The sequence below is a fragment of the Streptomyces sp. NPDC018029 genome (assembly GCF_044327655.1).
Taxonomy (GTDB): domain Bacteria; phylum Actinomycetota; class Actinomycetes; order Streptomycetales; family Streptomycetaceae; genus Streptomyces.
In genome coordinates, this window is sequence record NZ_JBIRFV010000003.1 from 850,688 (window position 1) to 907,279 (window position 56,592).

49 protein-coding genes and 1 pseudogene (1 of these 50 running past the window's edge) are annotated in these 56,592 nt (G+C 71.0%); 25 read left to right on the forward strand and 25 right to left on the reverse strand.

The annotated features are described in order from the left end of the window. Window positions 1–2,074: the 3' portion of an ATP-binding protein gene (locus ACH4D5_RS12460; RefSeq protein WP_398301264.1), read on the forward strand. 377 nt of this gene lie to the left of the window's left edge; only the last 2,074 of its 2,451 coding nucleotides appear in the window; the start codon falls outside the window, past its left edge; the stop codon is at window positions 2,072–2,074. A 58-nt stretch (window positions 2,075–2,132) separates the two neighbouring features. On the opposite strand, the gene nucS is transcribed toward ACH4D5_RS12460, so the two are convergent. Continuing rightward, the gene (gene nucS / locus ACH4D5_RS12465; RefSeq protein WP_362990291.1) at window positions 2,133–2,804 is read right to left on the reverse strand and encodes an endonuclease NucS; all 672 of its coding nucleotides are present in this window, start codon (window positions 2,802–2,804) and stop codon (window positions 2,133–2,135) included. 243 nt (window positions 2,805–3,047) lie between these two features. Here nucS and ACH4D5_RS12470 point away from each other — a divergent pair, with 243 nt between their 5' ends. Next, entirely contained in the window at window positions 3,048–3,440 is a 393-nt protein-coding gene (locus ACH4D5_RS12470) for an SCO5389 family protein (RefSeq protein WP_355802756.1), read from the forward strand. 104 nt (window positions 3,441–3,544) lie between these two features. Here ACH4D5_RS12470 and ACH4D5_RS12475 read toward each other — a convergent pair whose 3' ends face one another. Further along, window positions 3,545–4,582, reverse strand: coding sequence for an LLM class flavin-dependent oxidoreductase (locus ACH4D5_RS12475; protein ID WP_398301267.1), 1,038 nt, complete (start codon window positions 4,580–4,582; stop codon window positions 3,545–3,547). Window positions 4,583–4,792: 210 nt separating this feature from the next. Between ACH4D5_RS12475 and ACH4D5_RS12480 the strand changes: the two genes are divergently transcribed. Then, entirely contained in the window at window positions 4,793–5,125 is a 333-nt protein-coding gene (locus ACH4D5_RS12480; protein ID WP_398301269.1) for an ATP/GTP-binding protein, read from the forward strand. Window positions 5,126–5,156: 31 nt separating this feature from the next. On the opposite strand, the gene ACH4D5_RS12485 is transcribed toward ACH4D5_RS12480, so the two are convergent. The 8 genes from ACH4D5_RS12485 to mce form a co-directional block, all read right to left on the reverse strand. Continuing rightward, window positions 5,157–5,999 (reverse strand): ABC transporter permease, encoded by an 843-nt coding sequence (locus ACH4D5_RS12485; protein ID WP_398301462.1) that lies wholly within the window; start codon window positions 5,997–5,999, stop codon window positions 5,157–5,159. A 92-nt stretch (window positions 6,000–6,091) separates the two neighbouring features. Then, window positions 6,092–7,294, reverse strand: a complete 1,203-nt coding sequence (locus tag ACH4D5_RS12490) for an ABC transporter ATP-binding protein (RefSeq protein WP_398301271.1) — start codon at window positions 7,292–7,294, stop codon at window positions 6,092–6,094. 105 nt (window positions 7,295–7,399) lie between these two features. Next, window positions 7,400–8,224, reverse strand: a complete 825-nt coding sequence (locus ACH4D5_RS12495; RefSeq protein ID WP_398301273.1) for a hypothetical protein — start codon at window positions 8,222–8,224, stop codon at window positions 7,400–7,402. Window positions 8,225–8,270: 46 nt separating this feature from the next. After that, window positions 8,271–9,041 carry an ABC transporter permease gene (locus tag ACH4D5_RS12500; RefSeq protein WP_398301275.1) on the reverse strand — a complete coding sequence of 257 codons (771 nt, stop codon included), beginning with the start codon at window positions 9,039–9,041 and terminating at the stop codon, window positions 8,271–8,273. Between the two features lie 3 nt (window positions 9,042–9,044). Continuing rightward, entirely contained in the window at window positions 9,045–9,995 is a 951-nt protein-coding gene (locus ACH4D5_RS12505) for an ABC transporter ATP-binding protein (protein ID WP_398301277.1), read from the reverse strand. A gap of 123 nt (window positions 9,996–10,118) precedes the next feature. Further along, the gene (locus ACH4D5_RS12510) at window positions 10,119–11,054 is read right to left on the reverse strand and encodes a cellulose-binding protein (protein WP_150216158.1); all 936 of its coding nucleotides are present in this window, start codon (window positions 11,052–11,054) and stop codon (window positions 10,119–10,121) included. A 182-nt stretch (window positions 11,055–11,236) separates the two neighbouring features. Further along, window positions 11,237–15,241, reverse strand: a complete 4,005-nt coding sequence (gene scy, locus ACH4D5_RS12515) for a polarized growth protein Scy (RefSeq protein ID WP_398301279.1) — start codon at window positions 15,239–15,241, stop codon at window positions 11,237–11,239. Between the two features lie 247 nt (window positions 15,242–15,488). Further along, the gene (gene mce / locus ACH4D5_RS12520) at window positions 15,489–15,929 is read right to left on the reverse strand and encodes a methylmalonyl-CoA epimerase (RefSeq protein WP_362990308.1); all 441 of its coding nucleotides are present in this window, start codon (window positions 15,927–15,929) and stop codon (window positions 15,489–15,491) included. A 138-nt stretch (window positions 15,930–16,067) separates the two neighbouring features. On the opposite strand from mce, the gene ACH4D5_RS12525 reads away from it, so the two are divergent. Together ACH4D5_RS12525 and meaB are read left to right on the forward strand one after the other, a co-directional pair. After that, window positions 16,068–17,270, forward strand: coding sequence for an acetyl-CoA C-acetyltransferase (locus ACH4D5_RS12525; RefSeq protein ID WP_398301281.1), 1,203 nt, complete (start codon window positions 16,068–16,070; stop codon window positions 17,268–17,270). A gap of 92 nt (window positions 17,271–17,362) precedes the next feature. Then, entirely contained in the window at window positions 17,363–18,319 is a 957-nt protein-coding gene (meaB, locus tag ACH4D5_RS12530; protein WP_398301283.1) for a methylmalonyl Co-A mutase-associated GTPase MeaB, read from the forward strand. Between the two features lie 68 nt (window positions 18,320–18,387). Here meaB and ACH4D5_RS12535 read toward each other — a convergent pair whose 3' ends face one another. Then, entirely contained in the window at window positions 18,388–19,062 is a 675-nt protein-coding gene (locus ACH4D5_RS12535; RefSeq protein ID WP_398301285.1) for a PepSY domain-containing protein, read from the reverse strand. Window positions 19,063–19,218: 156 nt separating this feature from the next. Between ACH4D5_RS12535 and ACH4D5_RS12540 the strand changes: the two genes are divergently transcribed. Next, complete coding sequence (locus tag ACH4D5_RS12540) at window positions 19,219–19,884, forward strand: response regulator transcription factor (RefSeq protein WP_398301287.1); 666 nt, start codon at window positions 19,219–19,221, stop codon at window positions 19,882–19,884. Then, window positions 19,881–21,380 (forward strand): ATP-binding protein, encoded by a 1,500-nt coding sequence (locus ACH4D5_RS12545; protein WP_398301289.1) that lies wholly within the window; start codon window positions 19,881–19,883, stop codon window positions 21,378–21,380. Before ACH4D5_RS12540 ends, ACH4D5_RS12545 begins: the two co-directional genes overlap by 4 nt. Window positions 21,381–21,411: 31 nt before the next feature. Here ACH4D5_RS12545 and ACH4D5_RS12550 read toward each other — a convergent pair whose 3' ends face one another. The 4 genes from ACH4D5_RS12550 to ACH4D5_RS12565 form a co-directional block, all read right to left on the reverse strand. Beyond that, window positions 21,412–21,888, reverse strand: a complete 477-nt coding sequence (locus tag ACH4D5_RS12550; protein WP_398301291.1) for a MarR family winged helix-turn-helix transcriptional regulator — start codon at window positions 21,886–21,888, stop codon at window positions 21,412–21,414. A 118-nt stretch (window positions 21,889–22,006) separates the two neighbouring features. Then, window positions 22,007–22,810: an AIM24 family protein gene (locus tag ACH4D5_RS12555; protein ID WP_398301464.1), complete on the reverse strand. Its 804-nt coding sequence runs from the start codon at window positions 22,808–22,810 to the stop codon at window positions 22,007–22,009. Continuing rightward, complete coding sequence (locus ACH4D5_RS12560) at window positions 22,810–23,460, reverse strand: AIM24 family protein (RefSeq protein ID WP_398301293.1); 651 nt, start codon at window positions 23,458–23,460, stop codon at window positions 22,810–22,812. Before ACH4D5_RS12560 ends, ACH4D5_RS12555 begins: the two co-directional genes overlap by 1 nt. 1 nt (window position 23,461) lies before the next feature. Further along, complete coding sequence (locus tag ACH4D5_RS12565; protein ID WP_398301295.1) at window positions 23,462–24,100, reverse strand: AIM24 family protein; 639 nt, start codon at window positions 24,098–24,100, stop codon at window positions 23,462–23,464. Window positions 24,101–24,267: 167 nt separating this feature from the next. On the opposite strand from ACH4D5_RS12565, the gene ACH4D5_RS12570 reads away from it, so the two are divergent. The 7 genes from ACH4D5_RS12570 to ACH4D5_RS12600 all read left to right on the forward strand — a co-directional run bounded on the left by ACH4D5_RS12570 (window position 24,268) and on the right by ACH4D5_RS12600 (window position 31,635). Beyond that, window positions 24,268–24,618 carry a DUF3817 domain-containing protein gene (locus tag ACH4D5_RS12570; RefSeq protein WP_362990326.1) on the forward strand — a complete coding sequence of 117 codons (351 nt, stop codon included), beginning with the start codon at window positions 24,268–24,270 and terminating at the stop codon, window positions 24,616–24,618. Then, complete coding sequence (locus tag ACH4D5_RS12575) at window positions 24,615–24,908, forward strand: MTH1187 family thiamine-binding protein (protein ID WP_362990328.1); 294 nt, start codon at window positions 24,615–24,617, stop codon at window positions 24,906–24,908. The genes ACH4D5_RS12570 and ACH4D5_RS12575 overlap by 4 nt, the downstream gene beginning before the upstream one ends. 134 nt (window positions 24,909–25,042) lie before the next feature. Continuing rightward, on the forward strand, window positions 25,043–25,759 hold the full coding sequence (locus ACH4D5_RS12580; protein ID WP_398301297.1) for a hypothetical protein: 717 nt from the start codon (window positions 25,043–25,045) through the stop codon (window positions 25,757–25,759). 29 nt (window positions 25,760–25,788) lie between these two features. Then, window positions 25,789–26,445 carry a DUF4166 domain-containing protein gene (locus tag ACH4D5_RS12585; protein ID WP_398301466.1) on the forward strand — a complete coding sequence of 219 codons (657 nt, stop codon included), beginning with the start codon at window positions 25,789–25,791 and terminating at the stop codon, window positions 26,443–26,445. Further along, window positions 26,442–27,095 (forward strand): TetR/AcrR family transcriptional regulator, encoded by a 654-nt coding sequence (locus ACH4D5_RS12590; protein ID WP_398301299.1) that lies wholly within the window; start codon window positions 26,442–26,444, stop codon window positions 27,093–27,095. Before ACH4D5_RS12585 ends, ACH4D5_RS12590 begins: the two co-directional genes overlap by 4 nt. 709 nt (window positions 27,096–27,804) lie before the next feature. Further along, entirely contained in the window at window positions 27,805–29,664 is a 1,860-nt protein-coding gene (locus ACH4D5_RS12595) for a glycosyltransferase family 2 protein (protein ID WP_398301301.1), read from the forward strand. A gap of 3 nt (window positions 29,665–29,667) precedes the next feature. Next, window positions 29,668–31,635 (forward strand): galactose oxidase-like domain-containing protein, encoded by a 1,968-nt coding sequence (locus ACH4D5_RS12600; RefSeq protein ID WP_398301303.1) that lies wholly within the window; start codon window positions 29,668–29,670, stop codon window positions 31,633–31,635. A 49-nt stretch (window positions 31,636–31,684) separates the two neighbouring features. Here ACH4D5_RS12600 and ACH4D5_RS12605 read toward each other — a convergent pair whose 3' ends face one another. Then, window positions 31,685–32,716: a glycoside hydrolase family 6 protein gene (locus tag ACH4D5_RS12605; protein WP_398301305.1), complete on the reverse strand. Its 1,032-nt coding sequence runs from the start codon at window positions 32,714–32,716 to the stop codon at window positions 31,685–31,687. Window positions 32,717–32,926: 210 nt separating this feature from the next. Between ACH4D5_RS12605 and ACH4D5_RS12610 the strand changes: the two genes are divergently transcribed. The 4 genes from ACH4D5_RS12610 (at window position 32,927) to ACH4D5_RS12625 (ending at window position 37,225) form a co-directional block, all read left to right on the forward strand. After that, window positions 32,927–33,436: a MarR family transcriptional regulator gene (locus tag ACH4D5_RS12610; protein WP_362990340.1), complete on the forward strand. Its 510-nt coding sequence runs from the start codon at window positions 32,927–32,929 to the stop codon at window positions 33,434–33,436. Between the two features lie 89 nt (window positions 33,437–33,525). After that, the gene (locus ACH4D5_RS12615) at window positions 33,526–33,858 is read left to right on the forward strand and encodes a DUF3817 domain-containing protein (protein ID WP_398301307.1); all 333 of its coding nucleotides are present in this window, start codon (window positions 33,526–33,528) and stop codon (window positions 33,856–33,858) included. A gap of 74 nt (window positions 33,859–33,932) precedes the next feature. Next, window positions 33,933–35,633, forward strand: a complete 1,701-nt coding sequence (locus ACH4D5_RS12620; protein WP_398301309.1) for a methylmalonyl-CoA mutase — start codon at window positions 33,933–33,935, stop codon at window positions 35,631–35,633. Window positions 35,634–36,133: 500 nt separating this feature from the next. After that, complete coding sequence (locus tag ACH4D5_RS12625; RefSeq protein WP_398301311.1) at window positions 36,134–37,225, forward strand: alpha/beta fold hydrolase; 1,092 nt, start codon at window positions 36,134–36,136, stop codon at window positions 37,223–37,225. A 12-nt stretch (window positions 37,226–37,237) separates the two neighbouring features. On the opposite strand, the gene ACH4D5_RS12630 is transcribed toward ACH4D5_RS12625, so the two are convergent. Further along, on the reverse strand, window positions 37,238–38,638 hold the full coding sequence (locus ACH4D5_RS12630; protein ID WP_398301313.1) for a sensor histidine kinase: 1,401 nt from the start codon (window positions 38,636–38,638) through the stop codon (window positions 37,238–37,240). After that, on the reverse strand, window positions 38,635–39,378 hold the full coding sequence (locus ACH4D5_RS12635; RefSeq protein ID WP_398301315.1) for a response regulator transcription factor: 744 nt from the start codon (window positions 39,376–39,378) through the stop codon (window positions 38,635–38,637). The genes ACH4D5_RS12630 and ACH4D5_RS12635 overlap by 4 nt, the downstream gene beginning before the upstream one ends. Before the next feature lie 64 nt (window positions 39,379–39,442). On the opposite strand from ACH4D5_RS12635, the gene ACH4D5_RS12640 reads away from it, so the two are divergent. After that, window positions 39,443–40,591, forward strand: a complete 1,149-nt coding sequence (locus tag ACH4D5_RS12640; RefSeq protein ID WP_398301317.1) for a UDP-N-acetylglucosamine--N-acetylmuramyl-(pentapeptide) pyrophosphoryl-undecaprenol N-acetylglucosamine transferase — start codon at window positions 39,443–39,445, stop codon at window positions 40,589–40,591. Beyond that, on the forward strand, window positions 40,588–41,583 hold the full coding sequence (locus ACH4D5_RS12645; RefSeq protein ID WP_398301319.1) for an SDR family NAD(P)-dependent oxidoreductase: 996 nt from the start codon (window positions 40,588–40,590) through the stop codon (window positions 41,581–41,583). The genes ACH4D5_RS12640 and ACH4D5_RS12645 overlap by 4 nt, the downstream gene beginning before the upstream one ends. Window positions 41,584–41,658: 75 nt before the next feature. Here the strand turns inward: ACH4D5_RS12645 and ACH4D5_RS12650 are convergent, their stop codons facing one another. Beyond that, window positions 41,659–42,297 (reverse strand): TetR/AcrR family transcriptional regulator, encoded by a 639-nt coding sequence (locus tag ACH4D5_RS12650; protein ID WP_398301321.1) that lies wholly within the window; start codon window positions 42,295–42,297, stop codon window positions 41,659–41,661. Window positions 42,298–42,584: 287 nt separating this feature from the next. Here ACH4D5_RS12650 and ACH4D5_RS12655 point away from each other — a divergent pair, with 287 nt between their 5' ends. From ACH4D5_RS12655 to ACH4D5_RS12670, 4 genes are all read left to right on the forward strand, one after another. Further along, complete coding sequence (locus ACH4D5_RS12655) at window positions 42,585–43,565, forward strand: tetratricopeptide repeat protein (RefSeq protein WP_398301323.1); 981 nt, start codon at window positions 42,585–42,587, stop codon at window positions 43,563–43,565. Between the two features lie 635 nt (window positions 43,566–44,200). Next, window positions 44,201–44,833, forward strand: a complete 633-nt coding sequence (locus ACH4D5_RS12660; protein ID WP_398301325.1) for a DUF6230 family protein — start codon at window positions 44,201–44,203, stop codon at window positions 44,831–44,833. Window positions 44,834–44,995: 162 nt separating this feature from the next. After that, on the forward strand, window positions 44,996–45,547 hold the full coding sequence (locus ACH4D5_RS12665) for a DUF6114 domain-containing protein (RefSeq protein WP_398301327.1): 552 nt from the start codon (window positions 44,996–44,998) through the stop codon (window positions 45,545–45,547). Then, the gene (locus tag ACH4D5_RS12670; protein WP_398301329.1) at window positions 45,537–46,952 is read left to right on the forward strand and encodes a hypothetical protein; all 1,416 of its coding nucleotides are present in this window, start codon (window positions 45,537–45,539) and stop codon (window positions 46,950–46,952) included. The genes ACH4D5_RS12665 and ACH4D5_RS12670 overlap by 11 nt, the downstream gene beginning before the upstream one ends. 90 nt (window positions 46,953–47,042) lie before the next feature. Here ACH4D5_RS12670 and pyk read toward each other — a convergent pair whose 3' ends face one another. From pyk to pta, 3 genes are all read right to left on the reverse strand, one after another. Further along, complete coding sequence (gene pyk / locus ACH4D5_RS12675; protein ID WP_398301331.1) at window positions 47,043–48,473, reverse strand: pyruvate kinase; 1,431 nt, start codon at window positions 48,471–48,473, stop codon at window positions 47,043–47,045. A 73-nt stretch (window positions 48,474–48,546) separates the two neighbouring features. Next, on the reverse strand, window positions 48,547–49,764 hold the full coding sequence (locus ACH4D5_RS12680) for an acetate kinase (protein ID WP_398301333.1): 1,218 nt from the start codon (window positions 49,762–49,764) through the stop codon (window positions 48,547–48,549). A 24-nt stretch (window positions 49,765–49,788) separates the two neighbouring features. Beyond that, on the reverse strand, window positions 49,789–51,870 hold the full coding sequence (pta, locus tag ACH4D5_RS12685; RefSeq protein ID WP_398301335.1) for a phosphate acetyltransferase: 2,082 nt from the start codon (window positions 51,868–51,870) through the stop codon (window positions 49,789–49,791). 276 nt (window positions 51,871–52,146) lie between these two features. Here pta and ACH4D5_RS12690 point away from each other — a divergent pair, with 276 nt between their 5' ends. Beyond that, entirely contained in the window at window positions 52,147–53,172 is a 1,026-nt protein-coding gene (locus tag ACH4D5_RS12690) for a 6-phosphofructokinase (protein ID WP_127912365.1), read from the forward strand. 86 nt (window positions 53,173–53,258) lie between these two features. Here ACH4D5_RS12690 and ACH4D5_RS12695 read toward each other — a convergent pair whose 3' ends face one another. The 3 genes and pseudogenes from ACH4D5_RS12695 to ACH4D5_RS12705 form a co-directional block, all read right to left on the reverse strand. Beyond that, window positions 53,259–53,990 carry a helix-turn-helix domain-containing protein gene (locus ACH4D5_RS12695; protein ID WP_398301337.1) on the reverse strand — a complete coding sequence of 244 codons (732 nt, stop codon included), beginning with the start codon at window positions 53,988–53,990 and terminating at the stop codon, window positions 53,259–53,261. A 97-nt stretch (window positions 53,991–54,087) separates the two neighbouring features. After that, a complete protein-coding gene (locus tag ACH4D5_RS12700) occupies window positions 54,088–54,519 on the reverse strand; it encodes an SMI1/KNR4 family protein (protein WP_398301468.1) in 432 nt (143 codons plus the stop codon). A gap of 318 nt (window positions 54,520–54,837) precedes the next feature. Further along, window positions 54,838–55,853 (reverse strand): annotated as a pseudogene (locus ACH4D5_RS12705) (RHS repeat domain-containing protein); the annotation flags it as partial. Between the last annotated feature and the right edge of the window lie 739 nt (window positions 55,854–56,592).

Genomic DNA, 56,592 nt, shown 5'->3' on the forward strand with positions numbered 1-56,592 from the left:
GCTCCTCGCGCGCGGCCGTTCCGTACGGCTGACCGGACCCGCCGGATCGGGCCGCACCGCCCTCCTCGACGCCGTCGCCGACGACTGCGCGGACCTCGCCCCCGACGGCGTCGTCCGCCTCTCCGGCTACCGCAGGACACCCGGAGAGCTGCTCCACGACCTCTTCGCCGCCGTCCACGACGCACCCCTGTACCGCCCCGACCGCGCCCAGCTGCTCGACCTGGTCCGCGACATCGGCGCCGTCGTCGTCCTCGACGACCTGGAGTTCGGCGGCGCCGGCCTCGACGAGCTGCTCGACGCGACCCCTGAGTGCGCCTTCCTCATCGCCACCACGCCCGACGTGGCGGCCCCCTCCGCCGACTGCCACCTCGAAGAGGTCTTCCTTGGCGGGCTCGGCCGGGGCGGCGGCCTGGAGCTCCTGGAGCGCGCCGTCGGCCGCGTCCTCGACGACGAGGAGGCCAACTGGGCGGGCGACCTGTGGTTCGAGTCCGAGGGGCTGCCGCTGCGCTTCGTCCAGGCGGGCGCCCTGCTCCGCCAGCGCGACCAGCTGCGCGCCGACCCGCACGTCTTCGAGGAGCACGGCTACTTCGCGGAGACCCCCGTCGACGCGGGCACCGACGACGTCCCCGAAATCCCGCTGCCCTCGCTCGCCGACGGCGCCGCACCCGCCGCCCTGCTCGCCGCACGGCTCAGCCCGTCCGCCCGCGCCACCCTGAAGTTCGCCGTCGCCCTCGGCGGCGAGCTGCCGCACCAGGCGCACCTGCCCGCCCTCGTCGGCGACACCCACGCCGACGCGGCCCTCGCCGAACTGGTCAGCTGCGCCCTCGTCACCCCGGTCGGCGCCCACTACCGCCTCGCCGCGGGCGTGCGCGCCCAGCTGGAGGCCGCCGGATACGCCGACGAGGCGGCCGAGCACGCCCTGGCCGCCGCCCAGCACTACGCCTGGTGGGCAGGACACCCCTCCGTCACCCCGGAGCGCGTCGCCGCCGAGGCCGACGCCGTCCACGCCGCGCTCGGCGCCCTGGTCGCCACCCAGGCCGGCGCGGCCGTGCTGCTCGCCCGCACCGCGGCGCCCGCCTTCGCCGGCGGACTCGACTGGGGCGCCTGGGAGCGCGCCCTGCGGTCCGGCCAGGAAGCCGCGCGGAACGCGGGCGAGGTCGCCGAAGAGGCGTACTTCCACCACGAGTTGGGGATCCTCGCGCTCTGCGGCGGACAGCTGGACCGGGCCCGCGCCGAGCTGGAGGCCTCCATCGGGCTCCGCGGCGCGCTCGCCGACAAGCGCGGCATGATCTCCGGGCGCAGGGCCCTCGCCCTGGTCGCCGACCGCTCGGGCGGCGCGCAGCCCGGCGGGCGCACGGCCGCGGGCGAAGAGGTGCCCGACGCCCGCTACGAGGAGTCGGCGTCGCCCCCCGGCGGCATACCCGCAGCCTTCGCGCTGCCCCAGCCGCCCCCGGAGCCGGACACGCTCGTCACCAGCAAGGTGACGCCCGCCGTCGGAGCGGGCCCCGCACCGAGCCGCCGCTCCATCATCAGCGGCACCCGGCGCAACCTCGTCGCCGCCGGCGCCGGAGCCCTCCTCGCCGCGGTCCTCGGCACCGTCGTCACCCTCGGCGCCACGTCCGACAACAACGACCCGCCCGGCGACAAGGTCACCACGGAGCAGTCCGCGAAGGAGGACCGCGACGACGACGGCCTCACCGCCGACAAACCGCGGCAGGACGCCACGAGCGGCGGTGACACCCCGGGCGACGGGGGTGCCGCCGGCACCTCGGACGACCCGAAGCCGAGCGGCAGCGGGAAGCCGTCGGCCACGCCGAGCGGCAGCGGCAAGCCGTCCGGCACGCCCTCGGACAAGCCGTCCGACAAGCCGACGGACAAGCCGACCAAGCCCTCGGACAAGCCGACGAAGCCGTCCGACAAGCCGACGGACCCGCCGACCACTCCGCCCACGACCCCGCCGAGCACGCCCCCCAGCACCCCGCCGTCGACACCGCCGGCGACCGACGACCCGCCCACCTCGCCCGACCAGTCGGACTCGGCGAGCGGCTCGGGCGGGACGACGCCCGGCACCTGAGCCGACACGCCGAAGGGCCGGGCCCCTCAGGACCCGGCCCTTCGGCATGTGCGTGCGGTCAGAACAGCCGCAGCTTGTCGTCCTCGATGCCCCGCAGCGCGTTGTAGTCCAGGACGGTGCAGCCGATGCCGCGGTCCGTGGCGAGGACGCGGGCCTGCGGCTTGATCTCCTGGGCGGCGAAGATGCCCCGGACGGGCGCCAGGTGCGGGTCGCGGTTCAACAGCTCCAGATAGCGGGTGAGTTGCTCCACGCCGTCGATCTCGCCGCGCCGCTTGATCTCGACGGCGACGGTCTGCCCGTCGGCGTCGCGGCAGAGGATGTCCACCGGGCCGATCGCCGTCATGTACTCGCGACGAATGAGTGAGTAACCCTCGCCGAGTGTCTCGATCCGGTCGGCGAGCAGCTCCTGGAGGTGCGCTTCCACACCGTCCTTGATGAGGCCGGGGTCCACGCCCAGCTCGTGCGAGGAGTCGTGGAGGACTTCCTCCATCGTGATGATGAGCTTCTCGCCCGCCTTGTTCACGACGGTCCACACACCCGCGTCGTCCCCGGTCCCCTCCTTCAATGTGCAGGGCGGAGACATCCAGTTGAGCGGTTTGTAAGCCCTGTCGTCCGCGTGGATCGAGACGCTGCCGTCCGCCTTCACGAGGATCAGGCGGGGGGCCGACGGGAGATGGGCGGTGAGCCGGCCCGCGTAGTCCACGGAGCATCGGGCAATGACGAGACGCATGGGGCGCAACGCTACTCGACCGGGGCGGGTGCGCGCGATTCGCCCACCCCTCACCCGCCGCGGGAGCGACTTGTCCGGCGATGGACCTGTTCGATCCTGGCCGGTTATGCGCCCAATCTTCTGGTGTAGGCACCGCCCGGTGCCTACCGTAGAAGCAAGAGGTCGTCATCCGTGCACGCTGCGTAGGCGGACTCCATCCCTGTCCGTAGGCCCCCGCTCCCCGGGGGTGCGAGAGGAGAACCCATGTCGCTCGACGTCTCACCGGCACTGTTGGAACAGGCCGAGCGAGGCGAGGTCGATGAAGCAGAATTCGTCGACTGCGTCCGGACCTCCCTGCCTTACGCATGGGAGATGATCAGCTCCCTGGTGGCCCAGCTCAAGGTCGACGGCGGCGAGTTCGCCGACAACCAGACCCCGCCGCCGGACGAGCAGGCACGCGGTCAGCTGCTGCGCGCGCTCGCGAGTGACGCGATTCGCGGTGCCCTGCAGCGGCACTTCGGAGTGCGTCTGGCATTCCAGAACTGCCACCGCGTCGCGGTGTTCCCGCTGGATCCTTCGGTGGACGACCGGCTCGCCCGTTTCACGTCGATCCGAGGGCAGCTGCTCAACCAGTCGCCCGAACTGCGGGACTGCTGACGTCTGTTGCTGCCGCTCCGTACGCGGGAGGTGTTTCAGTCCGGAGCGGCAGCTCCTCAGAGCCTGTCTTTGAACCCCCGAGGCTCTCAGCCGGACGGCGGATCTCAGCCGAGCTGGGGCAGTACTTCGGCGCCCAGCCTTCGCACGTTCTCCTCCGTGGCCGCGAGGTCGCCCGAGCCCTCCACGAGCAGCGCGAAGCGCGTGATGCCGGTGCGCTCGGACGTGGCGGCGAGCCGGTCGGCGCACACCTGCGGGGTGCCCACGGGATGGAGCCCGCACAGCAGCTCGGTGTAGGCCGCCGGGTCCCGCATGGCCCGGTGCCTGCCGTCCACGGTCACATGGGCGTCCAGGCCCTGCTTCAGCCAGCCGGGCATCGCCTTCTGTAAGGTCTCGGCCGCCTCCACGCGCCGGTCCGCGATCTGCGCGACCCCGGCGGAGACGTGCGAGGCGGCGGCGACCTTCTCGGGGGCGTGCCCGGCGGCACGGGCGTGCCGATTCCACAAGGCCACCATTTCGGCCTTCTCGTCGTCGCCCACGTGCATGCCGAGGAGCATGGGCAGGCAGCGCTGTGCCGCGAGCCGCACGCTGGACGGCGAGGTGCAGGCGACGATCACCTCGGGCCCCGCGGTGTCGCCCTGGCCGGGCAGCGCCTCCTGCGGGCGTGGCACGACGGCCACCTCGCGGAAGGAGAACCGGCCGCCACTGCCCTCAACCCGGGGTTCGGTCAGCCACCGGAGCAGCAGGTCGAGCGATTCCGGGAACCCCTTCTCGTACGCCTCCAGGCCGGCCCCGAAGACCTCCAGGTCCACCCAGGGGCCGCCGCGTCCGACGCCGAGCGAGAACCGGCCGCCGGACGTCATGTGCAGCAGCGCCGCCTGCTCGCCGAGCGCCACGGGGTGCACGGTCGGGAGTACGCTCACGGCTGTGCCGACGCGGATCCGCCGGGTCCGCCCGAGCAGCAGGGCCGCGAGGGTCACCGCCGACGGGCACGTGCCGTACGGCACGAAGTGGTGCTCGGCGAGCCAGACCGAATCGAGCCCCGCCTCCTCGGCCACCTCGGCGGACCGCACCGCGCGGTGCAGTGCCTCCCCCTGCCCCTGTCCGGGGAACTGGGCGGCCAGAACAAAACTACCTACACGCATCGAACTCCTGCCTCCTTGGCGCCGACGCAGGCACTCCCCCTACGGGCAACAACGCGTGACACGTGCCAAAGGCACGGCCTGGCAAGAAGATTGTTGGATTTTCCGTGCAGCGAAGGGGGCCGACGGCCCTCGGTGCGGCACGGGTACCCCCGGGCGTGGCGCGTAGGCTGGTCACACCCCTGACCGCCGTACAGCCCGTGAGGTGTTTCCGTGTCCCCGCGTCGCAACCGCCCCAAGGGCGCCGGAGAGCCGAAGGCGTCCGCGGGCGCGCAGCCGCCGGTCCGCTACGGCGGCTTCCAGTCCACCGAGAGCTGGCAGGGCGAGGAGTGGAGCGTGCGCCACGTCGCGGGCGCGAGCGCGGCGGGCAAGCGGTACCGCTGCCCGGGCTGCGACCAGGAGATCCCCTCGGCCCTCGCGCACGTGGTGGCCTGGCCCGAGCACTCCGGCGTGGACGAGCGCAGACACTGGCACAAGGCGTGCTGGAACGCGAAGGACCGCCGCACCACGCGGGTGCAGCGGTCCCGTAACGCGCCGAGGTACTGAGGCTGAGGCGTCGTACCACCGTGTCGTGCGGTTATACGTCGCGCTTCTCCAGGAGCGCGAACGCGCCGGCGACGGCGGCCGCCGTGACGACGACGAGCAGCGTCAGCTGCGAGCCGCCGCCGGGGCCGTCCGCGGTGTCCGCGCCGAAGATCTTGGCGAGCGCCGTGATGGCGTTGTAGTCGTTCATCTTCTCGCCGAGCGGCTGCGTGCTCTCCCAGATCATCAGGAACGCGGGCATGATCGCCGGGACCAGGACCACGCCGAGCATGGCGGTGATGGCGCCCGCGGAGTGCCGCAGCATCGAGCCGACGGCGAGCGCGAGCACGCCGAGCAGCGAGACGTACAGACCGCCCTTGAAGACCGTGCCCGCCCACGGCAGGTCACCCGCCTCCGGGCCGCTGTGGGCGGCCGAGGCCGCCAGGCCCACGAGCAGGATGGAGCCCGCGGAGACCACGAAGGCGACCACGAAGTAGATGATGACCTTCGCGGCGAGGACGCGGTGGCGCTGCGGGGACGCGGTGAACGTCGTACGGATCATGCCCGTGCCGTACTCGGACGAAGTGACGAGCACGCCGAGCGTGATCAGGCAGATCTGACCGAGCATCAGGCCGAAGAAGGCCGGGACGGTGAACGGCATGTCCGCGTAGTCGACCGGGTCCGTGTTCGCCACGGCGAGCAGGCCGATGCCGACGACCAGGAGCAGGAAGATCCCCAGGGTCCACATCGTGGAGCGGACCGACTTGATCTTCGTCCACTCGGAGGCCAGGGCGTTGCCGAGGTGGGTCTTCTTGATCGGGATCGGCGAGGTGTAGGCGTTGGCCATCGCCTGCTGCCAGGCGGAGGGCGGCGCGGGGGCGGCGGGCGGCGGAGCCATCGGGGCGCCCTGCGGCGCCGGCGCGCCGACCGGTGCGTACATCTGCTGGGGCTGCTGCGCCTGCGGCTGCTGCTGCGGAGTCGGAGGCGTGGTCATCGTGCGGCGTCCTCGTTGTCGGTGGCGGTGGCGCGCTTGGCCATGTCGGGGGCGGGGGCCGCGGCCGGCGCCTGCTGCGGGGGAGCCGCGGCGTACGGGTTCTGCGTCGCGGGCGCGCCCTGCGGCTGCGGCATCGCGAAGGGCTGACCGCCGCCCTGCTGGGGCGGCGGCGGGGCGTACCAGCCGGGCTGGCCCTGGCCGGGCACCGGCACGCCCTGCGGCAGCGCGCCGGGGGGCATGGCGCCGGGCGGCATCTCCTGCTGGAGGCCGGCGCGCTGGTCGACCGTGGAGCGGTAGTCGACGGCGCCCTGCGTCATCCGCATGTACGCCTCTTCCAGCGAGGCCTGGTGCGGGGAGAGCTCCCACAGGCGGACGTCCGCGCCGTGCGCGAGGTCGCTGATGCGGGGGAGGGGCAGACCGGTGACGCGCAGCGCGCCGTCCTGCTCGGGCAGCACCTGGCCGCCCGCCTCGGTCAGCAGGGCCGTCAGCTTCTCGCGGTGCTGGGGCTCGCTGTCCGGCGTGCGCACCCGCGCGAAGTCCGCGGAGTTGTGCGAGATGAAGTCCTTGACGCTCATGTCGGCGAGCAGCTGGCCGCGGCCGATCACGATGAGGTGCTCGGCGGTCAGCGCCATCTCGCTCATCAGGTGGGACGACACGAAGACCGTGCGCCCCTCGGCCGCGAGCGACTTCATCAGGTTGCGGACCCAGAGGATGCCTTCGGGGTCGAGGCCGTTGACCGGCTCGTCGAAGAGCAGGACCTGCGGGTCGCCGAGGAGCGCCGCCGCGATGCCGAGCCGCTGGCCCATGCCGAGCGAGAAGCCCTTGGAGCGCTTCTTCGCCACTTCCTGGAGCCCCACGACGCCGAGCACCTCGTCGACCCTGCGGGCCGGGATGCCGGAGAGCTGCGCGAGGCAGAGCAGGTGGTTGCGGGCGTGCCGGCCGCCGTGCACGGCCTTGGCGTCGAGCAGCGCACCGACCTGGCGCGGGGCGTTCGGCAGCTTGCGGTACGGGTAGCCGCCGATCGTCACCTGCCCGGTGGTGGGCGCGTCGAGCCCGAGGATCATGCGCATCGTCGTCGACTTGCCGGAGCCGTTGGGCCCGAGGAAGCCGGTGACGGTTCCGGGCCGCACCTGGAAGGAAAGGTTGTACACGGCTGTCTTGGCGCCGTAGCGCTTCGTCAGGCCGACTGCCTCGATCATTCTCCGCACCCATCGAATGGTTCAGGACGTCGGGGCACACGCCCCCGTAAGGGTTAGGAGGATAACGGGGAGCTGACGGTTCCAGCCAAGAGCGGGTAAAAGCGTTTACGGCACCGGGAGCTCCGTCCACGGCAGCACCCAGCCCTCTTCCGCGAAGAGCCGCGTGCCCCGCGCGCGGAGCTCGGGGTCGGCGGCGGCCCGCCGTACCCAGGACGCCGCGTCGGGCCCGAGCAGTTCCCGCAGGCGCGCCGATGCGTCGAGGAGCGCGTCGAGCAGCGCGGCCTGGTCGCCGCCGCCGGGCCGCGGCAGCCCGGTCACCGGGTCGGCGAGGACGCCGCGCACGCTGACGTAGACGTACGCGTCGTCGAGCCGCTCGCCGGACGGCAGGGTCATTTCGTACGCGTCCCCGGGCAGCAGGACGCGCCGGTAGTTGGGGAGCTCGGTGGCGTCGACGGCGGGCAGCTGTGCCGTGTCCAGCCAGGAGACGACGAGGGTGGTCCGCGCGGTGCGGGATCCGTAGGGGGCGGCCGCCACATACCCGGCCCGGCCGATGTGGGCGGAGCAGCCGATGCCGAGGCCGCGCAGCCGCACGGGCACCATCGGCACGGTGCCGGAGACGCCGCGCCGGGCGAGCTTGTGGGAGAGCTGGCCGGGGGAGGCGTTCGAGCCGACGGCGATGACGGGGCGGCGGCCCGCGACGGGTGTCCGGCCGAGGGCGGTGAGGATGTCGTCCAGTGAGCGGTGCGGCCGGTGGCCGGCGCCGTCGACGGTCCACGCGCCGAGTCCGCCGGGGCGCGGGCGCAGCTCGAGCAGCTCGGCGCCGGTGAGCAGGGCGGGGACGGTGACCGGCAGGCCCGGGTAGGTGAGGGGTTGCAGCGCGGGCACGCCGTCGAGGCCGAGCGCGGCGAGCCCGCGGTCCTGCGTCGTCACATGTCCCTCCGGGGCACGGCGGTCGTACGTCCTGTGGACGCCGAGATCACGCGTCCCGTTTCTTCAGCAGTACGTACCCACCGAGCAGCGCGAGCACCACCCACGCCACCATGATCGCGAGGCCGCCCCACGGCCCGTACGGGGTGTCGTCGTCGAACGGCGACTTGACCTGCATGATCTTGCTGCCGGCCTGGTCGGGCAGGAAGCGGCCGATCTTCTTCGTCGCCGATACGTTGCCGAGGATGCTGGAGATGAGGAAGAAGAACGGCATCAGGATGCCGAGGGAGAGCATCGGGCTGCGCAGCATCGCCGCGACGCCCATGGAGAACAGCGCGATGAGCGTCATGTAGAGCGCGCCGCCGATCACGGCGCGCAGTACTCCTGGGTCGCCGATCTGCGCCTTGTACGGGCCGAGCATCGCCTGCCCGACGAAGAAGGTGAGGAAGCTGGTGGCCAGGCCCACCACGAAGGCGAGCAGCGTGGCGACGGTGATCTTGCCGAAGAGGAACGCGGCGCGCTGCGGGACCGCCGCGAGCGAGGTGCGGATCATGCCGGTGCTGTACTCGTTCGAGACGACGAGCACCCCGAAGACGATCATCGCGAGCTGGCCGAGGGACATCCCGGCGAAGCTGATGAAGGTCGGGTCGAAGGTCAGCCTGTCCCTGGCGTCCAGGCTGTCGTAGTCGTTCTTGGACAGGACGCTGATCAACGCGCCGAGCGCGACCGTGACGACGAGGGCGAGCCCGAGCGTCCAGACGGTCGACGAGACCGAGCGGATCTTGGTCCACTCCGATCGCAGTACCTGCGTCGCGGCCATCGCTCAGGCTCCCTTCCGCGGCTGCCAGCCCTGGCCGGGCCCCTTGTGGTCGGTGTGCGCGTGGTACTCGACCGACTCCGCGGTGAGCTGCATGAAGGCCTCTTCCAGAGAGGCCTGTTGGGGACTCAGCTCATGGAGGACGACATGGTTTCGTGCGGCGAGCTCACCGAGCTCCTCCGCGGAGGCACCGTCCACTTCGAGGGCGCCGTCCCCCGCGTCGACGGCGGTGACACCCGCCCTGTGCAGCACGTCGAGGAGGCGTTCGCGCTGCGGAGAGCGGACTCTGACGTACGAGCGGGAGTTCTGCCGGATGAAGTCGGACATCGACAGGTCGGCGAGGAGGCGGCCCTGGCCGATGACGACGAGGTGGTCGGCGGTGAGCGCCATCTCGCTCATCAGGTGCGAGGAGACGAAGACCGTACGCCCTTGTGCGGCAAGGGACTTCATCAGGTTGCGGATCCAGTGGATGCCCTCGGGGTCGAGGCCGTTGACCGGCTCGTCGAACATCAGGATCTCGGGGTCGCCGAGGAGCGCCCCGGCGATGCCGAGCCGCTGGCCCATGCCGAGCGAGAAGCCCTTGGCCTTCTTCTTGGCGACGGCGGTCAGCCCGACGGTGTCGAGGACCTCGGTGACGCGGGCGCGCGGGATGCCGTTGCTCTGCGCGAGGCAGAGGAGGTGGTTGAAGGCGCTGCGGCCGCCGTGCATCGCCTTGGCGTCGAGGAGCGCGCCGATGCACGTGAGCGGGTCCTTCAGCTGGGTGTAGTGCCGGCCGTCGATGCGGACGGCGCCGGCCGAGGGGTGGTCGAGCCCGAGCAGCATGCGCATGGTGGTGGACTTGCCCGCGCCGTTCGGGCCGAGGAAGCCGGTGACCATGCCGGGGCGGACGGTGAAGGTCAGGTTGTTGACGGCCACCTTTTCGCCGTACCGCTTGGTCAGCCCCTCTAGCTCGATCATGCGGCAACGCTAAAACGGGACAAAGCCCCCTGCCACTGGAGAACAGGGGGCTCTGCGCCCCTGAAAGGGGGCGCGGGGAACCGCGCGCTCAGCCACAGCCGGGCCCGCAGGTCCGCTACGGCCTCAGCGGGTCTGCTGAGCCGGCACGCCTCGCGAGACGGGCTCGTCGTCCGCGGGCGTACCCGCGGCGGCGACCGCCGCACCGGTGAGCGTCGCCAGCATCTCCCGCACATTGGTGAGCTGCGCGTTGATGCTGTCGCGGCGGTTCGTGAGGGCGGCGAGCTCGCGCTCGGACTCCGAACGGATCCGGTCCGCCTTCGCGTTCGCGTCGGCCACGATGTCCTCGGCCTGGCGCTGCGCGGTCTCGACGGTCTGCCGGGCGCGGCGCTCCGCGTCGGTCCGCAGCTTCTCCGCCTCCAGGCGCAGCTGCTCCGCACGGTGCTCGATCTCCGCGAGGCGCTTCTCCGCCTTGGCCTGCCGCGAGGCCAGGTCACGCTCGGACTGCTCACGGCGCTTGGCGAGGTTCGTCTCGAAGTCCGCGGCGGCCTGGGCGGCCTTGGCGCGGGTCTCCTCGAAGAGGGCGTCGGCCTCCTCGCGCTTGGACTGCGCGTCCTTCTGGGCCTCGGCCCGCAGCGCGCTCGCCTCGCCCTTGGCCTTCTCGACGATCCGGACGCCCTCGTCCTCGGCCTTGGCCTTGCGCTCGGCGGCGAACGACTCGGCGTCGTTGCGCACCTGCTGGGCGGCGGACTCGGCGAGCTCACGGTGCTGCTCGGCCGCGCGACGGGCCTCCTCGCGCAGGTCCTTCGCCTCCTCCTCGGCGAGGCGGAGGATCTTCTCGACGCGGGCACCGAGACCGGCGTACGACGGCTCGGCGTCGGCGACCTGGGCCTGGGCGTTCTGCGTCTCGAGGTGCAGCTCCTCGATGCGCTTTTCCAGAGCAGTGATACGGGCAAGAGCACTGTCACGGTCGGAGACGAGCTTGGAGATACGTTCGTCCACCTGAGCGCGGTCGTACCCACGCCGCACAAGCTCGAAGCCGTAGGGGGAAGTGTCGCTCATGGGGTTCCTGTCGAATGAGACCGGTGAGGTGATAGAGGGAATCCTAGGGGTCCAAGCGGCGTGTCATCGAGCAGATGCCTGTTTGATCTGGAGAATGACACCCCTTTTGAGTGGCTGACCGTCAGAGCGCTTGCCAGGGACAGGGCCAAAGGTCCTTTCGGAGCACGGCAGATTCCCTTTGACTACCCCTCCGACTGCTTCCCACTCGAACGTGTCGATCCGGCCGCGGCCCCCGCCTTGACGCCGCCCGCGCCGGAGCCGCCGCCCGACCCGGTCTTCGCACCGCTCGACGGGGCCTCGAAAGACTCCAACGCCTCCAGCACGTCCTGGACACGGGAGATCTCCGCATTGATGTCCGCGCGGCGCCGCACCAAAACCTCCAGCTCCTGCTTGCCCTCCTCGACCATACGGGTCGCCTCCGCCTCGGCCTCCGCCTTGATCCGCTCGGCCTCGCGCGTCAGCTCGGCCTTCTTGGTCTCGGCCTCCTTCAGGAGCGCCTCGGCCTTCTTCACGGCGGCGATACGGACCTTGCCCGCCTCCGAGTTGGCGTCCGAGACCAGCTCCTTCGCCTTCGCCTCGGCCTCGGCCAGCTGCTCCTCCGCGGCCTTGACCAGCGCGTCGCACCGCTCGCCCGCGGACTTCATCGCCTCGGCGGACTCGCGGCGGGCGCGGTCGTGCAACTCCTCGATCTCGGCGCTGAGACGGTCGCGCTGCTCCTCCGAGCGCTCCCTTATGGCGGTCGCGTCGCGGCGGGCGCCGACGAGCAGCTCGTCCGCGTCCGTACGGGCCTTCTCCACCAGGGAGTTGCCCTCGACCGTCGCCGCGGCGACCAGGCGCTCGGCCTCCTTGCGGGCCGCGCCGACCATCGTGTCGGCCTGCGCCTCGGCGTCCGTGGTCGCCTTCAGCGCCTTCTCCTGGGCGTCCGACGTCAGCTTCTCGGCCTCCGCCGCGGCCTCCGTGATGAGCGTGTCGACCTGCTCGGCGGCTTCCTGACGGCGCTTGTTGGCCTCCTTGCGGGCCTCGTCGAGGGTGCGCTCGGCCTCCTCGCGCGCCTGGGACGTGAGCCGCTCGGCCTCGCTCGCCGCCGCCGCCTTGACGCGCTCCGACTCGCTGCGGATCCGCTCGGCGTGCTGCTGCGCGGAGTTGACCGTCTCGGCGGCCTCGGCGCGCAGCCGCTCCGCGTCGCCGGAGGCGTCCGAGATGAGCTTCTCGGCCTTCGCCACGGACTCCGCGCGCACCCGCTCCGCCTCGGCGGTGGACTCGGCACGCAGCCGCTCGGCCTGCTCGACGGCCTCCGTGCGGACCCGCTCGGCCTCGGTGGCGGTCTCGGCCGTGAGCCGCTCCGCCTGCTCGACGGCCTCCGTGCGGACCCGCTCGGCCTCCGCGGCCGTCTTGTTCTGCAGCAGCTCCGCCTCGCTGCGGGCCTCGCCGATCAGCGTGTCGGCCTGGGCCGCCGCGTCGTTGCGGATGCGGTTGGCATCCTCGCGGGCGTCGGCACGCGTGCGTGCGGCGTCCTGCTCCGCCTGCGCGATGGTGTCCGACGCCTCCGTGCGCACCCGCTGGGCGTGCTCCGAGGCGTCCGAGCGCATCCGCTCGGCCTCCGCGATCGCGTCCGCAACCGTGCGCTCCGCGAGCTCCTTGGCGGCCTCCGAGGCCTCCGTCGCCTCGCGCCGGGTGCGGTTGGCGTCCTCGGTGGCGCGCTCCCGCTCGGCGTAGGCGTCGGCGCGGACGCGGTCCGCCTCCTCCTGCGCCTCCGTCCGCGTGCGCTCGGCGGCGTGCTCGGCGGCCGAGCGCAGCCCCGCGACCTCCTCCTGCGCCGCCTCGTGCAGGCCGGCCACGGAGTCGCGTACGGACTGGGCGTGCTGCTCGGCGGCCGAGACCAGCTCGGTCGCGCGGCGGTCGGCCTCCTCGACGAGCCGGATCGCCTCGGCCTGCGCCTCCTCGACGCGCTTGCGGGCGGACGCGAGGAGCTCCTCGCTCTGCTCGCGGGCCCGCTCACGCTCCTGGTCGGCCTCCGCACGCGCGGAGGCCAGGGTCTCCTCGGCCTCGCGGCGGCGGCGGGCCGCCTCCTCCTGGGCGGCGGCGAGCGCCTCGGCGGCCTCCGTGCCGACGCGCTCGGCGGCGGCCGCGGCCTCCGCACGGACCCGGTCGGCCGACTCCTGCGCCTCCGTCTTGAGCCGCTCCGCCTCGGCGGCGGCCTCCGAACGCAGGCGTACGGCGATGTTCTCGCCCTCCGCGCGGGCCTGCGAGGCATCGGCCGCGGCTTCGTCGCGCAGCCGCTCCGCCTCGGTCTCGGCCTGCGCCTGGAGCGTGCGGATCCGCTCGGCGGACTCGGCGCGCAGCCGGTCCGTCTCGTCCGTGGCCTCCTTGCGCATGCGCGCGGCCTCGGCGCGGGCGTCGGTCAGCGCCTGCTCGGCGGCCGACAGGCGCTCCTCGGCCTCCGTGCGCAGCCGCGTCAGCTCCTCGGCGGCCTCGGCCTGCCGTGCCGCTATGGCCTGCTCGGTCTCCTCGCGCAGCGCCCGCGCGGCCTCCTCGGCCTCGGACCTGGTGGCCTCGGCCTGCTCGGCGGCCTCCTCGCGGTGCCGCTCGGCCTCCTCGCGGGTGCGCTCCAGGGTCTCCTCGGCCTGCGTGCGCAGCGTCGTGGCGCGCTCGACGGCCTCGGTGCGGACCCGGTCGCTCTCGGTGGCCGCGGCCGTGCGCAGCTCCTCGGCGTCGGCCTTCGCCTTGGCGAGGAGCTCCTCGGCGGACTTGGCCGCCTCCTCGATCTCCTTGACCGCCTCGCGCCGCGCCTCGCCCCGGATGCGCTCGCCCTCGGAGACCGCGTCGGCCCGCAGCTGCTCGGCCTCGCCGCGCAGCCGGCGCGCCTCCTCCTGCAGCTCGACGGTCTTGGCGCGGTACTCCTTGGTGTCGTCCTTCGCCGCGCCCTTGAGCTCCTCGGCGATGTCGTGCGCCTCGGCGCGCAGCCGGTCCGCCTCGGCCTCCGCCTCGGAGCGGATCCGCTCGGCCTCCTCGGTGGCGGCCTTCGTGGTCTCCTTGGCGTTCTTCGAGGCCTTGTCGAGGACCTCCTCGGCGGTCCGCGCGGCCTTCGCGAGCTGGCTCGCGGTCTCCTCGGCGGTGATCGTGCGCGCCTTCTCGGCGGCGTCCGCGATCAGCTTCTCGGCCTCCGCGCGGGCGTCGGCGACCAGCTGCTCGGCCTCGGAACGGGTGGACTCGGCCTCCTTGGTGGCCTCGCCGACCAGGCGGGCGACCTGCTCCTTGGCGGTCCGCGTGCGCTGTTCGTTCGCCGCCTCCGCGGCCGACAGCTGCTTGGCAGCGGTCTCCTTGGCCTCGGCGAGCACCTTCTCGGCCTCGCCGCGCGCGGTACGCAGCGCCGTCTCGGCCTCGGCCATGCGCTGCTCGGCGGCCCGGCTCGCCTCGGCGGCCTGGCGGCGCGCCTGCTCGGACTCGGTCGCCGTGGTGGAGCGCAGCTGCTCGGCGTGGTCGGTGGCCTCCTGGGCCTGGGTGGACGCGGCGTTCAGCAGGCGCTCGGCGTCGGTGCGGGCGCGGCGCAGGATCGCCTCGGCCTCGGCGCGGGCGGCCTCGGCGTCGCCCGCCAGGCGCTGGCGGGCCTCCTCGGCGATCCGGGCGGCCTCGGCGCGGGCGGCGGCCAGGGCCTGGTCGGCCTCGGCGCGCGACTCGTCGAGGAGGCGGCGGGCCTGCTGTTCGGTGCGGGCCCTGAGCTGCTCGGCCCAGGCCACGTTCTCGTTGACGTGGGACTCGACGGTCCTGCGGCGCTCGGCCAGCTCCTGGTCGAGCTGCTGGCGGCGCGAGACGGCCTCGGCGTGCAGCTCGGACTGGAGGCGGGCCTGCTGCTCGGCGTGCTCCTGGAGGATCCGCTGGGTCTGCGCGCGGGCGTCGCGGAGCTCGCGCTCGGCGTCGGCGCGCAGCTGCTCGGCCTGGATCTGGGCATTGCGGAGCAACTGCTCGGCCTGATACCCGATGTCCGCGCTGTCGTAGGCAGGGCGGGACGCGAGGTTGCGGCGCGCCTCGTGCAGCTTGGCGCGCAACACCTCGACCTGGTAGCCGAGGTCCTCGGCGTGCTGGACGGCTTTCTCCCGCTCGGTCTTCAGCCGATCCATCTCGGCCTCGAACCGCGACAGACTGTCGGTCTCAGCCCGCGAGTTCTCTTGGCGTTCGTAGCCCCGCACTGCGCGGTCCCATCCTTCCCCGAGCTCTCGGCTGCGCTCGAGCAGGGGAGGCCCCACTCCTGGTCGCAATTCTCTCCAACGAGCCCCGTCCATCCGCCGAACGGGGCCCCCGGGGGAATGGTGTCAGATCAACAGCGGAGCATGAGCTGCTGCCCCGACGCTCGTCCCCCGAAACCCGGACCCCGGTATGTGGCCGCCCGAAGTTCGGACGGCCGCCACTAACCCTACCGGCCCAGATATACGGAGGTCAGTGCTCCGGTGCCTCGGAGGGTGCCGAAGTGACAAGTTCCGTAAGGACACCGTGGCAGTCCTTCGGGTGCAGGAACGTGATGCGCGACCCCATGGAGCCGATCCGGGGCTCTTCGTAGAGGACGCGTACGCCCTTGTCCTTGATGGCCGCGGCGTCGCCGTCCACGTCCGCGGTGCCGAAGGCGATGTGGTGCACGCCCTCGCCGTTCTTGGCCAGCCACTTGCCGACCGCGGAGTCGTCGCGGGTCGGTTCCAGGAGCTGGAGGTAGGAGGCACCTCCGTCACTCGTCTCGTTGATTTTGAGCATGGCCTCGCGCACGCCCTGCTCTTCGTTGACCTCGGTGTGGAAGACCTCGAATCCGTACGTCGCACGGTAGAACTCGACGGTCTTGTCGAGGTCGAAACAGGCGATCCCGATGTGGTCGATTCGCGTCAGCATGGTTCAAGTGCAGCGCTTGCCGCAGTGATTACGCAACGTGCGCGCGATCACAGTCGCCGCCCGATGACGGCAGGGGTACTGCTCAGTACATTCAGATAAACCCTCGTTAACTCCTCTCCTCCCAAGGGGTCGTCGCACATGGCAGGAACGACCGGCACCACCTCAGTGATCGTCGCGGGCGCACGCACGCCCATGGGCCGTCTCCTCGGCTCGCTGAAGTCCTTCTCGGGTGCGGATCTGGGGGGCTTCGCGATCAAGGCCGCGCTGGAACGCGCGGGAATCGGCGGCGACCAGGTCCAGTACGTGATCATGGGCCAGGTGCTCCAGGCCGGGGCAGGGCAGATCCCGGCACGCCAGGCCGCCGTCAAGGCGGGCATCCCCATGAACGTCCCCGCGCTGACCGTCAACAAGGTCTGCCTCTCGGGCCTCGACGCCATCGCGCTCGCCGACCAGCTGATCCGCGCCGGCGAGTTCGACATCGTGGTGGCCGGCGGTCAGGAGTCCATGACCAACGCCCCCCACCTGCTCCCCAAGTCCCGCGAGGGATACAAGTACGGCGCGATCGAGATGCTCGACTCCATGGCGCACGACGGCCTGACCGACTCCTTCGACGGCGTCGCGATGGGCGAGTCGACGGAGAAGCACAACACCCGCCTCGGCATCCGCCGTGCGGTGCAGGACGAGGTGGCCGCCCTCTCCCACCAGCGCGCCGCGGCCGCCCAGAAGAACGGCCTGTTCGAGGCCGAGATCACCCCGGTCGAGATCCCGCAGCGCAAGGGCGACCCGGTGCTCTTCGCCAAGGACGAGGGCATCCGCCCGGAGACCACCGCCGAGTCCCTCGGCAAGCTGCGCCCGGCCTTCGCCAAGGACGGCACGATCACGGCGGGCTCCGCCTCGCAGATCTCCGACGGCGCCGCCGCGGTCGTCGTCATGTCCAAGGCCAAGGCCGAGGAGCTCGGCCTCGACTGGCTCGCCGAGATCGGTGCGCACGGCAATGTGGCGGGACCCGACAACTCGCTCCAGTCCCAGCCGTCCAACGCCATACAGCACGCGCTGAAGAAGGAGGGCCTGGAGGTCTCCGACCTCGACCTGATCGAGATCAACGAAGCCTTCGCCGCCGTCGCGGTGCAGTCAATGAACGACCTCGGAGTTTCCACGGAAAAGGTGAACGTCAACGGCGGAGCCATCGCGCTGGGTCACCCGATCGGCATGTCCGGCGCCCGCCTCGTACTGCACCTCGCCCTGGAGCTGAAGCGGCGGGGCGGCGGCGTGGGCGCGGCCGCGCTGTGCGGTGGCGGCGGTCAGGGCGACGCCCTGATCGTGAAGGTGGCCAAGGCCTGACCCGGCGGTATCCCGTCCTGTACGTGTGCGTGACGTGACGCGTAGGGGGCGGTACTCCCGTCCCGTACGCGTACGTAGTGAACGGAGCTGTGATGCAGGACGTCCCCTCCCTGGTGGCGCAGGCCCGCGAGGGCAGGCCGCGGGCCGTGGCCCGGCTGATCTCACTGGTCGAGGGGGCGTCACCGCAGCTGCGGGAAGTGATGGCGGCGCTGGCGCCGCTCGCGGGCCACGCCTACGTGGTCGGTCTCACGGGATCGCCCGGTGTCGGCAAGTCGACATCGACGTCCGCGCTCGTGAGCTCCTACCGGCGGGCCGGAAAGCGGGTCGGCGTCCTCGCCGTGGACCCGTCGTCCCCCTTCTCCGGAGGCGCGCTCCTCGGCGACCGCGTCCGGATGTCGGACCACGCGTCCGACCCCGGTGTCTACATCCGCTCCATGGCCACGCGCGGTCACCTCGGCGGGCTCGCGTGGGCCGCGCCGCAGGCCATCCGCGTCCTGGACGCGGCGGGCTGCGACGTGATCCTCGTCGAGACCGTCGGCGTCGGCCAGTCCGAGGTGGAGATCGCCTCCCAGGCGGACACGTCGGTGGTGCTCCTCGCGCCCGGCATGGGCGACGGCATCCAGGCGGCCAAGGCCGGAATCCTGGAGATCGGCGACGTGTACGTCGTCAACAAGGCGGACCGCGACGGCGCCGACGCGACCGCGCGCGAGCTGAACCACATGCTGGGCCTCGGTGAGTCCCGCGGCCCCGGCGACTGGCGGCCGCCCATCGTGAAGACGGTCGCGGCGCGCGGCGAAGGCGTCGACGAGGTCGTGGAGGCGCTGGAGAAGCACCGGGCGTGGATGGAGGAGCGCGGTGTCCTCGCCGAGCGGCGGGTGGCCCGCGCCTCCCGGGAGGTCGAGACGATCGCCGTCACGACGCTGCGGGAGCGGATCGGGTCCCTGCACGGCGACCTCAGGCTGTCCGCGCTCGCGGAGCGCATCGTGGCGGGGGAGCTGGATCCGTACACGGCCGCGGACGAGCTGGTCGAGGGGCTCACGGACAGCTAGGCCGAGCCAGGGCGGACGCGTACGGCCCGGACCTGGGGTCCGGGCCGTGGTGGTGAGTGAGGGGCTCGTCAGTCGTCGGAGCCGTCGTTGTCGTCACGGTCGTCGTGGTCGCCCTGGTGGTCCGCGGTGACCTTGTCGGTCTTCAGGTCGACGTTGTACTCGGACTCGGCGCCCTTGGAGTCGGTGGTCTCCACGCTCCAGGCGGTCGCCCGGCCGTCGTCGTCCAGGTCCACGGAGGTCACGGTGCCCTTGTCGGCGCCGGCCCGCGCGGCGTCCGCTGCGGTCACGGAGGCGCCCTTCAGCGCGGAGTTCAGCCGGGCCGCGTCGGCGGCGTCGTCACCGTCGTCGTCCTTCTCCGTCCAGGAGCCGAGGACCTTGCCGGTGCCCGGGTCGACCTCGACGCTGTGCCACGTCTTGCCGTTCAGGATGTCGACGTCCCAGACCAGGCCGCCGTCCTCGTCGTCGAGCTCGGCGGAGACCGCGGTGCCCTTGGTGTCGGCGAGGGCGGCCTTGACGGCGTCCGCGGCGGTCACCTTGGCGGCCTTGGCCTCGGCGGTGTTCTCCGCGGCGTCGTCGCGGTCGTCGTCCTTGCGGTCGTCGTCGCGGTCGTGGTCCTTCAGCTGCACGCTCGACCGGTTGGCGGCGCCCGACTCGTCGTCGCCGGTGACCGCGAGGGCGGTGGCGGTGCCACCTCCGACGAGCGTGAGTGCGGCGACGGTGGCGATGACGATGTTGCGCTTCATGGGGTCCCTCCCGAGACGGTCTGTTGCTGCGAGCTGTCGCTTCGGGCTGTTGTTGCGAGCCGTTGTTGCGACGAGGACCAATCTGCCGGGACGATCCTGAACCCACGCTGAAGCCGCCTGAAGAACTCTTCAGCTTCGCTCTGCCACCCTGAGCGCATGCGTTTGTTGATCGTGGAGGACGAGAAGCGGCTCGCTCTGTCGCTCGCCAAGGGCCTGACCGCCGAGGGCTACGCCGTCGACGTCGTCCACGACGGCGTCGACGGGCTGCACCGGGCGAGCGAGGGCACGTACGACCTGGTGATCCTCGACATCATGCTGCCCGGCATGAACGGCTACCGCGTCTGCTCCACGCTGCGCGCGGCGGGCAACGAGGTGCCGATCCTGATGCTCACCGCCAAGGACGGCGAGTACGACGAGGCGGAGGGCCTCGACACGGGCGCGGACGACTACCTCACCAAGCCCTTCTCGTACGTCGTGCTGGTCGCCCGCGTGAAGGCGCTGCTGCGCCGCCGCGGCGGCGCGGGCCCGTCCCCGGTGCACGTCCTGGGCGACCTCAAGGTCGACACGGCCGCACGCCGCGTCTTCCGCGGCGAGGACGAGATCACCCTCACCGCCAAGGAGTTCGCGGTCCTGGAGCAGCTGGTGCTGCGGGCGGGCGAGGTGGTCTCCAAGGGCGACATCCTGGAGCACGTCTGGGACTTCGCGTACGAAGGCGATCCCAACATCGTCGAGGTGTACGTGAGCACGCTGCGGCGCAAGCTCGGCGCGGCCCTCATCAAGACCGTGCGCGGCGCCGGATACCGCTTGGAGGCCCCGCGATGAGCAGGTTGTTCGGATCGGTGCGGGCCAGGGCCACGCTGGGCGCGAGCCTGGTCGTCGCCCTCGCCCTGGTCGCCGCGGGCGCCGCCGTGCTGCTCGCGCTGCGGGCCAACCTCACCGACCAGGCGGACGGGCGCGCCGACTCGGCGGCCCGCGACGTCGCCTCGCAGCTGGTGGCGGGCCGGCCGTTCGCGGACCTCGACCTGCCGGACGAGGACGACAGCCCGGTGCAGGTCCTCGACGAGCAGGGCAGGCTGGTCGCCGCCAGCGACGACCTGGAGCGGATCAGCGGCACCGGGACCGGCGCGGTCAAGCCCGTCGGGGCCGCCCCCGCGCGCTCCGGCGCTGAGGACAGGAGCGACGGCGAGGAGGACAGGGACGACAGGGACGACAAGGGCGACGCGTCAGAGGCCGGTGAAGCGTCGGAGGCCGGTGAGGCGGCCGAGCTCGGAGAGATCGACGAGGACGCCGAGTACAGCTCCGGATCCGCCACCGTCGACGGCGAGAGCGCCGACTACCGGTTCGCCGCCGTCGAGGTGAGCACGGAGAAGCGGGGCGACTTCACGGTCTACGCGGGCGGTTCGCTCGCCGACGAGCAGAGCGCCACGTCGACGGCGCTGACGTCCATGCTGATCGGCTTCCCGCTGCTCCTCGCGGTCGTCGCCGGGGTCACCTGGCTGGTGACGCGGCGCGCGCTGCGCCCGGTGGCGGCGATCACCGCGGAGATGGCCGCGATCACCGCGTCGGAGGATCTCGCGCGCCGCGTGCCCGAGCCGGACACGCACGACGAGATCGCCCGGCTCGCCCGCACCACGAACGAGACGCTCACCGCCCTGCAGACCTCGGTGGAGCGCCAGCGCCGGTTCGTGGCGGACGCCTCGCACGAGCTGCGCAGCCCCATCGCGTCGCTCCGGACCCAGCTCGAAGTGGGCGCGGCCCACCCGGAGTTGCTGGATGTCGACGGCGCCGTCGAGGACACCGTGCGGCTTCAGGAACTCGCCGCGGACCTGCTGCTCCTTGCCCGCCTGGACGCGGGGGAGAAGCCGGGTGAGGGCCGGGTCGACCTGGCGGCGTTCGTCCGTGAGGAGCTGTCGCAGCGCACCCGGGATCGTGTCGACGTGCACACCGAGTTGAAGAGCGTGGAAGTCGCGGGCTCGCGCGGTCAGTTGGCGCGGGTGCTCGGGAACCTGCTGAACAACGCCCAGCGGCACGCGCGCTCCCGCGTCACGGTGTCCACCCGGAGGGATGGTGCCTGGGCGGTCCTCGAGGTGTCCGATGACGGGAGCGGCGTGCCGGAGAGCGAACGGGAGCGGATCTTCGAGCGGTTCGTACGGCTCGACGACGCGCGGACCCGCGACGAGGGCGGGGCCGGTCTGGGCCTCGCCATCGCGCGGGACGTGGCGGTGCGGCACGGCGGCACGCTCGTGGTGTGTGAGGCGCCGTCCGGTGGTGCGCTGTTCGAGCTCCGGCTGCCCTGCCCTCAATCGTCGGCGGAGTGAGGATCGGTGCGGCCGGCCGTGGCGGAGCGGGTCAGGGCTTTCCGCGCTGGGAGCGCAGGTGTTCCGCGATCGGGGTCAGGGCCTTGCGCAGTTCGTCGAGGGCCTCGGCGGAGATGAGATCGACGAAGTGCCGCCGGACGGAGGCGACATGGTGCGGAGCCACCTTCTGCATGGTCTCCATGCCTTCCTCGGTGAGGACGGTGTAGAGCCCTCGCCGGTCGGACTCGCAGTTCTCCCGGCGCACCAGGCCCGCGTTCTCCATACGGGTGATCTGGTGGGACAGGCGACTCTTGGACTGCAGGGTGGCGGCGGCAAGATCACTCATGCGCATCCGCCGCTCTTCCGATTCGGAGAGGTAAACGAGAATGTCGTAGTCGTTCATGGTCAGGTTGAACGGCTGAAGGTCCTTTTCGAGCTGATAAGTCAGCATCCTGTTGACCTCCACGTGGGTACGCCAGGCGCACTGTTCCTCGTCGGTCAGCCACTGCGGGGCCGTCTCGGTCTCCATGGAATCGATTCTACCTAAGAAGTTGAAAGGTGAACGAATGGTGGGATGTGACGCGCCTCGCACCACCTGCCTCTCGGAGGGGCACAGGCGTTCGCCGTCACACTCCGCAGACTACCGCTCACAGCCCGAAGCGACGCTGGAGGTCCCCCAGTTGTCCGGGAAGGCGCGGTGCCCCCGGCTGCTGACCCGGTTGCCCCGGAGTGCCCCGTCCGCCGGGTACGCCCCCCTGGTGCGGCACCTCGCCCGTGGCCTGCTCGGGCAGCAGTGCCTCGGTGGACTGCAGCAGGACCGTGCCGGCCCCCACGAACTCGAACTGATGCTCCTCGCCGGATGTTCCGCCGATGCCGGTCAGCGCCCGCACGCCGCCGATCACGCCGGTGAGGTAGCCGTGGTCGTAGTGATGGCAGGGTGAGGGGCAGTCCGCCCAGCCCACGAGCGCCTGTGGATCGACGCGGATCGGCGGCTCCATGAAGACCACCGGGCCGTTCGACGCGGCGACGAACTTGCCCGTGCCGATGAGCGTCAGAAAACCCGGAACGATCGACTGCTTGAGCGCGAGAGTTGGCTGAAAAGCGAGGAGGTTGCCGGAGCGAATGGTCAGGTTGCCCTCTTCCAAGTCATACGAATTCACGTCGAAGGCCCGGTCGGCGAGGAGCATCTTGCCCTGGCCGTCCGCCACGACCCAGTCGCTCGCGTGCAGCGGCGAATGGAAACTGGTCCGGACCAAACGGTCGAGGCGGCCGTGCCCGATGCCGTTGAAGTCGATCCGGCCGTAGTAGGCGATCATCTTTCCCTTCTGCAGGAACCACTGGGAGCCTTTGAGTTCCACGCAGAAGGTGTGTGCGTTGACGTTGTCGTCGCTCGGCAGGGTCAGGGGGTCGAACACGGCGGGCGCCCCCGCGGCGGTCGAGACGTTCGGAATCACAGCTTTTCCTCCGATGCCTGGACGTAGACCGCGCCGGTCCCCGAGAGCTCCAGCTGGAAGGCCTCGCCGGAGCCGCGGCCCACCATGTCGCGCCAGCCGAGCGCGGTGGAGAGCTTGTTGCGCACGTCGCCGTGGTGGGCGACATACGCCTGGGGGTCGACGTGGACGGGGCGCTGGGGGGTGATCGGGATCTCGATGACGCCGCCGTGCGCCATGACGGCGACCGAACCGTGGCCCTTCAGGGTCGTGGTGAACAGGCCTTGGCCGCTGACCTGGCCGCGCACCATGCCCATGACGCCGCCCTGTGAGCCCAGGAACATCGTGCCCTGCTGGAGCGTGCCGTCGAAGGCGAGCAGGCGGTCCGCCTCCACGTACAGGGTGTCTCCGGAGAGGGCGATCACCTGGATGTGGTGGCCGCCGTGCCCGAAGAGGACCGTGCCGCTGCCGTCGACGGTCATCAGGGGCGTCGCCTCGCCCGCGACCCGGCGGCCGATCATGGACGCCAGGCCGCCCTGGCCGCCCTGGAGGTTCGGGGTGAAGGAGACGTCTCCCTGATAGGCCAGCATCGCGCCGCGCTGGCTGAAGATCTTGGCGCCCGGCCGCACGGTGGCCTCGACCATCTTCGAATTGATCTCACGGAAGGGCATGTCACACGTCCCCGGCGATCGTGGTGCGCTCACTGGGCTGGACATAGACGAGGCCCTCGCCCTCGAAGCGGATCTGGAAGGCCTCGCCGCCGCCCTCGCCCATGAAGGTGCGGAAGGTGACACCGGACTGGAAGCTCTGCCGGACGTCGCCCTGGTGTGCGATGTACGCCCCCGGGTCCACCGTCAGCGGATACTGCCGGGAGACGCGCAGGGCCACCGCCGGGCCGTCGGAGACGATCGCCGCCTGGCCGGTGCCCTCGACGGTCGTCGTGAACAGTCCGTTCCCCTGGGTCGCGCCGCGCAGGCCCGTGAAGCTGGTGCCGGTGCGCAGGCCGGCGTCGGTACAGAGCAGGTTGCTCGCCTCGACGTACAGCTTCTCGCCCTGCAGGCGCACCAGGTTGATCTCCGTGGCGCGGTCGGCGAACCAGCAGGTGCCGTGCCCCTTCACCTCCATCACCGTCAGCTGCTCGCCGGTGACGCGGCGGGTCACCATGCCCCTGATGCCCTCGCCGCCGCCGGTCATCTTCTTGAAGGCCATCCGGCCGTCGTACGCCACCATCGAGCCGTTCTTCGCCTTGACGGCGTCGCCGGTCATGTCGACGGCGAGCACTCTGCTCCCTTGGAGCCGAAATGTAGCCACGAATCGACGGTAGCCGCCGCGTACTCACCCAGAACAGGGTGAAGGCCCCTGAGCGAACCCGGAGAACACCCCGATGTCACAATGGGGGTCGCTTGTGCGTCCGTTCACAAGATCGACGCCGACGAGCTCCCGCCCGTGCCTGCCGTCCGTCCCACCGAAGGTGACCCGTGGACATCAAAACCGCTTCCGCACTCCGCCGCCTCCGCCTGGTCTCCGTGCCCGAGGGCATCTCCTGGATCGTGCTGTTGGTCTGCACGATCATCAAGTACACGGTCGCGGAGGGGTTCAACGTCGCGCCGGTGCTCGGCCCGATCCACGGTGTGCTCTTCATCCTCTACGTGCTCTTCTGGCTCGACGCCTGGAACCGCACGAAGTGGGACGCCAAGACCGGCATCCTCTACTTCGCGTTCTCGATCATCCCCGGCGGCGGTTTCATGGCCGAGCGCAAGCTGAAGCGTGAGGCCGAGGCCGCGGTGATCGCCTCGCGCGCCCGCAAGGAAGGTGTCGTCAACGCATGATCGTCGCCTTCTCCGTGACCCCGCTCGGGGTCGGCGAGGACGTCGGTGAGTACGTCGCCGACGCGGTCCGCGTGGTCCGCGAGTCGGGGCTGCCCCACCGGACCGATGCCATGTTCACGTCCGTCGAGGGCGAGTGGGACGAGGTGATGGACGTCGTGAAGCGCGCCGTCGCCGCGGTCGAGGCGCGTGCGCCGCGCGTCTCCGTCGTCATGAAGGCGGACATCCGCCCCGGCGTGACGGACGGTCTGACCTCCAAGGTCGAGACGGTGGAGCGCCACCTGTCCGCGTAGCCCTCTCGCACCCCGAGAAGCCCCCGCCCTTTGGGCGGGGGCTTCTTTTTTGGTCGGCGACTTGAGCGACTGCTCAAATAGCCGTACTTTGAGTTGAGCAGTCGCTCAAAAACACGTTGACGTGGGGGTTTGTCGTGGGCCTGTACATCGAGGCGCGGATACGTGCCGATCTGGACGACCTCTGGGCACGCACCCAGGAGCCCGGCTCGCACCAGCGGTGGGACCTTCGCTTCACCGAGATCGACTACCTGCCGTGCCGGGAGGGCGAGCCGCGGCACTTCCGCTACGCCACGCGCGTGCTGCCCTTCCTGACCATCGCCGGCACCGGGGTCTCCGCGGGGGAGAAGCGGCGCCCCGACGGCACCAGGACCTCCGCCCTGCGCTTCGCCTGCCCGCACCCGCTCTCCCTCCTCGAAGAGGGCAGCGGCTACTGGCGCTACGTACCGACGCCGGACGGCGACATCCGCTTCCTCACCGGGTACGACTACCGCCCCCGCTGGGGCCGCTTCGGGAGGATCGCCGACCGGGCCGTCCTGCGCCCCCTCATGGGCTGGGTGACGGCCTGGTCCTTCGACCGCCTCAGGCTCTGGCTGGAGCGGGGCATCACCCCGGAGCGCGCCCTCCTGCACGCGGTCGCGGAGTTCACCGCCCGCGTCCTCCTCGTCGTGGCCGCGGTCGTCCTCGCCCCCATGACGGCCCTGGCGACAGCGGCCCTGATGCTGATGCTGCCGCCGCTGCCCACGACGCCGGCGGCCCGCCGCTGCCTGCGCACCCCACCGGCACGCGCGCGTGACCCACGGCTCCTCGCCACACTCGCGCCGCTCACCGCGCCGAAGGGGCAGCACTCGTGACGCAGCACGCATCGATCTTCCGTACCGCCATGGGCGCCGACTTCGACCGGCTGCACCCGCAGCTCCGGCGCCGCTTCTCCGTCGGCCTCGCGAGCGGCGAGGCCTGCACGGGGCGGGGCGTGATGGACCGCATCTGGCACGGGCGTGGCTTCGTGAAACCTTTCCTCGCGGTCGGCGGCACGCGCAACATCCTCGTCCCGCGCCAGGGCAGGGACGTGCCTTTCGTCATCGAGAACGTGCCGTACACCGACACGTACGGCCGTGAGACGGTGACCTTCGTGCGCACCTTCGATCTGCCCGGCGGGCCCCGCCGCTTCGACGCCCAGATGGTCCTCGGCCCCGGGGGCGACCGCGTGCTCGACTACCTCGGCACGCACCAGCACCTCGCCAGCGACCTGCACTTCCGGGCCGAGCCCGACGGCTCGCTTCTGATCCGCTCCGGCGAACACCGGTTCCGGGAGGGCCCGGTGGACTGCCGCGTGCCGTCGCTGATCGGCGGCGACGCGGAGGTGCGGGAGTCCTACGACGACGCGTCGGGACGCTTCCGCATCCGGGTGCGGGTCACGAACCGGCACTTCGGGCCGCTCTTCGGGTACGAGGGGTCCTTCGAGGCGACGTACACCGACGTCCGGACGTGTGGGGTCAGGCCCGGGCTGCGCCCCGTCCGCGAGGAGGCGCGCGCGTGAGCGCCGCGAAGGATCCCTCCAAGGCCCAGGAGACCCGGGGCAAGCTCCTCGACGGCGCCCTGCGGACCCTCACGGAGCAGGGCATCGCCAAGACGTCCGCGCGGAGCATCGCGGCGGCGGCCGGCGTCAACCAGGCGCTCGTCTTCTACCACTTCGGCTCGGTCGACGACCTGCTCGCGGAGGCGTGCAGGTACGGCACGGAGCAGCGGGTCTCCCGCTACCGCGAACGCCTCGCCGGGATTGGCTCCCTCTCCGAACTTCTCGCCTTCGGGCGGGAGATGCACGAGGAGGAACGCGAGGCGGGGCACGTCGCCGTCCTCGGGCAGTTGCTCGCCGGGGCGCAGACCCAGCCGCGGTTGGCCGCCGCCACGGGGGCGGGGCTCGCCCTCTGGATCGCGGAGATCGAGAAGGTCCTGACGCGGGTCCTCTCCGCCTCCCCGCTCGGGGAGTTCGTCGATCCCGTCGGGCTCGCGCGGGCGGTGGGGGCGTCGTTCGTGGGGATGGAGCTGTACGAAGGGGTCGACGCGGTCGGCGCGGCGCGAGCCCTCGACTCCCTCGAGCAGCTCTCCGTCCTCGTGACGGCGGTCGAGGATCTGGGGCCCCTCGCCCAGCGCGCGGTCCGCCACCGCCTGCGCCGCACGCGCCCGTAACGGCCTTCCTCCCGGGGGGGGGGCGGTGGGTGGGCTTCCCTGCACCGTCCCGCCGGGGTAGGAGCCCCAAGCCCGCCGCTCCGCGGCGGATGCTCCCCACCCACCCACCCGTTTACCCCGCAACGTCCTGCGGGGGTAGGGGCGGGTGGGCGGGGCTGCCCTGTGACGTCCTGCGGGAGCAGGCGCGGGGTGGGGGGGTGCCTTGCAACGTCCTGCGGGAGCAGGGGCGGGGTGGGTGGGTCTGTCCTGCGGAAGTAGGGGCGGGTGGATGGGGATGCCCCGCGATGTCCTGCGGGAGTAGGGCGGGTGGACGGGGATGGCCCCGCGGCGCAGCTGCCGCGCAAGGGAGCAAAGGCGAGGACGAGGAACGCCCGAGGAACCCCCACCGGGGTGCAGCCGCACGCGCTCGCGAGGGGACGTGGGGGTATGTGCGAACGGAGCACCGAGCACACCATGGCGTCTTTGTTCGGGCAGCGTGGCGCAGGGATGGCGAGTACGCACATACCCCCGCGGCCCCGCCCCACAGACGGGCGGAAGGCGAGCCCCACACGCACAAGGCGCCCCCTCCAGCCCCCCACACAAGCCACCCCCCACCGCAACCCCCCACCCCAAAACCGCTCGCACGGGCGAACCCCGTTCGACACGCCGGGGAAAGTCCACTTTTGTGTGGGTATCGGCTCGTTTGGATTACCAGAACCTGGAGGGCGCTGTGCGGCAGCCGGAGGGCTACGACTACGAGACCCACAGCACGCTCGCCGGACCGCTCACGGAGCCGGACGGCGGCGCAGGCGGCGAAGGGAAGGGAGGGGGGAACGGGCAGGAGAGCGGGGACGGGACGTACCAGGTCCGGTACCGGAAGCTGCTCGCCGGCGAACCGCACCGAATACGCGCCGTACTCCTCATGACCCTCGCCCCCCTCCTCACCGGCCTCCTCCTCGTCTACCTCGTCTGGCCCACCCACTGGACCGAACGCGAGGGCGCCGACAGCTGGCTGATCGGGCTGGACATCACGATGCTCGTGGCGATCGGGCTGATCGAGCTCTTCATGCTCGTGAACGTCGTCTCGATCGCGCACGCGACGATGGTGGCGAGGGATCCGATACCCGTGTATCCCGAGGCCGGCACCCGCGTCGCGTTCCTCACCACGTACGTGCCGGGCAAGGAGCCCCTGTCGATGGTCCGGGCGACGCTCGAAGGGGCGGTCCGGATACACCACCCCGGCCCCCTCGACGTATGGCTGCTAGATGAAGGGAACACCCCTGAGGCCAAGGCCCTCTGCGAAGAGCTCGGGGTGCGGTACTTCACGCGGCACGGGGTGCCGGAGTGGAATCGCGAGAAGGGGCCCCACAAGGCCCGCACCAAGCACGGCAACTACAACGCCTGGCTGGCGATGCACCAGGCCGAGTACGACTTCTTCGCCTCCGTCGACACGGACCACGTCCCGCTCCCCAACTTCCTGGAGCGGATGATGGGCTACTTCCGCGACCCGGACGTCGCCTTCGTCGTGGGGCCGCAGGTCTACGGGAACTACGAGACGCCCGTCACCAAGGCCGCGGAGTCCCAGCAGTTCCTCTTCCACGCGCTGATCCAGCGCGCGGGCAACCGCTACCGCGCCCCCATGTTCGTCGGCACGAACAACGTCGTCCGCATCAGCGCGCTCACCCAGATAGGCGGCCTGCACGACTCGATCACCGAGGACATGGCGACGGGCTTCGAGCTGCACCGCCACCGCAACCCGGTCACCAAGAAGCACTGGCGCTCGGTCTACACCCCGGACGTGCTGGCCGTCGGCGAGGGGCCGGCCTCCTGGACGGACTTCTTCACGCAGCAGATGCGCTGGTCGCGCGGCACGTACGAGACGCTGTTCAAGCAGTACTGGAAGGCACCGTTCACGATGCCGCCCGGGCGTCTCTTCTCGTACTCCCTGATGCTCGTGTACTACCCGATGACGGCCGTCAACTGGCTGCTCGGCGTGCTGAGCTGTGTGCTCTTCCTGTGGTTCGGGGCCAGCGGCACCCAGGTCGCCGCGTCCGTCTGGCTGATGCTCTACAGCGACGCGGCCGCACTCCAGATCGGCCTCTACCTCTGGAACCGCAGGCACAACGTCTCCCCGCACGAGCCCGAGGGCTCAGGAGGCCTCGCCGGCATGGCGATGTCGGCGCTCTCCGCACCCATCTACGCCAAGTCGCTCGGCGCGGCCGTCCTGCGCCGTCCCAGCCGCTTCGTCGTCACGCCCAAGGGCGACGGCACGAGCCCGGACCGGCTCCTCACCTTCCGCATCCACCTCTTCTGGGCGGTGGTGCTCGGCACGTCGCTGGCCGCCTCCTTCGTGCTCGACCACACGCACGTGGCGATGCGCACCTGGTCGGTGCTCGCGATGGTCATCTCGCTGGCACCGGTCAGCGTCTGGGCCTTCGGCCTCGTCAAGGAGCGCAGAGCGGCCCGGCAGCGGCGGGAGGCGGAGAAGCCGAGCCTGCGCGCCGAGAGCGAGCCGGGCCTGCGGGCCGAGGGCCCGGAGGGCGAACCGGAGCCGGCGTTCGCCACCGGCACGACGACAGGAGGGAACTGACCCATGGCCTACCGGCCCTCGAAGCGCACGAGAAAGACCGCCATCGGAGTCGGCGCGGGCGCGCTGCTCGTCGGACTGAACGCTCCCGCCGCGCTCTCCTTCGCCGAGGAGCAGTACTACGAGTACAAGATCTCCCAGCCCGGCTACAAGAAGAAGTACGGCTCCTGGAAGCAGGTCTCCATCCCCAAGGAGTACCGCACCAACGCCATCCACGCCGCGCTGCTCCACACCGGCAAGGTGCTGATCGTCGCGGGCTCCGGCAACGAGCAGAAGAAATTCGACGCGGGGTCGTTCGACACCGTCCTGTGGGACCCGAAGAACGACACGTTCAAGAAGATCCCCACGCCCGAGGACTTCTTCTGCTCCGGGCACGCCCAACTCCCCGACGGGCGGCTCCTGGTGGCGGGCGGCACCGCGCGCTACGAGCTGCTCGACGGCGAGGTGGAGCGGGCCGGCGGCGGCATGCGCGTGAAGAACGAGAACCCGGACAAGCCGGTGGTCCTGAAGAAGGGCACCAAGTTCCGCTCACCGTCCGGCGTCGAGTACGTCAGCAAGTTCGACGTGGAGGTGCCGAAGGCGAAGCGGGACTACGAGATCACGTACTCCAAGTCCGGGGTGATGCAGCCCTGGAAGACGAAGGTCAAGGCGAGCGAGGCGCGGGTCTTCGTCGAGGCGGTCCAGGAGGGCGAGCAGTCGGTCACCGAGAAGTCCGCGCAGTACGAGATCGAGGGACTGACCGGCGAGGAGGCCGACAACACCTACGGCATCGCCGAGAAGATCGACATGGAGAAGCAGGACTTCCAGGGGATCAAGGCGGCGTACGAGTTCGACCCCAAGGCCGAGAGGTACGTCCCGGTGGAGCCGATGGACAAGGCCCGCTGGTATCCGACGCTCGTCGGCCTGGAGAACGGCAAGGTGCTCGCGGTCTCCGGACTCGACGACGTGGGCGTCGTCGACCCGGGCGACAACGAGATCTACGACCCGAAGACGAAGAAGTGGTCGGACGGTCCCAAGCGGTACTTCCCGACGTATCCCGCGCTCTTCCTCACCAAGGGCGGCAAGCTCTTCTACCCGGCGTCCAACGCGGGGTACGGGCCCGCGGACAAGGGCCGTGAGCCGGGCCTGTGGGACCTGGAGACGAACAAGTTCGAGAAGGTCCCGGGGCTTGAGGACCTCGACCAGACCGAGACGTCGGCGTCCGTGCTGCTGCCGCCCGCGCAGGACCAGAAGGTGATGATCATGGGCGGCGGGGGCGTGGGCGAGTCGGACAAGGCGACGCGGCGCACGGCGGTGATCGACCTCAAGGAGGACAACCCGTCCTTCAGGACCGGCCCCCAGCTGCCGCAGGGCACCCGCTACCTGAACAGCGTGCTGATGCCGAACGACTCGGTGTTCACGACGAACGGCTCGAAGGACTACCGCGGCCGCAGTGGCAGCAACATCTACAAGGCGCAGTTCTACGACCCCAAGGCGAACGAGTTCCGCGAGGCCGCGGCGCCCAAGGTGGGCCGCAACTACCACTCGGAGGCGCTGCTGCTGCCCGACGGCCGCGTCGCCACGTTCGGCTCCGACCCGCTCTACGACAACGAGCAGAACACCAAGCTCGGCCACTTCGAGCAGCGCATGGAGATCTTCACGCCGCCCGCGCTGCACCGGGGCGGCAAGAACCGGCCGGTGCTCGGCGAGGGCCCGCAGGAGCTGGCGGCGGACGGCCGCGCGACGTTCCGCACCGACCATCCCGAGAACATCGCGTCGGCCCGCCTGATGCGCCCGAGCGCGGTGACGCACACGACGGACGTCGAACAGCGCTCGATCGCGCTGGCGCTCAGCAAGGGCAAGGGCAAGGTGACGGTGGACGTGCCGCGGGAGGACCGGGCGCTCGTCCCGCCGGGCTGGTACATGCTGTTCGTCACCGACAAGGACGGCACGTCGTCCGAGGCGAAGTGGATCCACGTCGGCACGGACCGCTGAACGCGGCGCTCCGGGCGCCGCTGCGCAGGCGGGGGTTCAAGTCAGGCTCTCAGGCTCCCTTGGCGTTCCGCGCGAGCCCCAGCGCGTAGTCCGGCCACCACTGGCCGGCCTCCGGGCCGCCGCGGCACGGCCCGTCCGAGTCGCCCGGCCGCTTGATCCACAGGACGGCGTCCAGCAGCGGGTCGCCCGTGCGGTCGGTCGGCGGGGTGCCGAGGCCGCGGCCCGGCGGGTTGCACCAGGCGTCCTCGCGGTCGCCGGACAAGGGGCCCTTGCCGTTGCGGCTGGTGTCCATGACGAAGTGCTTGCCGCCGACGGTCGCCGAGAGGGTGCGGCCGTACGACTTGATCGTCTCGTCGCTCTGGAAGTTGGAGACGTTCAGCGAGAAGCCGTCGGCCTGGGCGATGCCCGCCTTCTGGAGCGGCTCGGTGAGCTTGTACGGCTCGGTGATCCAGCCGGGGTTCCCCGCGTCGAGGTAGACCTTCACCTCCGGCTGCCGCTTGAGGCGCTGGATCGCCTCGGAGAGCAGCTGGTAGCGGTCCGCGTGGTACTCGGCCGGGGTGCAGCCGTCCACGATGTGCGGGATCGCGTCGGGCTCGAGGATCACCAGGGCGGGGGCGTCGCCGATCGCGTCGGCGAAGGTGTCCACCCAGCTCCGGTAGGCCTCCGCACTGGCCGCGCCGCCCGCGGAGTGCTGGCCGCAGTCGCGGTGCGGGATGTTGTACGCGACGAGCACGGCGGTGCGGTCCTCCTTGACCGCGCCCCGCGTCGCCTTCGCGACGTCGGGCGCCGGATCGTCCCCGGCCGGCCACACGGCCATGGCCCGCTCGGAGATGCGCCTGAGCGTCTCGGCGTCCTCGGCGCGGCCCTGTTCCTCCCACTGCCTGACCTGGCGCGCGGCGGGGCTGTCGGGGTCGACCCAGAAGGTGCCGGCGGGGGGCCCGGCGCTAGCGGTGGCGGGCTTGCGCACGGCCGCCTCCTCCTTCGTGCCGTCGGACCCGGAGTCCGAGGAGGAGCAGCCTGCCGGGAGCCCGAGGGCGGCGAGGGCCGCGAGTGCCGTGAACGTGCGGAGCAGCCGGTGCATCCAGCCCCCTTGGGCGATGGTGACAGTGACGGTCAGTCAGCCCGGCAATCGTTACATAAAGGACTATTCAAGCTCTTGTGCCACACCGCCTCCGGTGCCGAGCGCGAGCCCGGCGGGCGTCAGGGCCCGGCCGCGGCCGCGGAGCCGTACGTACGACCGAATTGCGAGACGGGGCTGACCACCATATGACCGGCGGGTAAGGTCGATGCCGTGCCGAAGCCGCTCAGCCTCCCCTTCGATCCCATCGCCCGCGCCGACGAGCTCTGGAAGCAGCGCTGGGGATCGGTCCCGGCCATGGGCGCGATCACCTCGATCATGCGGGCGCACCAGATCCTGCTCGCCGAGGTCGACGCGGTCGTCAAGCCGTACGGACTGACCTTCGCGCGCTACGAGGCGCTGGTGCTCCTCACCTTCTCGCAGGCCGGCGAGTTGCCGATGTCGAAGATCGGCGAGCGGCTCATGGTGCACCCGACCTCGGTCACGAACACCGTGGACCGCCTGGTGAAGTCCGGCCTGGTCGACAAGCGCCCGAACCCCAACGACGGCCGCGGCACGCTCGCCTCCATCACGGAGAAGGGCCGCGAGGTCGTCGAGGCGGCCACCCGCGAGCTGATGGCGATGGACTTCGGGCTCGGGGTGTACGACGCGGAGGAGTGCGGGGAGATCTTCGCGATGCTGCGGCCGCTGCGGGTGGCGGCACGCGATTTCGAGGAGCAGTAGGGCCCGCCCGGCGAGAAGTGGGATCGGGTCGTTCCGGTACGGGCGGGGGCGGCGAAGATCGCGTGAAAAGGGCGGTTACGCTCGTAGCCATGAAACGCAGCGTGCTGACCCGCTACCGGGTGATGGCCTACGTCACCGCCGTCATGCTCCTCATCCTTTGCGCCTGCATGGTGGCCAAGTACGGCTTCGACAAGGGCGAGGGTCTGACGCTCGTCGTGTCGCAGGTGCACGGCGTGCTCTACATCATCTACCTGATCTTCGCCTTCGACCTGGGCTCCAAGGCGAAGTGGCCGTTCGGCAAGCTGCTCTGGGTACTGGTCTCGGGCACGATCCCGACCGCCGCCTTCTTCGTCGAGCGCAAGGTCGCCCGTGACGTCGAGCCGCTGATCGCCGACGGCTCCCCGGTCACCGCCAAGGCGTAACCTCCACCGCCACGGACAGGTCCGTGGCGGTTGGCCATCGACTTTTACTAGGACGTCCTAGTAAATTCGATGGTATGGACGCTGACGCGATCGAGGAAGGCCGCCGACGCTGGCAGGCCCGTTACGACAAGGCCCGCAAGCGCGACGCGGACTTCACCACGCTCTCCGGGGACCCCGTCGACCCTGTCTACGGCCCCCGGCCCGGGGACACGTACGACGGGTTCGAGCGGATCGGCTGGCCGGGGGAGTACCCCTTCACCCGCGGGCTCTACGCCACCGGGTACCGCGGCCGCACCTGGACCATCCGCCAGTTCGCGGGCTTCGGCAACGCCGAGCAGACGAACGAGCGCTACAAGATGATCCTGGCCAACGGCGGCGGCGGCCTCTCCGTCGCCTTCGACATGCCGACCCTCATGGGCCGCGACTCCGACGACCCGCGCTCGCTCGGCGAGGTCGGTCACTGCGGTGTCGCCATCGACTCCGCCGCCGACATGGAGGTCCTCTTCAAGGACATCCCGCTCGGCGACGTCACGACGTCCATGACCATCAGCGGGCCCGCCGTGCCCGTCTTCTGCATGTACCTCGTCGCGGCCGAGCGCCAGGGCGTCGACCCGGCCGTCCTCAACGGCACGCTGCAGACCGACATCTTCAAGGAGTACATCGCCCAGAAGGAGTGGCTCTTCCAGCCAGAGCCGCACCTGCGCCTCATCGGCGACCTGATGGAGCACTGCGCGCGCGACATCCCCGCGTACAAGCCGCTCTCGGTCTCCGGCTACCACATCCGCGAGGCCGGGGCGACGGCCGCGCAGGAGCTCGCGTACACCCTCGCGGACGGCTTCGGGTACGTGGAACTGGGCCTCTCGCGCGGCCTGGACGTCGACGTCTTCGCGCCCGGCCTCTCCTTCTTCTTCGACGCGCACGTCGACTTCTTCGAGGAGATCGCCAAGTTCCGCGCCGCGCGCCGCATCTGGGCGCGCTGGCTGCGGGACGAGTACGGAGCGAAGACCGAGAAGGCACAGTGGCTGCGCTTCCACACGCAGACCGCGGGGGTCTCGCTCACGGCCCAGCAGCCGTACAACAACGTGGTGCGGACGGCGGTGGAGGCCCTCGCCGCGGTGCTCGGCGGCACGAACTCCCTGCACACCAACGCCCTCGACGAGACCCTCGCCCTGCCGAGCGAGCAGGCCGCGGAGATCGCGCTGCGCACCCAGCAGGTGCTGATGGAGGAGACCGGCGTCGCCAATGTCGCGGACCCGCTGGGCGGCTCCTGGTACATCGAGCAGCTCACCGACCGCATCGAGGCCGACGCCGAGAAGATCTTCGAGCAGATCAGGGAGCGGGGGCGGCGGGCCTGCCCCGACGGGCAGCACCCGATCGGGCCGATCACCTCCGGCATCCTGCGCGGCATCGAGGACGGCTGGTTCACCGGCGAGATCGCCGAGTCCGCCTTCCAGTACCAGCGGTCCCTGGAGAAGGGCGACAAGCGGGTCGTCGGCGTCAACTGCCTCGAAGGCTCCGTCACCGGCGACCTGGAGATCCTGCGCGTCAGCCACGAGGTCGAGCGCGAGCAGGTGCGGGAGCTCGCGGGGCGCAAGGGGCGGCGTGACGATGCGCGGGTGCGGGCCTCGCTCGACGCGATGCTTGCCGCTGCGCGGGATGGGTCGAACATGATTGCCCCCATGCTGGAGGCGGTGCGGGCCGAGGCGACCCTCGGTGAGATCTGTGGGGTGCTTCGCGATGAGTGGGGGGTCTACGTGGAGCCGCCCGGGTTCTGAGGGCGCGCTCCCTTTGCCTGCTGGTCTGCTGTGGCTGGTCGCGCAGTTCCCCGCACCCCTGAAAGACCCCGGCACGCCCCCGTAAGGGCGGGGCGTGCCGGGGTGCGGGGCGGCTTCGAGGCTTGCCTGTCTGCGGGTCCGTTGTGGCTGGTCGCGCAGTTCCCCGCGCCCCTGCCTGCACCTGCGCCCCGCCGCCTGCATGCAGCCCCCACCCTGACGGGGGCGTTCGGGGCCCACCCTGACGGGGATGGTCGGGGCCCCCTGACGGGTGCGGTCGGGGCGTGCCGGGGTCTTTTAGGGGCGCGGGGAACTGCGCGAGCAACCCCCACCGCCCCGCAGGTACACGCGAAGCGGCGGATGCCCCACAGCCCGCGCCCGCAGACGGGGGCAAAACGGGTGGAGTGCCCCCGCCCGCCGGGCGGTGCGAATTCGTAGGTTTAAGGCCCAGGGGCCAGGGCAGGCGCCCGCCCGGTCAATCGCCCCCCGTCCCAGGAGACCCCGTGACCTCGACCGGCCACGCCCGCACCGCCGCCATCGCCATCGGAGCCGCCACCGCCACCGTCCTCGGCGCGCTGCTGGTCGGCGGCTCCGGCGAGGTGAGTGCGAGCCCGCCGCCCGAGCCCAAGGTCCAGGACGACTTCGATTCCCTGGGCCCCGAGGTGCGCGCCGCGAAGCTCTCCGACGGGCGGACGGCCCACTACTCGGACACGGGCGACAAGGAGGGCAAGCCGGTCCTGTTCATCGGCGGCACCGGCACGAGCGCCCGCGCCTCGCACATGACCGACTTCTTCCGCTCGACGCGCGAGGACCTGGGCCTGCGCCTCATTTCCGTGGAGCGCAACGGCTTCGGCGACACCGCGTTCGACGAGAAGCTGGGCACCGAGGACTTCGCGAAGGACGCCCTCGAAGTCCTCGACCGGCTCGGCGTGGACGACGTGTCCGTCGTCGCGATATCCGGCGGCGGACCCTACGCCGCGGCACTCGCCGAGCGCGCCCCCGAGCGGATCTCGCAGCTGCACCTCGCGGCCGCGCTGCCGCCGTTCGGCACGAAGCCCGCCTACTGCTCCCTCTCCGACGACCGGCTCGCCGCCGCCGTGAAGGACCAGATCAAGGACCCGCGCAAGTGGTGGGCGTTCCCCGACGACAGCCCCGTGAAGTCGATCCCTGGCTTCGCCGACACGGCGTACGAGGAAGGCGCGCGCACCTACAACCAGCGCGGCCAGCAGGCCGACCCGGCGCCCCAGGTGCACGAGCAGAAGCTGTACTGCGAGCGTCCAGGACCCGACCTGTCGAAGCTGGACGCCCCCGTGTACCTCTACGGCGGCGAGAAGGACACCACCGTGCCGGCCGCGACGCTGAAGACCTGGCGGGATGCGCTGCCGGGCGGGGCGAAGGTGCGCTCGTACGCGGACTCCGGGCACGACGTGCAGTACCGGCACTGGGACCAGATCCTCGTCGACCTGGCCGGGCACGGGGACCGCACCGTGGTGTGCAAGGGCGACCACACCCGCGTGTTGATGGCCCGTGACGCCGACCGGCTCGTCGACAGGGGCAAGGCCACGCTGGGCAGCTGCGCCTGGAACAAGAAGTAGCCGGGCGGGCCCTCAGGGCGCGGGCAGGGCCAGGCGGAACAGCGCGCCGCCGCCCGGCGCCCGCTCCGCCGTGAGCTCCGCCCCGTGCGCGTGCGCGATCTGCCGGGCCATCGCGAGGCCCAGCCCCGAGCCGGGCAGCGCGCGGGCCTTCTCCGCGCGGTAGAAGCGGTCGAAGACGTACGGCAGGTCCTCCTCCGCGATGCCGGGCCCGTGGTCGCGCACGGTCAGCTCCGTGGTGGTCAGCGCGACCTCGACGGGCGCGCCGGGCGGGCTGAACTTGGCCGCGTTGTCGACGAGGTTCGTGAGCAGCCGGGACAGCCGCGCCGGTACGCCGGGCACGCTGAGCTCCGCCGCCTCCGGCGCCACCTGGAGCGTGAAGGGGATGGCGGGCCAGTGGCCGCGGGCCGCGTCCACCGCGTGGGCGGCCAGCGGCGCGAGCCGTACCTCTTCGAGCAGCGGCTGCGGCTCCGCGTCCCTGGCCAGCTCGATCAGGTCGTTGACAAGACCGGTGACCTCGCGCAGCTGCCGGCCGAGCGCACCGGACGCCCGGTCGCGCTGCGCGTCCGTCAACCGGTCCGCCCTGGCGAGGAGTTCGGCGTTCGTGCGCAGCGCCGTCAGCGGGGTGCGCAGCTCGTGCGAGGCGTCGGCGACCAGCCGGCGGCGCGCCGCCACGGACTCCTCCAGCTCGGCGAGCATCGTGTTGAACGTGGTGGCGAGGCGGGTCACCTCGTCCTCGTGCCCCTCGCGGCCGGGCGGCCCCGGCGGCAGCTCGATGCGGTGGCGGGCGTCACGGGTGGCCGCGATGCGCTCGGCCGTGGCGGTGAGCCGGGTGATCGGCGCCAGACCGGTGCGCGAGACCCAGTAGCCGCCGGCCGCCGAGAACAGCACGCCCGCGCCGCCCACCGCGGCAAGGAGCCCCGCGGCCTGCCGCACGCCGCGCTCCGCGATGTCCGCGCGCAGCGCGACCTGCACCGCCTCACCCTCGGTGCCGAAGGTGGTGGTGAACAGGCGCCCCGGCTTGCCGCCCGGCAGCGTGAAGTTCGAGTAGTACGGGGCGCGGCGGCCGGCGGCGACCTCTCGGGTCGGCCCGTTCACCGGCAGCAGATACGGCTTCGACGGATCGTCCGCCGCGTCGGCCGGGACGATCTGGGAGCAGGCGGGCGCGCCCAGGAAGCGGCATTCGCCCGTGATGACGCCGGGCCCCTCCGCGCGGTGCTGCTGCGCGATGAGCCCGGCCGACTGGGCGAGGTTCTGGTCGAGCTGCTGGTACAGCTTGTAGCGGATCACGAAGAACGCGGCGGTGCACACCCCGACCGCCACCAGCGCGACGGCGGCCGCCGCCATCACCGCGAGCCGGGTCCGCAGTGGCCTGCGGCGCCGCCAGCGCGCGCCGAGCCTGCGCCGCGCGCTCACGGAGAGCCCAGCCGGTAGCCGACGCCGTGCACGGTGTGGACCAGGCGGGGCTCACCGCCCGACTCCAGCTTGCGGCGCAGATAACCGACGTACACCGCGAGGGAGTTGGAGTCCGGGCCGAAGTCCCGGCCCCAGACGGCCTGCTGGATCAGGTCCCGCGGCAGGACCTGGCCCGCGTTGCGCAGCAGCAGCTCGAGGAGGACGGCCTCCGTGCGGCTGAACTCGACCCTGCGCCCGCCGCGGCTGCCGGTGCGCGTCGCGGGATCGAGGACGAGATCGCCGTACGAGAGGTCGTCGCCGTCGTCCGCGGCCCGCTCCGGCGTCGCCCGCCTGAGCAGCGCCCGCACCCGGGCCACCAGCTCGTCCAGGGCGAACGGCTTCACCAGATAGTCGTCGGCGCCCGCGTCCAGGCCGTCCACGCGCTCGCTCACCGAGTCCAGCGCGGTCAGCACGAGGACCGGGGTGCGGTCGCCCGCGGCGCGCAGCTGACGGCAGACCGCGAGCCCGTCCATGACCGGCATCAGGACGTCGAGGACCACCAGGTCCGGCTGCCAGCGGGCCACCGCCGTGAGCGCCCGGTGCCCGTCCGCCGCGCCCCGGACGTGGTGGCCCTCGACCGTCAGGGCGTCCTCGACGGCGGCCCGGACCTCGGGGTCGTCGTCGACGACGAGGATCCGGTGCGGTGCCGCCCCGCCCGCTCGCGGCGGGCCGCCCTTGCTGGTCACGCTCGCGAAACTCATGCACCAAAGGTGCCAAACACGGCTCTTAAAACCCTCTTAGACCCTCGCGTGAAGCTCCACTGCCATGCGAACCACTCTCTCCGTCGTCATCGGCGCGGGCGGCACCGGCGGGCACATCTACCCCGGCCTCGCCCTCGCCGACGCGCTGCGCCGGGCCGTGCCGGGCGCGGTGATCTCTTTCGTCGGCACCGAACGCGGCCTGGAGACCCGGCTGATACCGGACGCCGGTTACCGCCTCCACACCGTCGACATGATCCCCTTCGACCCGTCGCTCGGCGCCCGCCGCTATCTGCTGCCGGCCGCGCTGCTGAAGTCCGGCGCCCAGTGCCGGGCCATCCTGCGCGAGCAGGGCGCGCAGGTCGCCGTCGGCATGGGCGGCTACCCCAGCGCCCCCGTCATCGTCGGCGCCCGCATGGCGGGGCTGCCCAGCCTCATCCACGAGTCCAACGCCGTGCCGGGGCGCGCCAACCGGTTCGCGGCCCGCCTCACCCCGAACATCGCCGTCGCCTTCGACCGCAGCCGCGCCCACCTGCCGGGCGGCGAGCGCGCGCACACCACGGGAATGCCGATCGCCGCGCCGCTCGCCGCGCTCGACCGGGCGGCGCTGCGCGACGAGGCCCGGCGCGAGCTGGGGGTGCCGCCCGGTGCCCGGCTCGTCCTCTTCAACGGCGGCAGCCTCGGCGCGGCCCGCCTCACGGAGGCGGCGGTCGGCCTCGCGGCTCGCTGGCGGGAGCGACGGGACGTCCACCTGCTGATCAAGGCCGGTCCCGCGGCGCTCGATGAGACGCGCGCCCGGCTCGCTTTCGAGGGCGGGGGCGCGATTGCCCGCGCCGTCCCCTATCTCGACCGCATGGACCTCTCCTACGCCGCCGCCGACCTCGTCGTCTGCCGCGCGGGCTCCGCGACCGTCGCCGAACTCGCCGCCACCGGCGTGCCCGCCGTCCTCGTGCCCTACCCGCACGCGCCCGGCGACCACCAGACCCACAACGCGCGGGTCCTCTCCGACGCCGGCGCGGGACTCCTCCTGCCCGACGCGGAGACCACCGCGGACCGTCTCGTGGGGCTCATCGGGCCGCTGCTCGCGGACCCGGTGCGGCTCGCCGCGATGAGCGGCGCCGCGGACCCCGGGCCGCACGCCCGCGCGGCCGACCTGCTCGCCGAGCGGGTCCTCGGACTCACCCACCACCACACGTCTCACCTGGAGTACGCATGACCGCCTTCTCGTGGCAGAACCGCACCGTCCTCGTCACCGGCGCCGAGGGTTTCATCGGCTCGACGCTCGTCGACCAGCTCCTGGCGGCGGGTGCGCGGGTCCGCGCCTTCGTGCACTACAAGCCGTACGCCGAGAAGGGGCACCTCGCCCATCTCCTCGGCGACCCGCGGGTCGAGATGATCGCGGGGGACGTACGGGACGCGGGGCGCGTGATGGACGCCGTCGCCGGGTGCGACACCGTCTTCCACCTCGCCGCGCTGATCGGCATCCCGTACTCGTACGACTCCCCGGGCGCGTACGTCCAGACGAACGTGGTCGGTACGGAGAACGTCGCGGAGGCGTGCCGGCGGCACTCCGTGCGGCGCATGGTGCACACGTCCACCAGCGAGGTGTACGGGACCGCGCTGACCGCGCCGATCAGTGAGGCGCACCCGCTTCAGCCGCAGTCCCCGTACTCCGCGTCGAAGATCGGCGCCGACATGATGGCGCTCTCGCACTGGCACGCCTTCGAGCTGCCGGTGACGGTGGTGCGCCCCTTCAACACGTACGGTCCGCGGCAGTCGGCCCGCGCCGTCATCCCCACGATCCTCGCCCAACTGCACTCGGGCGCCCGGGAGATCAAGCTGGGGTCGCTGACGCCCACCCGGGACTTCACGTACGTGACGGACACGGCGCGGGGGTTCATGGCGATGGCGGTCGCCGACCGGGCGCTCGGCCACGCGGTCAATCTCGGCGTGGGCCGGGAGATCTCCATCGGTGACCTCGCGGAGGCGTTGATCGCGGCGTCGGGGCGGGAGGCTTCCGTGGTCGTCGACCCCGCGCGGCTCCGTCCCTCCGGGAGCGAGGTCGAGCGGCTGCTCTCGGACAACTCCCGGGCCCGGGAGTGGGCGGGGTGGGTTCCGGAGGTCTCCCTCGCGGAGGGGCTCAAGCACACGTCGGCTTGGGTCGCCGAGAACCTGGAGCTGTTCGCTCCTGAGCGGTATCAGGTCTGAGCTTCGGGTGCGGGGCGGTGGGGGCTGGTCGCGCAGTTCCCCGCGCCCCTGGCCGAACCGTGCCTCTGTCAGCCGTCAGGGCTGCGCCGCTGCCGCTGCCAAGCCGCTCAGGAGTAGGAGTGTGAAGCGGCGCGCCCACTCCTCGTCCACCGGTTCCGCGCTGACCAGGGCGCGGTGCACCACCGCGCCCGCGATCACGTCGAAGATGAGGTCGGCGGTGCGGGACGCGGCGAGCGGGTCGGGTTCGGGCGGGAGTTCGCCGCGCGCCTGTGCCCGTTCCCGGCCCGCGAGGACCAGCCGCTTCTGGCGGTCGACGATGGACGCGCGGATGCGGTCCCGCAGCGGCTCGTCCGTCGTGGACTCCGCGACCACCGCCATCAGCGCCGTCTTCGTCTCGGGGCGCCCGAGCAGCACCGCGAACTGCAGGACGACGCCCTCGATGTCGGCGGCCAGGCTGCCCCGGTCGGGGAGTTCCAGCTCGTCGAAGAGCTCCGCCACCGCGTCGACGACTAGTTCGCTCTTGCCCGCCCAGCGCCGGTACAGGGTCGTCTTGGCGACGCCCGCGCGCGTGGCGACGGCGCCCAGCGTCAGCTTGGACCAGCCCAGTTCGACGAGGCCCTGCCGGGTCGCCTCCAGAATCGCGGCGTCGGCGGTCGCGCTGCGCGGGCGGCCGCCGGTGCGGGCGGGTGGAGTGGTGGACGTACGGCTCTGCATGGCCGCGACCATACCGGCCGGTACGCGGCCGCTCGGGGTGCGGAGTGAGGGAGATCACCGGAGGGTGCTTCCCCAGGCCGCGACAGGGCAGTTACGCTACGACCCGTAGCGAAAGCCACGAGCGACAACCACGCAGCACGATCACCGGCACGGGGTGGGGACCCCGGGCCGATCACCGGACCTCCGGTCGTCATCGGAGCCTCGAACCGTGCCGCCCGCGACCCCGCAATCCGGCGGGGGCCGACGGACGGGCGCGGTTCCCGCACGGGTTGGGGGAGGATGTACTCATGCAGCCACGGAACATGTCCATGAGCGGAGTCGTCGACCTCGCCGCGGTGAAGGCGGCCCAGGAGGCCAAGGCGAAGGCGGAGCAGGCGCGCGCCGACGCGGCACGGCAGGGCGGGGGCGCGGCAGGCGCGGTCTCCCCGGCCTCCCTCGTCATCGACGTCGACGAGGCGGGCTTCGAGAGCGAGGTCCTCCAGCGCTCCACCGAGGTCCCGGTCGTCATCGACTTCTGGGCCGAGTGGTGCGAGCCGTGCAAGCAGCTGGGCCCCCTCCTGGAGCGGCTCGCGCAGGAGTACAACGGCCGTTTCCTCCTTGCCAAGATCGACGTCGACGCGAACCAGATGCTGATGCAGCAGTTCGGGGTCCAGGGGATCCCGGCTGTCTTCGCGGTGGTGGCCGGACAGGCCCTGCCCCTCTTCCAGGGCGCCGCTCCCGAGGCGCAGATCCGCCAGACCCTGGACCAGCTCATCCAGGTCGGCGAGGAGCGCTTCGGCCTGACCGGCCTCGTGGTCGACGCCGACGCGCAGGGGCAGCAGGCCGCCGCGCCCGCCGAGGTGCCGGCCGGTCCTTACGACGCCCTGCTCGAAGCGGCCGTACAGGCGCTGGACGCGGGCGATCTCGCCGGTGCCGTCCAGGCGTACAAGAACGTGCTCAGCGACGATCCGGCCAACACGGAGGCCAAACTCGGGCTCGCGCAGGCCGAGTTGCTCCAGCGCGTCCAGGGTCTCGACCCGCAGGTCGTCCGCAAGGACGCCGCCGACAATCCGGCTGATGTGCGGGCCCAGATCGCCGCGGCCGACCTGGATCTGGTGGGCGGTCACGTCGAGGACGCCTTCGGGCGGCTCATCGACACCGTGCGGCGCACCGCGGGCGACGACCGGGACGCCGCGCGGGTGCGGCTCCTCGAACTCTTCGAGGTCGTGGGCGCCGAGGACCCGCGCGTGACGTCGGCGCGCACGGCGCTTGCCCGCGTTCTCTTCTGAGCCGGGATTCTCTGACCAGTCCCTAAACCCGGGGTGTCGTGGTGCAGAAGTGAAAACTCTGTTCCCGAGGCACCACAGTGGCCGCGCTTTGCCAAAACTTGGCAAACGCGGCCGCTGTTACTTGGAGTAAGACATCGGCATCCTTCTGGGCTGTTACGCCCACTGATGTTCCGTTCTGCGCCGCCTCTTTGAGCCACCGTCCGTGCCCGACCGATACCGCGCGGTCGCGCTTCGGTTATCGGGCCGTTACTAGCGAGTAACGAACCCCCTTGTGCGGGCGCCGAGAATGCACCACGATCGGCCACGCTCGGTCCGATGACCCGCAACCCGAAAGCCAGTCGGGAGCGGGCCTTCCGGGTCCCCACCGAGCAGGCCGGTGACGCCGTCGCCGGTCTGGACAGGGGGGTCTCTGCCGTTCCCGGCAGGGCCTGTCCGTGAGGTTGTGCGTGATGCGTCAGGCGCGACCAGTGGTTGTCGCTCGGGGGTGATCGCCGGTGAACGTGGTGCGGTTGCGCGCCTCCGATGCGGGCGCTCTCCTTCCCGAGGACGTAGCACTTCTCCCATCCCTGCCCGGCTGAGCCGCCCGAAAGGGAGCAGTCAGGGCCGGAGATGTACGTCCGAGAAGGAGGAAAGTCATGGAATCTGTGGCTCGTGGCGGAACCAGATGGAAGCGGTTCGCCGTGGTCATGGTGCCGAGCGTCGCGGCTACCGCCGCGATAGGTGTCGCCCTCTCGCAGGGCGCGCTCGCGGCATCTTTCAGCGTGTCCGGCCAGTCGTTCAAGGTCTCGGCCGACAAGCTCGACGGCCGTGGAATGGTCCAGTACGGCGGCGTTGACGTCGGTGTCGACATGAAGGGCGAGAAGGCCGCCCACCCGGTGTCGGTCTCGGCCTTCAAGAAGGCCAAGATCACCAACATGTGCCAGTCCGTCGTGACGCACATCCCGGTGCTCGGCGATGTCACGCTGCAGCTGAGGGCGGGCGGCGGCAAGACGCCCGTCGAGGCCAAGAACCTGTACATCGACGTGGCGCAGCTGAAGGCCGACGCCGAGTTCAGGAACATCAACATCGGTGTCGCCGCCGGGTCCTCCAAAAAGGGCCCCGGCATGAAGGGCGGCAACGAGCAGGCGAACCCGAACGGTTTCGCCCAGGAGGCCGACCGCGCCATCCTGCGGGACATCGAGCAGACGGCCTGGGCGACCAGCGCGGGCACCTTCAAGCTCAGCGGCCTCAACATGAAGCTGCACAAGGGCAAGAACGAGTGCTTCTGAGCACCCGCTCGAGCACGCGCTGAGTCCTTGACCCGCCGGCCCGTCAGGGCGGGCACCACGGGACAGCGACTGGCCCGGCGGGCGCGGAGGACGTCTCTCCCGCCCGCCACCACAGAGCTTCACCGAATTCACGTACCGCCGGTTCCAAGGAGCTGTTTTCCCATGAGCGCCAAGTCACCGGGGCCGAACGAGCACTTCCTCAAGGTCTACCGCAGGAAGTTCCGGGCCTGGCGGGGCTCCCGCCCGTTCTGGGCAGGCCTCCTCACCATCCTTGGCGGCGTGCCGATCGCCTACCTGCCCTACGGCAACATCAAGCTCGGCAACCTGACGCTGGCCCTGGCCACGACGGCGGGAGCGGGCTCGCTGATCATCGGCGTACTCCTGATGGTGCTCGGTCTGACGATGTGGTTCCAGGTGCACACGCGGGTCTTCGCGGGCGTCGCGGCGATCCTGCTCGCCCTGGTCTCCCTGGTCGTCTCCAACATCGGCGGCTTCCTCATCGGCTTCCTGCTCGCGCTGATCGGCGGCGCCCTCGGCATCGCCTGGGGCGAGCCCGGCAGCGTACCCGCGAAGGGCGCGAAGGGGCGGACGGGGAAGGCGCCCGAGCCCGCGGTCGCGGGCGGCCCGACCGGTGTGGACGGTGCGAGCGCTACCGACGATCTGTCAGGAACGAGCCCGGTGGACGGGACGAACGGGAGGCACCGTGCAGGCTGACGAGGTGCACCACGAGGACGCCGCGGGGGCGGCGTCCCGTGCGAGATCCGGGCCGCGTCACGCGGCCCCCAGGAAGCCGCTGCTCACCCGTCTGCAGATGCCCGCGGGCAAGGCGATAGCCCTCGCGGCCATGCCGAGTGCGGTCCTCATGGGAATGGGCCTGACCCCGACGCTCGCGCAGGCGAAGCCTGGTGTCCCCAAGAACCCCTTCCGGGACGGCCCGTGTGTCACGGCGCCGGACGACGCCTCCAAGGACGTCGAGAAGGAAGCGAAGGACGCCAAGGACGCGAAGGACGCCGAGAACGCAGAGAAGGAGAAGGCCGACCGCGACGAGCCGGGCAAGGACACCACCGAGCCCGAGGCGACCCCCTCGCCCTCCGCCGACACGAAGACCGACCAGGACGACAAGGCCGACCAGGACGACAAGGCCGACCCGGACGACAAGGCTGACCCGGACAACAAGGCCGGCTCGGGCGGGGACGCCGGGGGCACGTCGCCGTCTCCGGACGCGAAGGACAAGGACGCGGCCAAGGAGCCCGCGCCCGATCCCTCGCCCTCCGAGACCAGGAACCCCTGGGACCCGCTGGGTGTCGGGGACGCGCTCAAGGACGTCTTCACGCCCGACGACAAGAAGTCCCCGAGCCCGACGCCGACGCTTTCCGACACCGACTCCGACTCCGAGAAGACCACCTCGCCCGAGGACCCGGCCAAGGACACGAAGGACAAGGCCACCGATCCGGTCGAGGACACGGCCGACAAGGTCGAGGACGGCGCCGGCAAGCTCAAGGACACGGCCGACGACCTCAAGGACGACGCCGAGGACAAGGCCGAGGGTGACGAGCCCAAGGATGACGAGCCCAAGGACGACGCGGCCAAGGACGACGAGGTCACCGACCCCATGGCCCCGGACGCGGACGGCAAGAAGCCGTTCCCGTGCGTGGTCGAGAAGAAGGTCGACGGCGAGGCCGAGCAGACGCCCGTGCCGATCCCCGACGACCCGTGGGAGCTGGAGGCCAGCTCTCTGCTCCTCAAGGGTCTGGACTACAAGGGCGTCGTGAACCTCACGACGGCCGGCGGCAAGAAGAAGCAGGCGCTGAAGTTCACCGTCGACAACGGCACGGACATCGGCGACCTGCACCAGATCGCCCCGGGCCCCGACGGCTCGAAGTACCACATCAGGGCGGAAGAGGGCTCCACGTCCACGATCCGCGACGGGCAGACGATCATGTACACGGAGCGGCTCCAGGGCAACCTGTTCGGGCTGATCCCGATCGTCTTCGACCCCGAGCACCCGCCGCCGCTGAACGTCCCCATCGCGTACTTCACCAAGGTGAAGGTGTTGCAGGCGGCCCAGTTCGGCGGAACGCTGAAGGTGCCGGGCCTGGAGCAGACGATCACCCGCTGACGTCGGCCGGAGCCGGTCATGGCTCATACGCCGAGGGCGCCCCCTGATCCAGGGGGCGCCCTCGGCGTATGTGTGCGGTCCTGCCGACGGTCAGTCGCGCTCGCCGTTGCCCAGGTGGTGCACCCGGACCATGTTGGTGGTGCCGGGGACGCCGGGGGGCGAGCCGGCGGTGATGACGACCGTGTCGCCGTCGTTGAAGCGGTTCAGCTTGATCAGCTCGGCGTCGACGAGCTCGACCATCGCGTCGGTGTTGTCGACGTGCGGCACGACGTAGGTGTCCACGCCCCAGCTCAGCGTCAGCTGGTTGCGGGTCGCCTCGTCCGTGGTGAAGGCCAGGATCGGCTGGGCCGCGCGGTAGCGGGACAGACGGCGGGCCGTGTCGCCGGACTGGGTGAAGGCGACCAGGGCCTTGCCGCCCAGGAAGTCGGCGATCTCGGCGGCGGCACGGGCCACCGAACCACCCTGCGTACGCGGCTTCTTGCCCGGCACGAGCGGCTGCAGCCCCTTGGAGAGCAGCTCCTCCTCGGCCGCGGTGACGATCTTCGACATCGTCTTGACGGTCTCGATCGGGTACGCGCCGACGCTCGACTCGGCCGACAGCATGACCGCGTCGGCGCCGTCCAGGATGGCGTTGGCGACGTCGGACGCCTCGGCGCGCGTGGGGCGCGAGTTGGTGATCATCGACTCCATCATCTGGGTCGCGACGATCACCGGCTTGGCGTTGCGGCGGCACATCTCCACGAGGCGCTTCTGCACCATCGGGACCTTCTCGAGCGGGTACTCGACGGCCAGGTCGCCACGGGCCACCATCACGGCGTCGAACGCCGCGACGACGCCCTCCATGTTGGCGACGGCCTGCGGCTTCTCCACCTTGGCGATGACGGGGACCCGGCGGCCCTCCTCGTCCATCACCTTGTGGACGTCCTTGACGTCGTTGGCGTCGCGCACGAAGGACAGGGCGACCATGTCGCAGCCCATCTTCAGGGCGAAGCGGAGGTCCTCGATGTCCTTCTCCGAGAGCGCCGGCACGTTCACGGCTGCGCCGGGCAGGTTGATGCCCTTGTGGTCGGAGATGACACCGCCCTCGACGACGATCGTCTTCACGCGCGGGCCGTCCACCTCGACGACGCGCAGCTCGACGTTGCCGTCGTTGATCAGGATCTGGTCGCCCTTGGAGACGTCGCCCGGCAGACCCTTGTAGGTCGTGCCGCAGATCGACTTGTCGCCCGGGACGTCCTCGGTGGTGATGGTGAACTCGTCACCGCGCACCAGCTCGACGGGTCCCTCGGCGAAGGTCTCCAGGCGGATCTTCGGACCCTGCAGGTCGGCGAGGACGCCGACGGCACGGCCGGTCTTCGCGGCGGCCGAACGGACGCGGTCGTACCGCCCCTGGTGCTCGGCGTGCGTGCCGTGGCTGAAGTTGAAGCGGGCCACGTTCATGCCGGCCTCGATCAGCGAGACGAGCTGCTCTTCGGAGTCGACGGCGGGGCCCAGCGTGCAGACGATTTTGGAACGGCGCATGAGGCGATCCTATCGGTTTGTTTCGCTACGGAATATTCCGTCTGGTGGAATCTACAAATGGGCGCCTGTGCGCTCAGGCGTTGCGGTCGCTGACCAATGCATACGTCTGATCGGCGATCTCCAGTTCTTCGTCGGTGGGCACCACGGCGACGGCCACGCGCGCGTACTCCGGCGAAATGAGCCGGGCTTCGTCGGAACGTACGGAATTGAGTGCGCCGTCCACCGCGAGACCCAGCTCCTCCAGGCCCGCCACCGCGGCCTCCCGCACCGGAGCGGCGTTCTCGCCGACACCGGCCGTGAACGCGATGGCGTCCACCCGGCCGAGTACCGCGTAATAGGCGCCGATGTACTTCTTCAGGCGGTGGATGTAGATCTCGAAAGCGAGTGCCGCCTCTTCGTCACCGGCGTCGATACGGCGCCTGATCTCCCGCATGTCGTTGTCGCCGCAGAGGCCGATCAGACCGCTCTTCTTGTTGAGCAGAATGTCGATCTCGTCGATGGACATTCCGCCGACCCGGGCGAGATGGAAGATCACCGCCGGATCCATGTCACCGGACCGGGTACCCATCACGAGCCCCTCCAGCGGCGTGAGCCCCATCGACGTGTCGACGCAACGGCCGCCCCGCACCGCGCTCGCCGACGCGCCGTTGCCGAGGTGCAGCACGATGACGTTCACGTCCTCGGGCGCCTTGCCGAGCAGCTTCGCGGTCGCGCGCGAGACGTACGCGTGGGACGTGCCGTGGAAGCCGTAGCGCCGCACGCGGTGCTCGTCGGCCGTCGCCACGTCTATCGCGTAGCGCGCCGCGGACTCCGGCATCGTTGTGTGGAACGCCGTGTCGAAGACGGCGACCTGCGGCAGGTCGGGGCGGAGCGCCTGGGCGGTGCGGATGCCGGTGATGTTGGCCGGGTTGTGCAGCGGGGCCACCGGGACGAGGCGCTCGATCTCCTTGAGCACCGCGTCGTCGATCACCGTCGGCTGGGTGAACTTCAGGCCGCCGTGCACCACCCGGTGGCCGATCGCGGCCAGCTCGGGGGAGTCGAGGCCGAGCCCGTCGGCGGCCAGCTCGTCGGCGACGGCCCGCAGCGCCGCCTCGTGGTCCGCCATCGGCTCCTCGCGCTCACGGGACTCGGCGCCGCCGCCGGTCAGCGGGGTGTGCTTGAGCCGGCTGGTCTCCTCGCCGATCCGCTCGACCAGGCCGACGGCGAGGCGTGAGCTGTCACGCATGTCGAGGAGCTGGTACTTCACCGACGACGAGCCGGAGTTGAGGACGAGTACGCGCGTGGCGGTCACTGATCGAGACACCTTCTGTGGGGGTTACTGGTTCGGCGGCTGGGCCTGGGACTGGATCGCCGTGATGGCGACGGTGTTGACGATGTCCTGGACGAGCGCGCCGCGGGACAGGTCGTTCACCGGCTTGCGCAGGCCCTGGAGGACCGGGCCGACGGCGATCGCGCCGGCCGAGCGCTGCACGGCCTTGTAGGTGTTGTTGCCGGTGTTCAGGTCGGGGAAGATCAGCACGCTCGCCTGGCCCGCGACGTCCGAGTCGGGCAGCTTGGTGGCCGCGACCGACGGCTCCACGGCGGCGTCGTACTGGATCGGCCCCTCGATCTTCAGATCGGGGCGCTGGGCGCGCACCAGCTCGGTGGCCTCGCGCACCTTGTCGACGTCCGCGCCCGTGCCGGACGTGCCCGTCGAGTACGAGAGCATCGCGATCCGCGGCTCGACGCCGAACTGCTCGGCGGTGGTCGCCGACTGCACGGCGATGTCCGCGAGCTGCGGGGCGTTCGGGTCCGGGTTGACCGCGCAGTCGCCGTAGACGAGGACCTTGTCGGCGAGGCACATGAAGAAGACGGAGCTCACGATGGAGGCGTCCGGCTTGGTCTTGATGATCTCGAAGGCCGGGCGGATGGTGGCCGCCGTCGAGTGCACGGAGCCCGACACCATGCCGTCGGCGAGACCCTCCTGGACCATCAGCGTGCCGAAGTAGTTCACGTCCGCCACCACGTCGTACGCCAGCTCGACGGTGACGCCCTTGTGGGCGCGCAGCTCGGCGTACTTCGCGGCGAAACGGTCCCGCAGCTCGGAGGTCTGCGGGTCGATGAGCTCGGAGTCGGCGAGGTCCACGCCGAGGTCGGCGGCCTTCTTGCGGATCTGCTCGACCGGGCCCAGCAGGGTCAGCTCGCAGACGCCGCGGCGCAGCAGCACGTCGGCGGCGCGCAGCACCCGCTCCTCGGTGCCCTCGGGCAGCACGACGCGACGCAGGTCGGCGCGGGCCCGCTCCAAGAGCTTGTGCTCGAACATCATCGGCGTGACCCGGTCGCTGCTGGGGGCCGAGACGCGCTTGAGGAGGTCCGCGGTGTCGACGTACCGCTCGAAGAGGCCGAGCGCGGTCTCCGCCTTGCGGGGCGTCGCCGCGTTCAGCTTGCCCTCGAGCGCGAAGAGTTCCGCCGCGGTGGGGAAGGAGCCGCCGGAGACCGCGACGACCGGGGTGCCGGGGGCGAGGCGGTCGGCGAGGGTGAGGATCTCCGGGCCCGGCTGTTCGTTCAGGGTCAGCAGGACGCCCGCTATGGGCGGCGTACCGGCGCTGTGGGCGGCGAGCGAGCCCACCACGAGGTCGGCGCGGTCGCCGGGGGTGACCACCAGGCAGCCCGGCGTCAGGGCGTTCAGGAAGTTCGGCAGCATGGCGCCGCCGAAGACGAAGTCCAGGGCGTCGCGTGCGAGCCCCGAGTCGTCGCCGAGCAGCACGCGGCCGCCGAGGGCGTGGGTGATCTGTGCGACCGTCGGCGCGGAGAGGGCGGCCTCGTCCGGCAGGACGTAGCAGGGCACGGGGAGGCGGGTCTTCAGCCGCTCGTGGATCTCGTCCCGGTCGGCCGGGGCCACCCGGTTCGTGATCATCGCGAGGACGTCGCAGCCGAGCGAGTCGTACGCGCGATAGGCGTTCCGCGTCTCGGCGCGCACCGACTCGGCGGTCTGGTTCTTGCCGCCGACCACGGGGAGCACGGAGGCACCGAACTCGTTGGCGAGGCGGGCGTTCAGCGCGAGCTCGTCGGGCAGCTGGGTGGCGGCGAAGTCGGTCCCGAGCACGAGGACGACTTCATAGTCCCTCGCGACCCGGTGGAACCGGTCGACGAGCTGCGACACCAGCTCGTCGGTGCCCTGCTCGGCCTGGAGCGCGGACGCCTCGTGGTAGTCCATGCCGTACACGGTTGCGGCGTCCTGCGAGAGGCGGTAGCGGGCCCGCAGCAGGTCGAAGAGGCGGTCGGGGCCGTCGTGGACGAGCGGCCGGAAGACACCGACCCGGTCGACCTGGCGGGTCAGGAGCTCCATGACTCCCAGTTCGACGACCTGGCGACCGTCGCCCCGGTCGATCCCGGTCACGTACACGCTGCGCGTCACGCGTGCTCTTCCCTTCTTCCCTGCCTGCCGAGGTCTGGGGGGTACCCCGATCGAGCTGGACAAATTACCTGATATCGCGGCTGTGCCCTCTTGACAATACCTCTGCGGCTGGCTAGGCCGCCCGCCGGACGGAGCCCCGGCGCAACGGGTCACCAGCACCCCTGCCCCTGGATCGGACAGGCATCCGTCGGACAGGTGTGAGCGGCGACCCCCTTCCGGCCGTGGAACAATCGGACCGGCTCACAAGTACCAGTAGCGAGCAGGAGACACAGCGCGATGCGTATCGGAATTCTCACCGCGGGCGGCGACTGCCCCGGCCTCAACGCAGTGATCCGGTCGGTCGTACACCGCGCCGTGACCCACTACGGCGACGAGGTCATCGGCTTCGAGGACGGCTACGCGGGCCTGCTCGAGGGGCGCTACCGCGCTCTCGACCTGAACGCGGTCAGCGGCATCCTGGCCCGCGGCGGCACCATCCTCGGCTCCTCCCGCCTGGAGCGCGACCGCTTCCGCGCCGCCTGCCACAACGCCAAGGAACTCATCGAGAAGAGCGGCTTCGACGCCCTCATCCCGATCGGCGGCGAGGGCACCCTCACCGCGGCGGGCATGCTGGCCGACGCGGGCGTGCCGGTCGTCGGCGTCCCCAAGACCATCGACAACGACATCTCCTCCACGGACCGCACCTTCGGCTTCGACACGGCGGTCGGCGTGGCCACGGAGGCGATGGACCGCCTCAAGACCACCGCCGAGTCGCACCAGCGCGTGATGGTCGTCGAGGTCATGGGCCGCCACGCGGGCTGGATCGCCCTGGAGTCCGGCATGGCCGGCGGCGCGCACGGCATCTGCCTGCCCGAGCGCCCCTTCGACCCCGCCGACCTGGTCGCCCTGGTCGAGGAGCGCTTCTCGCGCGGCAAGAAGTTCGCGGTGATCTGCGTCGCCGAGGGCGCGCACCCGCAGGACGGCACCATGAATTACGGCAAGGGCGCGATCGACCAGTTCGGTCACGAGCGCTTCCAGGGCATCGGCACGGCGCTCGCGTACGAGCTGGAGGCCCGCCTCGGCAAGGAGGCCAAGCCGGTCATCCTCGGCCACGTCCAGCGCGGCGGCACCCCCACGGCGTACGACCGCGTCCTCGCGACCCGCTTCGGCTGGCACGCGGTGGAGGCGGTGCACCGCGGCGAGTACGGCAAGATGACCGCGCTGCGCGGCACGGACATCACGATGGTGCCGCTCGCGGAGGCGGTCACGGAGCTGAAGACGGTCCCGAAGGACCGGATGGACGAGGCGGAGTCGGTTTTCTAGCGGTTCATCGGTGGGGGCGGTGGCAGTGGCAGTGGCGGTCCGGGCGGTGGCGAGGCACGGCCGACGCACAGGGCGCCGGGTGATGCTCAGGTTGATGGGCCGCTGCCCCGGGCCAGTGCCCAGAAGTGCTCGAGCACTCGGTCGAGGAAGTCGCGCCCGGCTTCACCCGACGCGTCCGAACCGGCACCGCCGCCCCAGCTCAGCGTCCGCGCCATGCGGGACTGGTAGTCCTCGTGCATCTGCCGCAGCACGTCCTCGACGTGCCGCTTGTCCAGGGGCAGCAGCTTGCTGACGGGCCGCACATACCCCTGCCACCGGGTGGTGACGGCGCTGCGCAGCAGCTCGGCGAGGGGCTCGGCCCGCCCGGTGACGGTGACGAAGTCGGGCACGGAGAGCTGGAGGATCCGGGCGAGGGCTTCGGACTGCCGTTCGTTCCCGCGCCAGGTGTCGGTCTCCTCCATGCGCAGATACGCCTGGATCTCCACGCCGGCCTGGCGGGCGACGTCCTCCGGCGCGAGCCCGCGGGCGACGCGGTGCTCGCGCAGCGTCCGCGGGGCGCCCATGAGCTCCCCGGGGGAGCACCACAGGGTCGCGGCCAGCGCGGTGAGCTCGGCGGAAGTGGGCGAGGTGAGCCCGCGCTCCCACGCGGCGACGGTGTCGGCGGTGATGTACGTGAGTCCATAACTGGCCCGCAGCCCGTAGGCGACGTGCCCGTGGGCCATCCCCAGCGCCTCCCGCAGGCGCCGGGCGGCGGGGAAGTTGAAAGGGGGCGTGGGTTGGTGCGGCGGCTGGCTGGGTTGGCTCGATTGCACGGGCACACGGTAGGCGCCACCGGGGGTGGCGACTACGGTGCGTTCCTACGAGGTTGCGGATTGGTGGGAAGGTACGGCCTGTGCTGAGCGCCGAGTCGAGGCGTCAGCGGTACCAGTCTTCGCCCGCATTCCCGAGAGCACTCCGAAGGAAACTCTCGAGATCGGGCGAGATCAGGCTCCGGGAGTCCGTCTCGTGGTCCCACACGAATACCTCCTCGCGCTCCGGAGTCCGAACGAAGGCGAACTGGTCACCACCGCCGTTGTCCCCGAAGAAGAGCAAGGCATCGAACGGCATGTACAACGTGCGGTATTGCCCGTCACTTCTGAATGCCAAGTTCTCCGACAGAATCTTCTCCGCGGTCCAGATTACTTCCGTTCCGAATTCGTCTTCGATGCCATCCGTCTCCAGGAGCAGTGCGGACAGGGAAGCGGGCACGGATTGCCCGAGACCATTGTCAATTGCACGCACCGACTCATCGTTCGCGCCTTCGGACAATTGAACGTCCGAGAATTCTGCGGCAAGTTCACGCCACATATTGCTCCTTGAGGTCCATTCGATGCGTATCGCGCTGAGGTGCACTTTACTGTTGATGTCGCCCTTGGGTATCCCTCGCAGATTCTCGAGCGAGTGGATCTCGTCCGCCGAGAAGAGGTTCGGGTAGCGCTTCAGGACCTGCTGCTCGATGGCATGGTGAACCACTACCTTGCCCTTGAGATGCGGATGCTCATCGAAGAATGTCTTCTTGTAGCTGTGGCTCGTGGCGCTGCCGACAGAGGCCTCGTTCCTCACCGGAATGCCCTTGCCGAGGACTGTTTCCTTCCTGGCGGCAGCCTGCTTCGCCGCCTCCTCGCAAGGCGTCAGGCCGAGAGGGTCGATCCACGTGAGGTGGTTGTAGTGCAGGCCGCTTTCGGGGTCGAAGTACTGTCCGGGAAAGCGCAGCGGTGTATAAGCAGTTGAGGCCGACTCCCAGGCCGTGGTGCCCCAAAGTGTGCTGCGGGCGCGCCAGGCGACGCCGCCTGTTTCGTCGATGAGTTCGGTGGGTGTGTCGACCAGATCAGTGACGATGGCGAAGAAGCGAGCGTCGATCTCATGGTCAGGAACTGTCGTCCCGGTTATTCGCTCGGTCTGGGAAAGAGGAGTCAGGCCCTGATGGTCCCAGGTGAGAATGACCTGGTGCGGCAGTTCATCGGATGTTGTCGTCTGCTCGCAGAAATTGATGCCGTCCCAGGTGAAAACGACCCGTTCGACCACCGTCTCGCCATCGGGTGCCAAGCGGAGCTTCGCGGTGCGACGCCCCAGCGGGTCGTAGGTGTAGCGCCACCGCACGCCGTCCGGGGTGACGACGCCGATGAGGCGGTCCTCGACGTCCCACTCGTAACGCCAGGTGTCCGGGGTACGGGACAGGCGCCGCTGTACTCGTGCGCTCCTGTGGCCTCGTGACCCGGGTGAGCGCGGGGCCAGTCGCTGTGGGTCAGGTTGCCGGCTGTGTCGTACGCGTAGGTCTCGGTCCAGTTCGCGGCATGCACTGCCGTGACCCGGCCCAATGGGTCCAATTCGAAGCGACGGCTGCCGGAAAGCTGATCGTCGATGGCCGTGAGGCCACCGTCGGCGCGGTAGGAGTACGAGCGACGCTGGAGGGAGCGGCCGTCGGTATCGGTGACTGTCTGGCCGGCGAGACGCCCCACCTCGTCGAACGCGTGGAGCAGGGTGACGCCCGTACCCAGGCGACGTGTCTCGGTCCTGCCCGCGGCGTCATACTCGATCACCCGGCGTCGGATCCTTCTCCAGGCCGAGGACGTGCCAGTCCGTCGGCCGATGGCCCCCCATGTGACTTCCTCCGCCTCAACCGCACCGCCCGCAACCGTACGCACGAGCGAAGTTATCGAATGAGTCCGAGCAAGTGAAGGCGGTTATGAGGGGGGCAAGGGTGAGGGCGAGGGTTACGGGGCCAAGAGCGGTTCCAGTGGGTGGCCGTACTCCCATGAAGCATGGTCGGGCCTCGGGGTGTGGAGAGTGGATCTCCCGCGATCCCTACCGCCTCGGTCAGGGCTTGGAGGGACCGGGCGAGTTGCAAGTCCGCGCCCGTGTAGCTCATCCGCCGTATGGCCGGGGGGGCGAGTTCGCCGAACGGAGGGCGCTCACACCGGGCGCTCGCGCAGGTAACCGAGGTCGTCGAAGATTGTGGGTGTGGGAAGGCAAGTGGGGTGGCAGGGGTCTACCCTTCGGCATCGAAGGGCGGAGCTGGCACGCGGCGAGGTGGCTCGTCGGCGGGTGACGGTTCTTCTGCCAGGCCGATCAGCGGAGCCGGGATGCCAGGTCCCCACGTCTGCCAGCCCTCATGGAAGTAGTGATCTGTCAGGGCGGAGACGCCGGGCTCTGCCGATACGCGGTTGGCCAAGTTCTTGGTCAGGGCTGACAGGAATGCTGCCACTGCTCCCTCGCCGGGTGGTTCATGTTCGCTGCTCCAGCAGCCCTGCCAGCCTTTCCCCCGGGCCCGCTTTCCGGTTCGCACGCATACCCAGACGGTGCCGGACCCCTGAGGGGTGTCGTGAAAGATGTCGGCGATCAGCCGTTCAGTTCCGCCCAGAAGAACCGAAGCCATCACTA

Bases quoted from the DNA above. Each gene is read 5' to 3' on its own strand.
- ACH4D5_RS12550 (WP_398301291.1), bottom strand. From the start codon at position 21,888: ATGGAGACCGAGACGGCCCCGCAGTGGCTGACCGACGAGGAACAGTGC.
- ACH4D5_RS12545 (WP_398301289.1), top strand. From the start codon at position 19,881: ATGAGCAGGTTGTTCGGATCGGTGCGGGCCAGGGCCACGCTGGGCGCG.
- ACH4D5_RS12490 (WP_398301271.1), bottom strand. From the start codon at position 7,294: ATGATCGAGGCAGTCGGCCTGACGAAGCGCTACGGCGCCAAGACAGCC.
- ACH4D5_RS12655 (WP_398301323.1), top strand. From the start codon at position 42,585: ATGCAGCCACGGAACATGTCCATGAGCGGAGTCGTCGACCTCGCCGCG.
- ACH4D5_RS12650 (WP_398301321.1), bottom strand. From the start codon at position 42,297: ATGCAGAGCCGTACGTCCACCACTCCACCCGCCCGCACCGGCGGCCGC.
- ACH4D5_RS12510 (WP_150216158.1), bottom strand. From the start codon at position 11,054: ATGAGCGACACTTCCCCCTACGGCTTCGAGCTTGTGCGGCGTGGGTAC.
- ACH4D5_RS12640 (WP_398301317.1), top strand. From the start codon at position 39,443: ATGCGAACCACTCTCTCCGTCGTCATCGGCGCGGGCGGCACCGGCGGG.
- ACH4D5_RS12690 (WP_127912365.1), top strand. From the start codon at position 52,147: ATGCGTATCGGAATTCTCACCGCGGGCGGCGACTGCCCCGGCCTCAAC.
- ACH4D5_RS12575 (WP_362990328.1), top strand. From the start codon at position 24,615: ATGATCGTCGCCTTCTCCGTGACCCCGCTCGGGGTCGGCGAGGACGTC.
- ACH4D5_RS12540 (WP_398301287.1), top strand. From the start codon at position 19,219: ATGCGTTTGTTGATCGTGGAGGACGAGAAGCGGCTCGCTCTGTCGCTC.
- ACH4D5_RS12470 (WP_355802756.1), top strand. From the start codon at position 3,048: ATGTCGCTCGACGTCTCACCGGCACTGTTGGAACAGGCCGAGCGAGGC.
- ACH4D5_RS12660 (WP_398301325.1), top strand. From the start codon at position 44,201: ATGGAATCTGTGGCTCGTGGCGGAACCAGATGGAAGCGGTTCGCCGTG.
- ACH4D5_RS12535 (WP_398301285.1), bottom strand. From the start codon at position 19,062: ATGAAGCGCAACATCGTCATCGCCACCGTCGCCGCACTCACGCTCGTC.
- ACH4D5_RS12505 (WP_398301277.1), bottom strand. From the start codon at position 9,995: ATGATCGAGCTAGAGGGGCTGACCAAGCGGTACGGCGAAAAGGTGGCC.
- ACH4D5_RS12620 (WP_398301309.1), top strand. From the start codon at position 33,933: ATGGACGCTGACGCGATCGAGGAAGGCCGCCGACGCTGGCAGGCCCGT.
- ACH4D5_RS12560 (WP_398301293.1), bottom strand. From the start codon at position 23,460: ATGCCCTTCCGTGAGATCAATTCGAAGATGGTCGAGGCCACCGTGCGG.
- ACH4D5_RS12635 (WP_398301315.1), bottom strand. From the start codon at position 39,378: ATGAGTTTCGCGAGCGTGACCAGCAAGGGCGGCCCGCCGCGAGCGGGC.
- ACH4D5_RS12615 (WP_398301307.1), top strand. From the start codon at position 33,526: ATGAAACGCAGCGTGCTGACCCGCTACCGGGTGATGGCCTACGTCACC.
- mce (WP_362990308.1), bottom strand. From the start codon at position 15,929: ATGCTGACGCGAATCGACCACATCGGGATCGCCTGTTTCGACCTCGAC.
- ACH4D5_RS12700 (WP_398301468.1), bottom strand. From the start codon at position 54,519: ATGTGGCGTGAACTTGCCGCAGAATTCTCGGACGTTCAATTGTCCGAA.
- ACH4D5_RS12665 (WP_398301327.1), top strand. From the start codon at position 44,996: ATGAGCGCCAAGTCACCGGGGCCGAACGAGCACTTCCTCAAGGTCTAC.
- ACH4D5_RS12475 (WP_398301267.1), bottom strand. From the start codon at position 4,582: ATGCGTGTAGGTAGTTTTGTTCTGGCCGCCCAGTTCCCCGGACAGGGG.
- ACH4D5_RS12585 (WP_398301466.1), top strand. From the start codon at position 25,789: ATGGGCGCCGACTTCGACCGGCTGCACCCGCAGCTCCGGCGCCGCTTC.
- nucS (WP_362990291.1), bottom strand. From the start codon at position 2,804: ATGCGTCTCGTCATTGCCCGATGCTCCGTGGACTACGCGGGCCGGCTC.
- ACH4D5_RS12525 (WP_398301281.1), top strand. From the start codon at position 16,068: ATGGCAGGAACGACCGGCACCACCTCAGTGATCGTCGCGGGCGCACGC.
- ACH4D5_RS12485 (WP_398301462.1), bottom strand. From the start codon at position 5,999: ATGGCTCCGCCGCCCGCCGCCCCCGCGCCGCCCTCCGCCTGGCAGCAG.
- ACH4D5_RS12645 (WP_398301319.1), top strand. From the start codon at position 40,588: ATGACCGCCTTCTCGTGGCAGAACCGCACCGTCCTCGTCACCGGCGCC.
- ACH4D5_RS12500 (WP_398301275.1), bottom strand. From the start codon at position 9,041: ATGGCCGCGACGCAGGTACTGCGATCGGAGTGGACCAAGATCCGCTCG.
- pyk (WP_398301331.1), bottom strand. From the start codon at position 48,473: ATGCGCCGTTCCAAAATCGTCTGCACGCTGGGCCCCGCCGTCGACTCC.
- ACH4D5_RS12605 (WP_398301305.1), bottom strand. From the start codon at position 32,716: ATGCACCGGCTGCTCCGCACGTTCACGGCACTCGCGGCCCTCGCCGCC.
- meaB (WP_398301283.1), top strand. From the start codon at position 17,363: ATGCAGGACGTCCCCTCCCTGGTGGCGCAGGCCCGCGAGGGCAGGCCG.
- ACH4D5_RS12600 (WP_398301303.1), top strand. From the start codon at position 29,668: ATGGCCTACCGGCCCTCGAAGCGCACGAGAAAGACCGCCATCGGAGTC.